At 69.4% G+C, this 56,349-nt stretch carries 55 protein-coding genes (1 of these 55 only partly in view); 13 read left to right on the top strand and 42 right to left on the bottom strand.

Translation table 11 applies throughout. The annotated features are described in order from the left end of the window. The 5 genes in view from ACZ3HV_RS36815 to nthB are tightly spaced (each overlapping or abutting the next) and all read right to left on the bottom strand, a layout consistent with a single transcriptional unit that may run on beyond the window. Positions 1-309: the 5' end (the start) of an FAD-dependent oxidoreductase gene (locus tag ACZ3HV_RS36815; RefSeq protein WP_465691408.1), read on the bottom strand. 1,014 nt of this gene lie to the left of the window's left edge; only the first 309 of its 1,323 coding nucleotides appear in the window; it begins with the start codon at positions 307-309; its stop codon lies off the left edge, out of view. Then, a complete protein-coding gene (locus ACZ3HV_RS36810; protein ID WP_360368274.1) occupies positions 306-764 on the bottom strand; it encodes an OsmC family protein in 459 nt (152 codons plus the stop codon). The genes ACZ3HV_RS36815 and ACZ3HV_RS36810 overlap by 4 nt, the downstream gene beginning before the upstream one ends. After that, positions 745-1,095: a nitrile hydratase accessory protein gene (locus ACZ3HV_RS36805; RefSeq protein WP_465691406.1), complete on the bottom strand. Its 351-nt coding sequence runs from the start codon at positions 1,093-1,095 to the stop codon at positions 745-747. Before ACZ3HV_RS36805 ends, ACZ3HV_RS36810 begins: the two co-directional genes overlap by 20 nt. Beyond that, a complete protein-coding gene (gene nthA / locus ACZ3HV_RS36800) occupies positions 1,092-1,694 on the bottom strand; it encodes a nitrile hydratase subunit alpha (protein WP_465691404.1) in 603 nt (200 codons plus the stop codon). The genes ACZ3HV_RS36805 and nthA overlap by 4 nt, the downstream gene beginning before the upstream one ends. Next, positions 1,691-2,353, bottom strand: a complete 663-nt coding sequence (gene nthB, locus ACZ3HV_RS36795; RefSeq protein ID WP_465691402.1) for a nitrile hydratase subunit beta — start codon at positions 2,351-2,353, stop codon at positions 1,691-1,693. The genes nthA and nthB overlap by 4 nt, the downstream gene beginning before the upstream one ends. A 148-nt stretch (positions 2,354-2,501) precedes the next feature. Here nthB and ACZ3HV_RS36790 point away from each other — a divergent pair, with 148 nt between their 5' ends. Further along, positions 2,502-3,152: a helix-turn-helix domain-containing protein gene (locus ACZ3HV_RS36790; protein ID WP_465691401.1), complete on the top strand. Its 651-nt coding sequence runs from the start codon at positions 2,502-2,504 to the stop codon at positions 3,150-3,152. Here ACZ3HV_RS36790 and ACZ3HV_RS36785 read toward each other — a convergent pair whose 3' ends face one another. From ACZ3HV_RS36785 to ACZ3HV_RS36755, 7 genes are read right to left on the bottom strand one after another with little or no spacing between them, the layout of a single operon-like run. Continuing rightward, on the bottom strand, positions 3,153-4,223 hold the full coding sequence (locus tag ACZ3HV_RS36785) for a type I glyceraldehyde-3-phosphate dehydrogenase (protein ID WP_465691400.1): 1,071 nt from the start codon (positions 4,221-4,223) through the stop codon (positions 3,153-3,155). A gap of 19 nt (positions 4,224-4,242) precedes the next feature. Beyond that, the gene (locus ACZ3HV_RS36780) at positions 4,243-4,569 is read right to left on the bottom strand and encodes a hypothetical protein (RefSeq protein ID WP_360368256.1); all 327 of its coding nucleotides are present in this window, start codon (positions 4,567-4,569) and stop codon (positions 4,243-4,245) included. Between the two features lie 55 nt (positions 4,570-4,624). Then, entirely contained in the window at positions 4,625-6,151 is a 1,527-nt protein-coding gene (locus ACZ3HV_RS36775; protein ID WP_465691399.1) for a lyase family protein, read from the bottom strand. Then, positions 6,148-7,101, bottom strand: coding sequence for a 1-aminocyclopropane-1-carboxylate deaminase/D-cysteine desulfhydrase (locus ACZ3HV_RS36770; protein WP_465691397.1), 954 nt, complete (start codon positions 7,099-7,101; stop codon positions 6,148-6,150). The genes ACZ3HV_RS36775 and ACZ3HV_RS36770 overlap by 4 nt, the downstream gene beginning before the upstream one ends. Further along, entirely contained in the window at positions 7,089-8,441 is a 1,353-nt protein-coding gene (locus ACZ3HV_RS36765) for a class-II fumarase/aspartase family protein (protein WP_465691396.1), read from the bottom strand. The genes ACZ3HV_RS36770 and ACZ3HV_RS36765 overlap by 13 nt, the downstream gene beginning before the upstream one ends. Then, the gene (locus ACZ3HV_RS36760; protein WP_465691394.1) at positions 8,426-9,355 is read right to left on the bottom strand and encodes an XcbA family protein; all 930 of its coding nucleotides are present in this window, start codon (positions 9,353-9,355) and stop codon (positions 8,426-8,428) included. The genes ACZ3HV_RS36765 and ACZ3HV_RS36760 overlap by 16 nt, the downstream gene beginning before the upstream one ends. Next, complete coding sequence (locus tag ACZ3HV_RS36755; protein WP_465691392.1) at positions 9,345-10,139, bottom strand: phosphosulfolactate synthase; 795 nt, start codon at positions 10,137-10,139, stop codon at positions 9,345-9,347. The genes ACZ3HV_RS36760 and ACZ3HV_RS36755 overlap by 11 nt, the downstream gene beginning before the upstream one ends. Before the next feature lie 108 nt (positions 10,140-10,247). Between ACZ3HV_RS36755 and ACZ3HV_RS36750 the strand changes: the two genes are divergently transcribed. Continuing rightward, positions 10,248-13,427, top strand: coding sequence for an ATP-binding protein (locus ACZ3HV_RS36750; protein WP_465691391.1), 3,180 nt, complete (start codon positions 10,248-10,250; stop codon positions 13,425-13,427). Here the strand turns inward: ACZ3HV_RS36750 and ACZ3HV_RS36745 are convergent. Both ACZ3HV_RS36745 and ACZ3HV_RS36740 read right to left on the bottom strand, forming a co-directional pair. After that, the gene (locus ACZ3HV_RS36745) at positions 13,378-14,184 is read right to left on the bottom strand and encodes an oxamate carbamoyltransferase subunit AllH family protein (RefSeq protein WP_465691389.1); all 807 of its coding nucleotides are present in this window, start codon (positions 14,182-14,184) and stop codon (positions 13,378-13,380) included. The two genes, ACZ3HV_RS36750 and ACZ3HV_RS36745, sit on opposite strands and share 50 nt — an antisense overlap. Positions 14,185-14,196: 12 nt before the next feature. Beyond that, positions 14,197-15,615 (bottom strand): YlbE family protein, encoded by a 1,419-nt coding sequence (locus ACZ3HV_RS36740; RefSeq protein WP_465691388.1) that lies wholly within the window; start codon positions 15,613-15,615, stop codon positions 14,197-14,199. Between the two features lie 77 nt (positions 15,616-15,692). Here ACZ3HV_RS36740 and ACZ3HV_RS36735 point away from each other — a divergent pair, with 77 nt between their 5' ends. Further along, a complete protein-coding gene (locus ACZ3HV_RS36735; RefSeq protein ID WP_465691386.1) occupies positions 15,693-16,673 on the top strand; it encodes an AIR synthase related protein in 981 nt (326 codons plus the stop codon). A 1-nt stretch (position 16,674) separates the two neighbouring features. Here ACZ3HV_RS36735 and ACZ3HV_RS36730 read toward each other — a convergent pair whose 3' ends face one another. From ACZ3HV_RS36730 to ACZ3HV_RS36720, 3 genes are read right to left on the bottom strand one after another with little or no spacing between them, the layout of a single operon-like run. Beyond that, positions 16,675-17,199, bottom strand: a complete 525-nt coding sequence (locus ACZ3HV_RS36730) for an MSMEG_0567/Sll0786 family nitrogen starvation N-acetyltransferase (RefSeq protein WP_360368227.1) — start codon at positions 17,197-17,199, stop codon at positions 16,675-16,677. Next, a complete protein-coding gene (locus tag ACZ3HV_RS36725; RefSeq protein ID WP_465691384.1) occupies positions 17,196-18,359 on the bottom strand; it encodes an MSMEG_0568 family radical SAM protein in 1,164 nt (387 codons plus the stop codon). Before ACZ3HV_RS36725 ends, ACZ3HV_RS36730 begins: the two co-directional genes overlap by 4 nt. A 36-nt stretch (positions 18,360-18,395) precedes the next feature. Next, positions 18,396-19,052 (bottom strand): hypothetical protein, encoded by a 657-nt coding sequence (locus ACZ3HV_RS36720; RefSeq protein WP_465691382.1) that lies wholly within the window; start codon positions 19,050-19,052, stop codon positions 18,396-18,398. 117 nt (positions 19,053-19,169) lie between these two features. Between ACZ3HV_RS36720 and ACZ3HV_RS36715 the strand changes: the two genes are divergently transcribed. The 5 genes from ACZ3HV_RS36715 to ACZ3HV_RS36695 are packed head-to-tail and all read left to right on the top strand — an operon-like array spanning position 19,170 to position 23,848. After that, a complete protein-coding gene (locus tag ACZ3HV_RS36715) occupies positions 19,170-20,180 on the top strand; it encodes a carbamate kinase (protein ID WP_465691380.1) in 1,011 nt (336 codons plus the stop codon). Further along, positions 20,177-21,706, top strand: coding sequence for a hypothetical protein (locus tag ACZ3HV_RS36710; RefSeq protein WP_465691378.1), 1,530 nt, complete (start codon positions 20,177-20,179; stop codon positions 21,704-21,706). Before ACZ3HV_RS36715 ends, ACZ3HV_RS36710 begins: the two co-directional genes overlap by 4 nt. Before the next feature lie 9 nt (positions 21,707-21,715). Then, positions 21,716-22,891 carry an MSMEG_0565 family glycosyltransferase gene (locus tag ACZ3HV_RS36705; RefSeq protein ID WP_465691377.1) on the top strand — a complete coding sequence of 392 codons (1,176 nt, stop codon included), beginning with the start codon at positions 21,716-21,718 and terminating at the stop codon, positions 22,889-22,891. A gap of 3 nt (positions 22,892-22,894) precedes the next feature. Further along, a complete protein-coding gene (locus ACZ3HV_RS36700; RefSeq protein ID WP_465691375.1) occupies positions 22,895-23,077 on the top strand; it encodes a CbtB domain-containing protein in 183 nt (60 codons plus the stop codon). 9 nt (positions 23,078-23,086) lie between these two features. Next, the gene (locus tag ACZ3HV_RS36695; RefSeq protein WP_465691373.1) at positions 23,087-23,848 is read left to right on the top strand and encodes a CbtA family protein; all 762 of its coding nucleotides are present in this window, start codon (positions 23,087-23,089) and stop codon (positions 23,846-23,848) included. Here ACZ3HV_RS36695 and ACZ3HV_RS36690 read toward each other — a convergent pair. From ACZ3HV_RS36690 to ACZ3HV_RS36675, 4 genes are read right to left on the bottom strand one after another with little or no spacing between them, the layout of a single operon-like run. Beyond that, positions 23,824-25,065 carry a phosphoglycerate kinase gene (locus tag ACZ3HV_RS36690; protein WP_465691371.1) on the bottom strand — a complete coding sequence of 414 codons (1,242 nt, stop codon included), beginning with the start codon at positions 25,063-25,065 and terminating at the stop codon, positions 23,824-23,826. The genes ACZ3HV_RS36695 and ACZ3HV_RS36690 overlap by 25 nt on opposite strands. A gap of 4 nt (positions 25,066-25,069) precedes the next feature. Then, positions 25,070-26,077: a type I glyceraldehyde-3-phosphate dehydrogenase gene (gene gap / locus ACZ3HV_RS36685; protein ID WP_465691369.1), complete on the bottom strand. Its 1,008-nt coding sequence runs from the start codon at positions 26,075-26,077 to the stop codon at positions 25,070-25,072. 32 nt (positions 26,078-26,109) lie between these two features. Continuing rightward, entirely contained in the window at positions 26,110-26,985 is an 876-nt protein-coding gene (locus ACZ3HV_RS36680) for a phosphoribulokinase (RefSeq protein WP_465691367.1), read from the bottom strand. Between the two features lie 11 nt (positions 26,986-26,996). Continuing rightward, positions 26,997-28,073 carry a class 1 fructose-bisphosphatase gene (locus ACZ3HV_RS36675; RefSeq protein ID WP_465691365.1) on the bottom strand — a complete coding sequence of 359 codons (1,077 nt, stop codon included), beginning with the start codon at positions 28,071-28,073 and terminating at the stop codon, positions 26,997-26,999. A gap of 193 nt (positions 28,074-28,266) precedes the next feature. On the opposite strand from ACZ3HV_RS36675, the gene ACZ3HV_RS36670 reads away from it, so the two are divergent. Continuing rightward, on the top strand, positions 28,267-29,154 hold the full coding sequence (locus tag ACZ3HV_RS36670) for a class I fructose-bisphosphate aldolase (RefSeq protein WP_465691363.1): 888 nt from the start codon (positions 28,267-28,269) through the stop codon (positions 29,152-29,154). Continuing rightward, the gene (locus ACZ3HV_RS36665; RefSeq protein WP_465691361.1) at positions 29,151-30,152 is read left to right on the top strand and encodes an HAD-IIA family hydrolase; all 1,002 of its coding nucleotides are present in this window, start codon (positions 29,151-29,153) and stop codon (positions 30,150-30,152) included. Before ACZ3HV_RS36670 ends, ACZ3HV_RS36665 begins: the two co-directional genes overlap by 4 nt. Here the strand turns inward: ACZ3HV_RS36665 and ACZ3HV_RS36660 are convergent. From ACZ3HV_RS36660 to ACZ3HV_RS36645, 4 genes are all read right to left on the bottom strand, one after another. After that, complete coding sequence (locus ACZ3HV_RS36660; protein ID WP_465691359.1) at positions 30,141-31,469, bottom strand: amidase; 1,329 nt, start codon at positions 31,467-31,469, stop codon at positions 30,141-30,143. The genes ACZ3HV_RS36665 and ACZ3HV_RS36660 overlap by 12 nt on opposite strands. Continuing rightward, the gene (locus ACZ3HV_RS36655; protein ID WP_465691357.1) at positions 31,469-31,732 is read right to left on the bottom strand and encodes a hypothetical protein; all 264 of its coding nucleotides are present in this window, start codon (positions 31,730-31,732) and stop codon (positions 31,469-31,471) included. The genes ACZ3HV_RS36660 and ACZ3HV_RS36655 overlap by 1 nt, the downstream gene beginning before the upstream one ends. Positions 31,733-31,745: 13 nt before the next feature. Next, positions 31,746-31,979, bottom strand: coding sequence for a hypothetical protein (locus ACZ3HV_RS36650; RefSeq protein ID WP_465691356.1), 234 nt, complete (start codon positions 31,977-31,979; stop codon positions 31,746-31,748). Between the two features lie 89 nt (positions 31,980-32,068). Then, on the bottom strand, positions 32,069-32,926 hold the full coding sequence (locus ACZ3HV_RS36645; protein ID WP_465691354.1) for a sulfurtransferase: 858 nt from the start codon (positions 32,924-32,926) through the stop codon (positions 32,069-32,071). A gap of 62 nt (positions 32,927-32,988) precedes the next feature. Between ACZ3HV_RS36645 and ACZ3HV_RS36640 the strand changes: the two genes are divergently transcribed. Together ACZ3HV_RS36640 and ACZ3HV_RS36635 are read left to right on the top strand one after the other, a co-directional pair. Further along, on the top strand, positions 32,989-33,450 hold the full coding sequence (locus tag ACZ3HV_RS36640; protein ID WP_465691352.1) for a MarR family winged helix-turn-helix transcriptional regulator: 462 nt from the start codon (positions 32,989-32,991) through the stop codon (positions 33,448-33,450). Between the two features lie 14 nt (positions 33,451-33,464). Next, on the top strand, positions 33,465-34,082 hold the full coding sequence (locus ACZ3HV_RS36635; protein ID WP_465691351.1) for a hypothetical protein: 618 nt from the start codon (positions 33,465-33,467) through the stop codon (positions 34,080-34,082). A gap of 34 nt (positions 34,083-34,116) precedes the next feature. On the opposite strand, the gene ACZ3HV_RS36630 is transcribed toward ACZ3HV_RS36635, so the two are convergent. The 14 genes from ACZ3HV_RS36630 to ACZ3HV_RS36565 all read right to left on the bottom strand — a co-directional run bounded on the left by ACZ3HV_RS36630 (position 34,117) and on the right by ACZ3HV_RS36565 (position 51,532). Next, the gene (locus ACZ3HV_RS36630; protein ID WP_465691350.1) at positions 34,117-37,464 is read right to left on the bottom strand and encodes a GH92 family glycosyl hydrolase; all 3,348 of its coding nucleotides are present in this window, start codon (positions 37,462-37,464) and stop codon (positions 34,117-34,119) included. A gap of 105 nt (positions 37,465-37,569) precedes the next feature. Beyond that, a complete protein-coding gene (locus ACZ3HV_RS36625; RefSeq protein WP_465691348.1) occupies positions 37,570-38,220 on the bottom strand; it encodes an NUDIX domain-containing protein in 651 nt (216 codons plus the stop codon). Next, a complete protein-coding gene (locus tag ACZ3HV_RS36620) occupies positions 38,217-39,932 on the bottom strand; it encodes a CTP synthase (RefSeq protein WP_465691347.1) in 1,716 nt (571 codons plus the stop codon). Before ACZ3HV_RS36620 ends, ACZ3HV_RS36625 begins: the two co-directional genes overlap by 4 nt. A gap of 21 nt (positions 39,933-39,953) precedes the next feature. Beyond that, positions 39,954-40,979 (bottom strand): glycosyltransferase family 4 protein, encoded by a 1,026-nt coding sequence (locus ACZ3HV_RS36615; protein WP_465691345.1) that lies wholly within the window; start codon positions 40,977-40,979, stop codon positions 39,954-39,956. Continuing rightward, entirely contained in the window at positions 40,976-42,589 is a 1,614-nt protein-coding gene (gene murJ / locus ACZ3HV_RS36610; protein ID WP_360368162.1) for a murein biosynthesis integral membrane protein MurJ, read from the bottom strand. Before murJ ends, ACZ3HV_RS36615 begins: the two co-directional genes overlap by 4 nt. Beyond that, positions 42,568-43,377: a hypothetical protein gene (locus ACZ3HV_RS36605; RefSeq protein WP_465691342.1), complete on the bottom strand. Its 810-nt coding sequence runs from the start codon at positions 43,375-43,377 to the stop codon at positions 42,568-42,570. The genes murJ and ACZ3HV_RS36605 overlap by 22 nt, the downstream gene beginning before the upstream one ends. 1 nt (position 43,378) lies before the next feature. After that, positions 43,379-44,326: a copper transporter gene (locus ACZ3HV_RS36600; RefSeq protein ID WP_465691341.1), complete on the bottom strand. Its 948-nt coding sequence runs from the start codon at positions 44,324-44,326 to the stop codon at positions 43,379-43,381. After that, complete coding sequence (gene steA, locus ACZ3HV_RS36595; RefSeq protein ID WP_465691339.1) at positions 44,323-45,504, bottom strand: putative cytokinetic ring protein SteA; 1,182 nt, start codon at positions 45,502-45,504, stop codon at positions 44,323-44,325. The genes ACZ3HV_RS36600 and steA overlap by 4 nt, the downstream gene beginning before the upstream one ends. Positions 45,505-45,630: 126 nt before the next feature. Continuing rightward, positions 45,631-47,358, bottom strand: a complete 1,728-nt coding sequence (gene recN / locus ACZ3HV_RS36590) for a DNA repair protein RecN (protein WP_465691337.1) — start codon at positions 47,356-47,358, stop codon at positions 45,631-45,633. A gap of 3 nt (positions 47,359-47,361) precedes the next feature. Next, the gene (locus ACZ3HV_RS36585; RefSeq protein ID WP_360368147.1) at positions 47,362-48,288 is read right to left on the bottom strand and encodes an NAD kinase; all 927 of its coding nucleotides are present in this window, start codon (positions 48,286-48,288) and stop codon (positions 47,362-47,364) included. Positions 48,289-48,300: 12 nt separating this feature from the next. Beyond that, positions 48,301-49,116, bottom strand: a complete 816-nt coding sequence (locus ACZ3HV_RS36580) for a TlyA family RNA methyltransferase (protein ID WP_465691335.1) — start codon at positions 49,114-49,116, stop codon at positions 48,301-48,303. A gap of 6 nt (positions 49,117-49,122) precedes the next feature. Continuing rightward, positions 49,123-49,722 carry a hypothetical protein gene (locus ACZ3HV_RS36575; protein ID WP_465691333.1) on the bottom strand — a complete coding sequence of 200 codons (600 nt, stop codon included), beginning with the start codon at positions 49,720-49,722 and terminating at the stop codon, positions 49,123-49,125. Position 49,723: 1 nt separating this feature from the next. Continuing rightward, a complete protein-coding gene (locus tag ACZ3HV_RS36570) occupies positions 49,724-50,230 on the bottom strand; it encodes a phasin family protein (RefSeq protein WP_465691331.1) in 507 nt (168 codons plus the stop codon). Between the two features lie 192 nt (positions 50,231-50,422). Next, positions 50,423-51,532: an HAD-IIA family hydrolase gene (locus ACZ3HV_RS36565; protein WP_465691329.1), complete on the bottom strand. Its 1,110-nt coding sequence runs from the start codon at positions 51,530-51,532 to the stop codon at positions 50,423-50,425. Positions 51,533-51,556: 24 nt separating this feature from the next. Between ACZ3HV_RS36565 and ACZ3HV_RS36560 the strand changes: the two genes are divergently transcribed. Further along, entirely contained in the window at positions 51,557-52,729 is a 1,173-nt protein-coding gene (locus tag ACZ3HV_RS36560) for a DUF1015 family protein (RefSeq protein WP_465691327.1), read from the top strand. 4 nt (positions 52,730-52,733) lie between these two features. On the opposite strand, the gene ACZ3HV_RS36555 is transcribed toward ACZ3HV_RS36560, so the two are convergent. From ACZ3HV_RS36555 to ACZ3HV_RS36545, 3 genes are read right to left on the bottom strand one after another with little or no spacing between them, the layout of a single operon-like run. Then, a complete protein-coding gene (locus ACZ3HV_RS36555; RefSeq protein ID WP_465691325.1) occupies positions 52,734-53,612 on the bottom strand; it encodes a CHAD domain-containing protein in 879 nt (292 codons plus the stop codon). A gap of 54 nt (positions 53,613-53,666) precedes the next feature. Further along, positions 53,667-54,671: a hypothetical protein gene (locus tag ACZ3HV_RS36550; protein WP_465691323.1), complete on the bottom strand. Its 1,005-nt coding sequence runs from the start codon at positions 54,669-54,671 to the stop codon at positions 53,667-53,669. Next, positions 54,668-56,053, bottom strand: coding sequence for a hypothetical protein (locus tag ACZ3HV_RS36545; RefSeq protein WP_465691321.1), 1,386 nt, complete (start codon positions 56,051-56,053; stop codon positions 54,668-54,670). The genes ACZ3HV_RS36550 and ACZ3HV_RS36545 overlap by 4 nt, the downstream gene beginning before the upstream one ends. Positions 56,054-56,349 lie beyond the last annotated feature (296 nt).

Here is a 56,349-nt window from a genome sequence, read left to right as displayed (position 1 = left end):
CACGAGCTTGTCGTAGCCCACCTCGCCCTCGCCGCCGACCTTGATGGTCCGCGACCGCGGGTCGATGCTCTCGACGGTGGTCTCGTAGTGCACGTCGATGCCCTGGGCAACGTACTGTTCCTTGGTCGCGAGGAACAGCTTCTCGAACGACTCGATCTCCTTGCCGTGCACGAAGGGGATCCCGCACGGGCTGTACGCCACGTCCTCGTACTCGGTGTACACGACGGTCTGCACCGCTGGGTCCTGGCCCTTGGCGGCGCCGGCCACCCCCAACCCGGCGGCACCGCCGCCGATCACAACGATCTTCACGAGAACTCACTTCCGTCAGTAGGGACAGCGGTGGAACACACCGCCTGGGTGGTCAGCCGGAGGCCGGAGCGCAGGGTGTTGGTCACGTAGCAGACCCGTTCGGCCGCCTCGACCAGTCGCTCGAGCTCGGCCTCGGGTGCACCGATCCGGGCCTCGACGTGGACGGCGCCGAACTGCAACCCGTCGTACTCGCCGGTGACGCGGACGGACAGCTCGGTGAGGTCGATCGAGCGCTTCCGGGCCGCGTGGCTGATCGCCAGCGTGTAGCAGGAGGCGACGGAGGCGAGGAACAGGTCGGTCGGCTGCGGCCCGAGGTCGGTTCCGCCGACTTCCTCGGGCTCGTCGACCTCGATCGTGAAGGACCCGGCCGCGACGGAGCAGTGGTAGCCGCCGTGCCAGACACCTTCGACGGTGCGGCCGGCTACCACCTGACCGTCAGTGCGTGTTGTCGCCATGGTCCTCGTCGCGATGGTCATGACCGGCAGGGCGGTGGCAAAGCACGTCTGCGCGAACATCGATGTCGTCCACCGACACCACACCGCGCTCGGTCAGCAGCGCTTCGAGCGCGCCGAGCCACCGGTCGTAGTAGCTGTACTCCCCCGGTTCGTCCGCCCGCCGGGACACCTCGGCGATCAGGCCGGCCTGGAAGTCCTTCCAGGAGAACAGCCCCTGGTCGGCCAGGGCGGCGGCGATCCCGAAGGCCCGGCTCTCCCACGGCTGCTCGAAGACGAGCTCGCCGTTCGAGCGAGGAATCCCGACGACGGTGTTCTCGAGCGTTTCCGTCATGCCGCCACCTCGACCTTGGCGACGCCGACCATGGCGTCGCGCGTCACCAGAGCGGCGAGCTCTTCCTCGGAGAGGCCTTCGGTGTTCTCCGGGCGCCGCGGGAGTACGAAGTACCGGTTCTCGGCGCTGGAGTCCCACACCCTGATGCCGACGTCGTCGGGAAGGTCCAGACCCATCTCCGCGAGCAGCGCCCGCGGATCCCGGACCGCCCGGGACCGGTAGGCCGGATCCTTGTACCAGTTCGGCGGCAGCCCGAGGACCGGCCACGGGTAGCAGGAGCAGAGCGTGCAGACGACGAGGTTGTGCACCTCATCGGTGTTCTCCACGACCACGATGTGCTCACCCTGGGGACCGCCGAAGCCCAGTTCCTTGATGGCGCCGGTGCCGTCCTGGAGCAGCCGCTCGCGGTACTCCGGGTCGACCCAGGCCTTGGCCACCACCTTGGCGCCGTTCAGCGGACCGACGTCGTTGACGTAGCGATTGATGAAGCCGTCGAGCACCTCGGTCTTCACCAGACCGCGCTCGGTGAGCAGTTCCTCGAGCGCCTCGGCGCGCAGCGCGGCCGGTGGCCGGTCGACGGAACGGGGATCGGAACTCACTGGCTCTCCTCCAGGTAAGTCTCGAAGAGATCGATGAACAGGGTCGAGCGCTCGCAGTCCGGCCCCCACAGCTCGGTCGAATCGAAGCGCACGGTGTAGACGTGCTGGGCGTCCTCGCCGGTGAAGTGGGCCGTGCTGTCCGGCAGCACCGCGGCGGGCCGTCGGGCCTCGACGACTCCGGTGCGGCCACGCACGTACGCCGGCATCCGGGTGTGGCCGGACTTGTACAACTCACGGACCCGGACCCGCTGACCGGCTTCGAAGGCCGGCTTGTCGTCGATCTGCCGCAGCGACCCGGGGCCACCGCGTTCGTACGACGGCTTGTGCACCTCGACGTCGGCCGGCTCGGTCACGTCCTGGCCGGCCAGCCGACGCGCACGGGCCTCGACGGCTCCCGGCGCGAGCACGCCACTGTCGACCAGCAGCAGCTCGGCGGCGGCCAGCCAGCGCCCGTAGTACCCATCGGCGAGGTAGTCCACCGGGTGCAGGCGCTCGAGCGCGTGCCGGAACGCGTCCAGGTTGGTCCCGGACGCTCCCATCGAGGCAAGACCGAGCGCGAAGGTCCGGGCGTGCCAGTCCTCTTCGAAGACCGGCTCGTCGGGATCGATCGCGACCGTACCCCAGCCATGGGTGCCACCCATGTCGTGAATGCCGTCCACCAGCAACTCCTCGGGTCCGGGGGGATGACGGGAAATCTCTTATCCGATAAACTCGTACACTATGGGCGACACGAGCATCCGTCAACCATTGGATATACTGCGTCTACTAAACGCCGATGCGACTCGGCGGCGAACGAAGGAGCCCCGGGTGACACCTGCATCCCCACGATCCGCACGGATCCGCGACGACGCGCCGGCGCCGCACGGCCGAACACTGTCGGAGTCCGACGTCTCCGCGGTCGTCTCCGGCATCGGCCCGCGGCTGCGCGTCCTGCGCGGCCGCCTCGGGCTCTCGCTGCAGCAGCTGGCCGAGCGGTCCGACGTCTCACCGGCGGCGATCCACAAGGTAGAGCAGGGCACGATGGTCCCGACCATCACCACGCTGCTCAAGCTCGCGGCGGCCTTCCAGGTCCCGGTCGCGCACTTCATCGACGAGACCGACGCCCCGGCCACGCCGGTGAGCTTCACGCCGCGCAACCAGCGGCGGGTCCGTACGTCACCTGGCGGCGACGTTGTTACCGGCTCGATCTCCGCGGAGTCGGGACCGTTCGAGCTGACCGCCAGCGTCACCGAGATCGGCGCGGGCGCGGAGTCGACCGACGAGGACCGGCGCCCGGCCGGCGAGGCGTTGGTCCACGTCCAGTCCGGGCAGCTGGAGCTGACGGTGGCCGAGCAGACCTACCGTCTCGGCGCGGGCGACTCCCTGCACTTCCGCACGGAGGAGAAGCACTCGTGGCGTAACCCCTCGGCGCGAGTCACGAAGGTCATCTGGGTGTCCCTCCCGGAACGCCGCGGCTGACTACCGCACCAGGATGGATCTGGGCGTGCCGCTGGCGGTGGCGGGGCGTCTGACGTTGGTGCGCAGCGTGACCATCTCGACCAGGTCGAGCAACCGGTTCGCGTAGCCCCACTCGTTGTCGTACCAGCCGAAGACGCGGACGGCGTTGCCGTGCGACTCGATGTCCTGCAGCGACACCACGCAGGACCGCGGGTCGCCGATCACGTCACTCGAGACCATCGGCATGTCGCTCACGCCGACGATGCCGGACCAGCGCTCGGACAATGAGGCCTGGATGAACGCATCCCGCACCTCCTCGGTCGTGGCGCGGCCGCGGAGCATGCCGACAACGTTGCTGAGCGAGCCGTCCGGCACGGGGACGCGTACCGCGACGCTGTGCACGCGGTCCTTCAATTGCGGCAGGACCCGGGCGAGCGCGGTGTCGGCACCGGTTCCGGTCGGGATGATGTTCTGACCCGCGGCCCGGGACCGGCGCAGGTCGTGGTGCGGCAGGTCGAGCAGTTGCTGGTCGTTGGTGTAGGCGTGGACCGTGTCGACCCAGCCACCTTCGACACCGAAGGCCTCGTCGAGGATCGCGAAGATCGGCGCGACGCAGTTGGTCGTGCACGAAGCGTTCGAGATGATCCGGTGCGCGTTCGGGTCCAGGCTCGCCTCGTTGACCCCGAGGCAGATCGTCGCCTCGGCGGAGTCGGTCGGGGTGGAGATGATCACCCGTTTCGCGCCGGCCCGCAGATGCCCGCCGGCTCGGTCTCTGCTGGTGAAGTGCCCGCTGCACTCGGCGACCACATCGACGCCCAGCGACGACCAGGGCAGGTTCCCCGCATGGTTCGCGCGCTGCACCTTGATCCGCCGGTCGCCCACGATCAGCTCGTCGTCGTCGCCGACTGCCACCGGTACCCCGAGGCGGCCATGCACCGTGTCGTGCTGGAGCAGGTAGGCCAGCGTCGCCGCCGGGGTCAGGTCATGGACGGCGACGACGTCGACGAACGAGTCGCGGGCGATGACCGCCCGCAGCAGCGCACGTCCGATCCGGCCGAGGCCGTTGATCGCGATCCGGGGTACCTCGGTCATCGGGGGCTCCTCGCGCCGCTCACACCGACACCAGCATGCGAACGGGTTTCTCGACGGCGGTGGACTGCGCTCGTGGCACCAGGGAGGCCAATGCCACGAGCGCATCGAACACGCGGTTCGCATCGACCCACGCGTGCTCCGCGGCGAAATCGATCCATTCGCTCGGGGGGATCACCGGTTCGGTCTCGCCGTACTCGAGCTCGCCCCAGGTGGCGGCCATCTCGATGAGCTCCACGAGGGAGGTCATGGGCTGCGTCTCCAAGGCGAGGAGCCGACGATGGTGCGCCGGCGCGCTCTGCTCGAAGCGGCATCCACAGCAGTCAGCTTCAGCGTTGAACGTGTCCATGAACGGATACTGCCGGGCGCTGTTGCACAGGTGTTGCACGGCGTTGCAACGCCGCTCAGGCACCCCGTCCGGCGGCGACCTGCTCGGCCTCGGCGAGCAGTCGCGCCTCGGTCGCGGCGTACCTCTCCAGCTCGTGGTTCGCCCGGTAGCCGAGATCCACGGCCTTCGCGAGGTACTCCTCGGTCATCGCGTCGACGGCCTCCGGGGCGGCGCCACCGAGGGCGCTGCGGGTGGCGACGATGGCGCGCGGATCGAGGACGGTCCGGATCTCCTCGGCGTCGAGCCCGAGGGCGCGCCCGACCACCGACGTGGCCGCGCGATCGAGGTCCGCCGAGGTGATGTCGACGCCCCGGACCCCGCGCCGGCTGGCGTCGCGAACCACCTCGCCGACCACGAGGTACGCCGCCCGGTAGTCCAGGCCGCAGCGCAGCATGACGAACTCGGCCAGGTCCGTGGCCTGCGTGTACCCCTCCTCCAGCCGCTGCCACATCCGTTCCTCGTTGACGCTCAGCGTGTCCACCACGCCCTCCATCAGCGCGGTGATGCGGGTCGCGAACTCGACCGCTTTCGGGATCTCGCCGTACGCGAAGATCAGGTTGTCGCTGCGGGCCGACGGGCTCTTCACGACGGCCAGGAAACCCGTCAGGCGCCCGATCAGCACGCCGCCACCGCCACGGACGATCGACAACGCGTACGGGTTGCGCTTCTGCGGCATCAGCACCGACGCCCGCGTGTACGGTCCGGCGAGATCGACGTAGTCGAACTCCTGGCTGGACCAGATCTCCAGGTCCTCGGCGAGCTTGGACTGGTTGGACAGCAGGCTGACGCTCGTACTGAGGACGTCCACGAAGGTGTCGGTCTGCCACATCGCGTCGCGGGTATGTGTGATGACGTCGCCGAACCCGAGCAGGTCCGCGATCACCCGGCGGTCGTCCAGCAACCGGCTGCCGTTGACACACCCCGCGCCGCCGGGGCTGGTGTTGACCTGGGCCAGGGCGTCCAGCAGACGCTCGCAGTCCCGGATCGCCGGTGGCACGAACCCGAGCAGGTAGTGGCCGAACGTCGAGGGCTGCGCCTGCTGGAGATACGTCTGGTCCGGCATGTAGACCTCGCGGTAGCGAGCCGCCGTACGACAGGTGGTGGCGGCGAACTCCGACGCGGCCGCCGCGAGCCGAGCGGTCAGTCCGCGCAGCAGGATCCGGAGCGCGACCCGGGCCGCCTCCCGCCGGGGCCGGCCGGCGTGCAGCCAGCCGGCGTCGTCACCGATCGTGGCGACGAAATGCCGCTCGCGTGAGTTGTACGGCTCGCCGTACGCGGCGTCGTACGGGAAGTCCTCGGGCTTGGTGCGATGCGTCTCCAGCAGTACGCCGAGCAGCGCCGCGGCGGCGTGCTCCGGGATGATGCGGCGGTGGCGGAGGTCGAGGACGTGCGCGATGTCAGCCATGTTCAGCCCGTGGTGCAGCAGCGGCGCGTCGGCGATCTCCCAGGCGAACCCGGCGTCGACGAGTTGCTGCGCGGGGCCGTCCTTGGAAGGGCCTTCGACCCGGCGTCCAGAGTTCAAACCTGGGTTCACCGCTGTCATCGCTTTGCCTCCGTGGTCAGTTCGTCGGCGGCGGCGAGTGCCCCACCGGTGCTCCAGTACAGGACGGGTCCAGGCAGCTCGTCGCGATGACCGTTCAGCCACAACAGCGCCTTCGCGTTGTAGACCGGGTCCGCGACGAAACCGCTGTGCTCCAGGAGTGCGCCCGCCAACACGTCCGCCTCCGGCCAGCCCCCGCCGTACCCGGGTCCCCGTCCGTCGACCACCCGCCACTGGGGCATCGTTCCCGTGATGCCGAGCAGCCGGGCGCACTCCGTCGCACGCGTCGCGACCTGCGTTTCGATCTCCGCGACCGGCCGGGACACCGACACACCCACGACATCGATGCCGGAACCAGTCGCCGCGAGGCCGGCGAGCAGTCCGGCGATGCTGCCGCCGGAGCCGACCGGGATCACCACGGTGGCTTCGGTGACCTGCGAGACCAGCTCCACGCCGGCGACCGCGAACCCGCACGCGCCGACAGGTGTGGCGCCACCACGGGGTACGACGTACGGCCGCCGCCCCTCGGCCCGCATCGCACTCGCCAACTCCGCGGCGCGTTCGTCCATGCTGCTGCGATCGGCGGAGCCCGTGAACTCGACGCAGGCGCCGGCCCGCTTCGACAAGGCGAGCGCCGCCGCGCCGCCACGCTCGGTGCCGTAGCAGACCTGTACGACGGCGATTCCCTGCCCAGTGGCGGCGACAGCCAGCAGCGCGGCGAAGTTGGAGGTGGGACCGCCCGCGACCACGATGGTGTCGGCCCGCACCGCGAGCGCGTCCCCGAGGACGTACTCGAGCGTGCGCACTTTGTTGCCACCCCAGGAGAACCCGGTCAAATCGTCGCGTTTCACCAGGACGTCGCGCAGTCCCGGCGTACCCGCGAGGTCGGCAACCGGCTGCACCGGGGTCGGGAAGATCCCGAGCGGCACCCGGGGAAGGTTCACGAGCGCCACGTCGCACGCTCCCCCGCGCGGCGGCGGACGGCGCGTGCCACCACCTCGTCCGCCATCCCGGCCGCGGCGCCGGTGTCGAAGCGGTCGAGCTCGGCCAGCTCCGCGGGCTCGATCTGCCCTTCGAGCACTGCGGTGAGGGAACGGCCGGAGCCGATCGCGGAACGGTAGGCGTCCTGCAAGGTGGCCTGTGCGGTGTGCTTGCCGAGCCGCGCGGACATCACACTCAGCAGCCGCTCCGAGGATGCGGTCCCGGTCGCCTCGAGGTTTGCGAGCATCCGCGCGGGATCGACCTCGAGCCCGCGGACCAGGGACCGTGTCATGCCGGCCGCGGCGAGCGTGTAGTGCGCAAGCTCAGGCAACACGACCCACTCGGTCTTCCACGACCGTCCGTCGCGCTCGTGCTCGCCGATCAGCGTCTCGCCGAGCACACCCGCCGAGGAGCGGACCATGCGGGCCAGCGTGACGACCTGCTCGGACACCTCCGGGTTGCGCTTGTGCGGCATCGAGATGCTGCCCACAGTGGTCGACGGCGTCGGCTCACGGACCTCGGCCAGCTCGGCGCGCGCGAGTACGTAGACCTCGTTCGCGATCCGGGCCATCGCACTGACCGCCGACGCCATCACCTGAGCGAACTCCGCAAGCCGGTCGCGAGTGGTCAGCCAGGAGACGGCCGGTTCAGCCAGACCGAGCCGATCGCAGTACGCCGCCCGCAGCGGCAACGCCTGTGCACCGAAGAACCCGAGCACGCCGACCGCCCCGCCCAACTCCCCCACCAGCCAGCGATCGCGTCCCTGGCGAAGGCGTTCCAGACTGCGACCGATCTCGTCGGCCCACGTCGCGGCCTTGAACCCGAAGGTGATCGGTGCCCCCGGCTGACCGTGGGTGCGCCCAAGCATCGGCGTCTCGCGGTGCCGCCCGGCGAGCGCCAGCAGGTCGGCCTCGATCGCCCACAGGTCCCGCCAGACGAGTCCGCCGACCTCGGCGAGCTCCAGCACCTGCGCGGTATCCGAGATGTCCTGCACGGTCGTGCCGTAGTACACATGCTCGGCCGCCTCCGCGGGCAGCAGTTGTTGCAGCACCTGGATCAGGCCGAGCGTCGAGTGCGACGTGGTCCGCGTGCCTTCCGCGACGGCGGCGAGATCCAGCTCGACGCCGCGCAGTCGGGCGATGGCGGCCGCCGAGGAGGCCGGGATGATGCCGACGTCCGCCTGGGCCTCAGCGAGGGCGATGATCACGTCGAGCCACCGCGCGACCCGGGCGGACTCGGCGAAGAGCGCTCGACTCTCCGCCGTACTCCACTGGTGCCCGAAGATCGCGGAGTCAATCAGATGTGCGTCCATACGACCTCCGACCGATCGACGATCGTCTCGAGCGCGGCGCGGACCTCGGCCAGCGAGGCGCCCCACGGCACGACCGTTCCGGTTCGTTCGCTCTCGATGCCCTCCTGAAGCAGGCAGCACCGGGTCAGGGTCGACTGTCCGTCGGAGGTCAGCCACTGCCGGGGACAGATGTCGACCCGTTCGGGTGTGCTGCCGTAGAACCATTCATGGATCTGGTTGGAGCGTTCGCAGCCGAGCAGCGTCCAGTCCCGCACGGGCGGTCGCTCGTCCAGGAACGACACCGTGCTGCCCGGGAAGTCCATCCCCGAACCGCGGCAGGGAATCAGCACGTCTCGCGGAGGTACGTCGTACGCCTCGGCAAGGAGCTGTCGACTGTCGACGAGATCCGGTACGACGACCACCGGCGGGAGATCCTCGGCCGTGGCGAGCACCCGGCGCACCTGATCGAGCAACTTGGCCGGCCCCGGCGGAACCACGTCGATCAACCTGACCCGGATCGGTGCGGGGTTGAGGATGAAGCTCACGTGGGAGTACGAGCCTTCGACCACGACACACTTCACACCAGGGAAAGCCTCCGCCGCGGCGGCCAGCTGGGACGGGACCCCGGTGTCCACGCTCTCGTCGACCACGACCGCACAGTCGCCGGGTCCGGCCAGCACCCGGGCCGCGACGGTCAGCGTGAACAGGTCGTCCGACGGCTTGCGATCGACCTCGACCAGAGCGACGCGCCCGTCGTACCGGGCCACGACGAACCGGGTCCGGAAGTACACCTCGCGGTCGGTGAAATGCTCGACCAGCCAGTCGGGATCGAGGCTTGGAACGGCGGCCACGGCGACCTGGCGGTAGCGCGAAGGGATGACGTTCGGCGCAGCCGGGTCCGTCGGGCGGGTCGCGGCCCGTTCCTCAGTGCGCACGGGTCGAGGTCTCCAGCGCGACGCCGAGTCCGATCGTGTCGGAGCGGAGTCCGCGGCGCAGCGTCTCCAGGCCCATCACGTCGTCGAGCGCGATGTTGCCGAGGTTCACCTCGGGGCCGAGCCGCCGGATCAGGTCCGCCTGCTGCGCGCGCTGCGGAGCCTCGTAGATGAGCAGGCCGGCGGCCCCAGACGAGGCGAGGGCGTCGAGCAGGTCCTCGCGGAGGTGGCCACCCATGTCGTAGAGACCCACGGTGCCGCTCTCGCGACCCTCCGCCACCAGCCAGCCGGCGCCCGCGTCCAGATCCGCCTCGAGCTCGGCCGTCCACTGGGTCGCCGACACGATGTCCCCGGGGTTCTTGCTGCCGACCTCGGCGAAGACCTCGAACCCGAGCGACCGGGCCTGCCGGATGATCCGGTGCTTCTCGGCCAGAAGCATGTCGGTGCTCCCGCGGGACACCTCGACGGACTCGAAACCGGCCCAGGTGGCGAAGTCGAAGAACTCGTCCACCCGGTCCTGCAGCCAGGCGATCTCCAGCAGGGTGCCGCCGGTGCACGGCTTGACGTCGTGGTCGCGCAGCGCCCGGACCTTCTCGGCGAGCGCGGGCTCAACGTACGCCGTACCCCAGCCGAACTTCCAGACGTCGATCCAGCCGGAATACACCTTGAGCAAGGACTCGACGCGGTCCAGGGAATACCCTTTGTCCAACACGTGGGTGAGCCCGGCCGACCGAGGCTTGGGCGGTCGCTCGGGCAGGACCAGGAAGCTCGGACCCGCACCAGCCATGACGCCCGCCTCTCCGACCGACTCGCCCGGGAGGATCACATCCTCCACTATCAGTGATGTATTTATATCATAGGAAATGCCGGCGGACCTGTGAGAGGAGCGTCACCGATGTCCAGCTCGACGGCGCCCTCGACCGTCTTCGTGCTCGGCCCGTTGGAGGTCACCGACGCCGACGGGCGCACGATCGGCCCCGTGCCCGCGGGCCGGGCCGGGATTCTGCTGCGCCGGCTCGTGGCCGCGGGCGGTGCAGTGGTGGACATCGACGCCCTGGTGGACGCCCTCTGGGACGACGACGCTCCGCTCACCGCCGACCGGGTGATCGCCTCGCTGGTCAGCAGAGTGCGCCGCGCGATCGGACCGGACGTCATCACCGGACACTCCTCCACCGGCTACCGCTTCAACTGCGGCCGGGCCTGGACCAGTGACCTGGCCCTGCTGGAGGAGCTGACCAAGTCGGCCCACGCGCGCGCTGCGCTGAGCCCGGCCGTAACGGTCACCGCGGCGCGACGTGCCTTCGGACTGCTCACCCGCGGTCACCCCGAGCTTCCGCCGGCGGTCGCCCAACGAAGCTGGGCCGAGGACCAGCAGCGGCACGTCGATGCACTGACCCGGCGACTGAACCGTGCCAGCTGGGAGGCCCAGGCCCAGCTCGGCATGTGGAGCGAGATCGCGAACCAGGCCGAGTCGGTGCTGTCCCACTCCCACCACGACGAGCAGGCCGGTCGCGCGCTGATGAACGCCCAGTGGCAGCTCGGCGATCGCGCTTCGGCACTGCGTACGTACGACGAACTCCGCCTCGAACTGCGCAAGGAACTGGAGGTCGAGCCCAGCCCGGAGACCGATGCCCTGTTCAGCGCGATCGTGAGTGGCGCCGACCCTGGACCGGTGCGCGCCCCGCGCCCGGGCGCTGTTGCCGGCTCCTCGACGCTGATCGGCCGGCAGGACGAGTACGCCGAGATGGTCGACCGCTGGCATGCCGCGGCCGCCGGTCAGGCCGGGGCGATCCTGGTCACCGGCAGTCCCGGCTCGGGATGCTCCTCGCTGGCCCAGGAGCTGGACGACTACGCGGATCGCAGCGGCGCCCGCGCGATCCGGGTCGACTGCTTCGAAGGCGAGCGATCGTCGCCGCTCCAGCCGCTCGTCACGGTGCTCAGCCGGATTCTGCTCTCAACCCCTCCCGACGTCCTGCCGGCCCTGGTCGGTTCGTGGACCGACACAGCGGTGGAGCTGGTGCCGGATCTGCGTGACGTCGTGGGAGTGACGGAGTACCAGCGGGCGAGTCCGGAGATCGAGCATCGGCGGATCCTCAACACGCTGCGCCACGTGCTCGCGACAACGGCCGAAGACCAGCCGCTGCTGCTGTTCTTCGACGACCTGCACCTCGCCGGCGCGGCCACGGTGGAAGCGCTGCAATGGCTCCTGCACACCATCGACGAGGTGCCGCTCCTGGTCGTGGCGACCGTTCCGTCCGACCGGCTGGACTCCGAGCTGCGGGCCCTGGCGGACAACGGTCTGCTGGTCGAGCTCGGCCCGCTGACCGAGGCCGACGTGGCCCTGCTGGCCAAGCAGGCGGGCAACGCGCCGAAGGCCGCCTTCGTCTGGGAGCTGACGCAGGGCCAGCCGATGTTCGTCGTCGAGGTGCTCGCCGCCCTCGGCCGCGGCGAGGACGAGTCGGACATCCCCGGCACCCTGCGCTCGATGGTTCTCGACCGGGTGCGGCGCAGCGGCCGCGACGTCGACGAACTCCTGCAGTCCGCCTCGGTGATCGGCACCGCCTTCGACGTCGAGACCCTCGAACAGCTCGTCGGCCGCCCGGCCGTCGACCTGATGCCCACGCTGCAGAAGGCGATGGCGGCCGGACTGCTTGCCTCTCGCAACGAGTTGTTCGTGTCCTCGCCGCCGATCCTGGGCCAGGCGCTGTACGACAACCTGCCCGGACCGGTCCGGGTGCTGCGGCACCGTCAGCTCGCGGAGATCTTCTCGGCACGGCCTGAGCTGCGGGCCCATCATCAGCAACGCGCCGGACTGACCGTCGCCGCGGCGAGGTCCTGGTACGAGGCGGCCACCTTGGCGCGCCGATCCTTCGCGAACGCCGACGCCGTCCGCCTATTCAGCTCGGCACTGGACACTGCGCGCATCGCGGATGACCCAGAGCTCGAGGGACTTGCGTTGATCGGCCGCGGCGCGTCGTACGAAGAGCTTGGCGAGTACGACGCGGCGACTGAGGACCATCAGGAAGCCGAGGCGCTGGCGCTGGCCCGAGGCGATCGCTCACTCCGGGCTACCGCAGTCGAGCGGCTCGGCTGGACGGCGTACTACCGGCGCGATGTCGAGGAAGCCGTGGCACGCGCGGACGAAGCCTCCCGGATGCCCGGCGCGCGGCCGAGCGCCTGGAACCTCCTCGGCCGGACCAAGCACTGGGCCGGTGACTTCGACGCCGCGTATCGCGCGTACGAGCGTGCCCTCGACGAGAACGGGGACGAGGTCGATGCCGTGAAGGCATCGGTGTCGAGTTGCCTCGGTGCCCTGCTCGCGCACGCCGACCGGTACGGCGAGGCCATCGAGGTGCTCGACGACGCGGTCTCGATCTCGAACAGCATCGGCGCGTTCCATCCGTTGCTCCGGGCACTGTTCTTCGCCGGGCTGGCGCGCGGGAATGCCGGTGATCTGTCCGGCGCCCTGACGGTGCTGCAGACCAAGGCCGCGATCCTCGAGCGGTACGACGTCTCGTTCTACCGTGCCCGGACGAACACGACGCTGGCCTGGGTGTGGCGTGAGCTCGGTGAGCGCAATCGGGCCCATGACCTGTCCGAGCTGGCGCTCAGCCAGTCCCGTGAGGTGGAGGCGGGCAGCCTGCAGATCGAGCAGGAACTGCATGCCTTGTGTTCCCTCGCGGACAGCGAGCGTCTGGATGGTCAGCTCGATCGCGCCGCCGAGCGGCTGGAGATGGCCAGTCGGCTGATCGAGCACTGGCTGCCGTTCCGATGGCGCGCGGACCTCCGCGTCCGCGAGGTGCGCTGCCGGATCGGTCTCGACGATCCGGAGGCGCTGCTGGAGGCGGCGAAGGCCGCCAGCTCTCTCAAGTACCAGGCACTGGCTTTCCACTTGCTGGGACGTGGCGAGGAGGCAGCAGCGCTTGCCCGGGAGACCGGCTCCCTGCTGTTGCTCGGCGAGGTCGGCGCACCGGACGAGGCACGTGAGGCACTGCGTCGCCTGGAGGCAACGCTCCCCCGCCAGCTCAGGGCGTGCTTCGCGCAGGCTGGCCGGCTGCCGCGCGCGCAGTCGTGACCGAGCCGGTGGCGGTGAGCCCGATGCCCCAGAGCAGCGCGACGCCCGACGACCCACCGATCGACGACACGGTCGCAACAGCCTGATCGAAGCCAGGTTGATCGTGCGCCGCCGCGCGAGCCACCAGGTCGTGCACGGGCGCGAGGCTCTGACCACGAGCCGCCCAGGCCAGGAACGAGCGACTCAGATTCGTCGTCGCCGCCGTCCGCGCGACGCGCAACAGCTGGTCCGGATCGGAACCACGCCAGGCGTGGACCAGCAGGACACCCGCGAGCACGTCGTCGCCGGTCGGTGTCAGACCGCCGCCCCTGCCTTCGAGCAGTTCCCTTGCGGTCGTGAGATCGTCGGTGGCCACGGCTCGCACGACCGGTTCCCACGAGTTGCGCAGGTCGTCGGGGACGGCCAACCGATCTCGCATCGCCTGCAGCGCCGGAATCGCGTGCCGCAACTCCGCGAGGCCGGGCATCGGTGGCGCGAAGGCCGATGCGCCGGCCAGGTCGATCTGCCATTCGGTCGAGCGCAATCGGCCACCATCGCGCCAAACCGCGAGCCCTTCCGGCACATGCGACGGAGCCGGCTCGACGATCAGGTGGATCGGGCCGGGCGCTACGGCCGGCCCGGCCACGGCGTACATGTCGCCGTGGACCTGCACGTAGCAGCCGTGCCGGAACGTCCCGACGACGGTCCCGTAGGCACCGTCGGGATGAGCAGCCGCGACGCCCTGCCCGGCGACGATCGGCGCGAGGTGCGCTGTCACGCTGTCACGCGGTCAGGCGAGACGCCGGTCGAGATCGAGCAAGGCTTCGGTGAAGCACTCGATCGGAGCCCAGGCCACACCCGCACCGACCTGGCCGGTGCCGGCGGTCGCGTGGATGATGCCGGTGTTCACCGCGGGTGTGACGCCGAGCTCCACCACCTTGCGGACGTCGACGCCGACCGGCGTACCCACGTTGTCCAGGATCGGCAGCCGGAACCGCGGGCTCTCCCCCGCGCAGATCCGCTGCATGCTGCGGGTGGCAGCGATCGCATCGGACATCCGGCCACCGAGGAAGCCGGCCACCGCGGGCGAGTTGGCAGCCGCCGGACCGCCCAGTCCGACGAGCTCGAGCACCGCGCTGTCACCGATGTCCGGAGCGCTGGTCTCCGGCCCGAAACCCGGGTAGTACAAGGCATCCTGGATCGGCGGCGAGGGCGCGAGGAACCAGTCGCCGCCGCCTCCGGCCAGCCGGACGCCGTACGTCGTACCGTTGCGTGCCATCGTGGTGACGATGCTCGACTCGCGCACCTCGCCGGCCCACTCCACCAGCGACTTCGCCGCGGCCATGGCCACGTTGAGGAACATCAGGTGGTTGCCGCTCAGGAAGGTCGCTACCTCGGCCGCGGCCGGGTGCGTGGCGCGGACGAGGTAGGGCAGCAGGTCGCGCAGGAAGAGGTTCGTCGTCGCCTGGACCCGCATGTGCACGTCGTCGCCCATCGGAACGCCTTGCGCGGCCAGGGCGAACACGTCGAAGGGTCCGTGGCTCGCCAGGGCTTCGGCCAGCACCGGTCCCAGCTTGTCCCGGACGAAGCGGATCCGGGCGATCGCGTCGTCACTGTCGACGCCGAACCACTGCACCGCGCCGGATCCCTGGTTGATGCTCGAGTACGCCGTGGTCCCGCCGAGCTCGTTCTGGACGACGTACACCGGTGCCGACGGGCCGATCGACGTCGCCATCGGAACGACGGTCCGGTGCTCGTTGGCCGGCTTGAGGCGCACCTCGCCCGATTCGACCAACCGGCCCGCTGCGGCGACGTCCGGAGCCCAGTCCTCCGCGACCACGGCCGCCCGCACCGAGCGCTGGAGTGGGTCCGGCATGTCTGCCCAGGCGATCGACGGGCCGCAGTGCAGGATGTCGCGTTCGCCCATGCCCCCGATGACGGCACCCGCGCGGTCGATGCCGACCAGCAGAGGCACGCCCTCGTTGAGCCGGCGGATCACCTCCGCGTTGGCCTGCTCGATCCTTGCGGCCTGCGGTCCGAGGACGCGGGCCAGCGCAGCCACGGTCCGAGCGTCACCGCCGCCCGGGATCCGCCAGTCCACACCGATGACCGGCCGGCCCTGGTCGCGCAACGCGCTTTCGAACAGGGGGAGCCCGATGTTGACCACGTCAACGGCGGCCGGCAGGTCGACGACGGGAGCTTCACTCATCACGGGGACCTTTCGCGGGGGACAGCCGGAGCGGATATCTCTCGACCGATATGAGCATCTACTATACGATACGAACCATGACCGGTCCATCCCGCACCAGCATCCAGTCGGCCCTCTCCATGGACGAGGTGGTGGCGGTCGTCCGCCGGCACGCGGGGGTGTCCGGGAAGGGCGCGATCGCCCAGGTGGCCGGCTTCGTCGACGCCGGCGATCCCCTGCACGGCCCCGGTGACGACGGCGCCGTCGTGGAGCTGGACGGTGCGCGGGCCGTGGTGTGTGGCGAGGCGATCGCGCCTTCGTTCGTGCAGAACGATCCGTACGGCGCGGGCATCGCCAGTGTGCTTGCCAACGTCAACGATGTCGCCGCGATGGGCGGTGTCCCGCGCGCGATCGTGAACACCGTGGTCGGCCGCGACGCCGACCTGACCGAGGTGCTCCGCGGGATGGCCGACGCCGCGAAAATGTACGACGTGCCGATCGTCGGCGGCCACCTGACCCGGGCCGACGCGGACACCTCACTGTCGGCGTTCGCGCTCGGACAGGTACGTACGCCGTTGTCGATGGCGCACGTCCGGCCCGGTCAGGCGGTCATGTTCGTGGCTTGCCTGAATGGCACGATGCGCCCGGACTTCCCGTTCTTCACGTCGATCTCGGAGCAGTCCGCGACCTTGGCTCGCGATGTCCGGCTGCTCGCCGAGGTCGCCGACGACGGGTTGGCCTTCGCCGCGAAGGACGTGTCGATGGCCGGCGCGCTCGGTTCGCTGGCCATGCTGCTGGAGTTCACCCGCCATGGTGCGCGGATCGACCTCGGTCTGATGCCGACCCCGGTGGACACGGACCCACTGCGGTGGCTGGTGGCGTTTCCGACGTACGCGTTCTGGTTGACCACCCCGGCCGATCGCACGGCGGATTGTGCGGCGGTGTTCGAGCGGCACGGTCTGACCTGCGCGGAAGTCGGTCAGGTGACGTCAGACAGCAGGCTGGTCATCGGTCACGGCGCCGACGAAGCGGTCCTGATGGATCTGGCGACGGAGACGATCACCGGGCTCTGGAGCTGAGTCAGCCGGCCCGCAGGTCCTGCACTTCCACGAGCGGTTCGAGCAGGAGCTCGGCCGGTCGGCCGGGCCAGGTCTTGGCCGGCGCCTGGGTCAGGTCGAACACCATCGGCTGATGATCCAGGCCGCAGTACGGCGCTACTGCGCCCGCACGCGTCCAGCCGAGACGCTCGAAGAACCGCACGTTGGGCAACTGGATCTGCGCCAGCATCTGCGCGCCACCCAGCGAGCCGGCCGTCGCGACCGCGAAGCGGACGAGCTCAGCTCCGACCATCGACGATCGATGCGAGGGCAGGACTGCGAGACGATCGCCCTGCCACAGCTCGCCGTCCAACGGATACAGCCGGACCGTGCCTGCCGCGCAAGACCCCTGCGCGGCCAGCACATGGATCGTGTTCGCATCCCGGTCGTGCGGATCGAGATCGGTGAACTCCATGATCCGCTGCTCGAGCACGAAGACCCGCTGCCGGATCGCGTAGTGCTTGGCGAGATCACGTTCGAGCGCTTGCCAAACACCGATCTCGGTCATGATGCACTTCGCACCGGGAGGCTGGGCATACCCAGCTGAATGGTCCGTTCCAGCGAGCCCAGCGCCGAACAGGCCTGACAACGTGCGCAGCCCGCCAACACCTTGTCGGCGGTCAGTCCCCGCTTCACCAGCTCAGGCGCCACCTGCCGCGCAATGCTCTCGGTGTACGCCCGGCTCGGCGGGACGGAATCGGCCATCAGGCTCCCGGGCACCGGGCGGAGCGGAACGATGAACGGGTAGACACCGATGTCGATCGCCCGCTTGCAGCCTTCGATAGTGAGCTGTGGATCCTCACCCATGCCGAGGATAACGTACGTCGACACCTGCCCCTCGCCGAACCGCTCGACGGCGTACTCCCAGGTCTCGAAGTAGCGCTCGATCCCGGTCCGGGCCTTCGGCGGCGCGACGTGGGCGAGCACCTGGGGATCGAACGACTCGACGTGGATGCCGAGGGAGTCGATGCCCAGGCTGTGCACCTTGTCGATGACGGCCAGGTCGGTGGGCGGCTCGAACTGGACCTCCACCGGCAGCCCGGAGGCCTCCTTCATCGCATGACCGCACTTGCTCACGTAGTACGCGCCGCGGTCCTTCCCCCAGGTCGAACCGGTGGTGAGGGTGATATCCACGGCTCCATCGAGGTCGCGCGCGGCGACCGCCACCTCGGCGAGCTGCTCGGGCCGCTTCACCTTGACCGTGTTGCCCGACGCGAGGGAGACACCGATGCCACAGAACTTGCACTGATCGTCGTTGCCCCAGTACGCACAGGTCTGCAGCACGGTGCTCGCCAGCGAGTCCAGGTGCATCAGGGCCAGCTTCCAGTACGGCGTACCGTCAGCGGTCTCCAGGTCGTAGAAGCGCGGCCGCCCGGCCGGCGTCGCGGACGCCAGGCGCACACCGTCCCGGTAGATCCCGTGGCCGGAGTCCTCCGACTCCAGGGAGTACGGCGTACTCGCGACGTACGCGGCGTCGACCGGAACGGTGACGGGTGTCCCCTCGACCCAGATCATGCCCGCGTCCGACGGACCGGCACCGCCCGGCCGGCGCTCCAGCGGACCCTTGACCGCGAGGCCCTTCTCCTGGAGCTCGAGAATCAGGTCACTCAGCCGACTACCGTCGTCGACCGTGGCGATGGGGGTGCGGGTCTGTGCGGTCTGGGTCATTGCGCCACCTTATCTCCTGACGGATAAATCCGTCTATCATCCGATACGGTCCGTCGCCGCGAGCTCCTCCACGACCTCCCGCAGGGCGGCCTGCCCACTGCGGAACGACGCACTGTCGGAGTACGCGAGGTCGGCGACCCCCGGGTCGTCGTCCACCAGGTCGCCGGTGCGCAGGTCGAGCCGGACAACGGTCAGCGTGTGGACCGCGGCACCCGTGGTGAGATCCGGCTGAACCGCCGCGACGATGGCGAGACCGGACTCGAGGTGCATCCGGGTCGAGCCGTAGGGATCCGCGAAACCGGCCAGCGGATCACCGGTCTCATGCAGGACCACCCAGTCGGCCCCCTCCGCCCTGGCCGCGGCGATCAGCTCGGACCGGGCGCGCCGGGTTTCCTCGGCCTGCAAAGCGACCTGGCGGAGCGCGAAGGCGGCTCCCGCGACCTGATCCACGGGCAGTGAGCCGAGCGTCAGACCCGTGCGCTCCGCCGCGGCGGTGACGATCCCGCCGGCCTCCGGCCAGCGATCGACCAGGGCATCGGTCGACGTGATGTCCAGCAGGTCGTCGGCAACCGCGCGAACCAGCCTGATGGCGCGTTGATAGCGCTCCACGTCGCCGCCACCGATGGAGTACAGCGACTGCTCCGACGCCCGCCAGGACGATCGGAGGGCACGGGCGGTCATCTCGTCGGTCATCGCGCAGCTCCCTGGTCGGTCCACTCGATATCTACTATACGACACGTCCATCTGCTATGTTGTGGCATCCGATCAGGCGGACGCACGACTGACGTGCACGGACGAGTTGGAGCCGGAATGAGCGATATCGCCGTCATTGCCCTCGGCGGAAACGCCCTCACCCGCGAGGACCAGCGGGGCACCCTCGAGGAGCAGTACTCGAACGCTCTGGCGATGGCCAAGTCGGTCCGGTCGCTGCTGCGCAAGGGCTGGCAGATCATCATCGTGCACGGGAACGGCCCGCAGGTCGGGAACCTCGCCATCCAGCACGAGGAAGGCGCCCGGCTGGTGCCGGCGCAGCCGCTGTTCTCCCTCGGCGCGATGACCCAGGGCGCGCTGGGCAGCCTGATCTGCCTCGCCCTGCACGAGGTCTGCGGCCGCGAGATCTCCGGCGCGGTGTCCGTCATCACCCACATCGTGGTCGACCGCGACGACCCCGCCTTCGCCAACCCCACGAAGCCGATCGGGCCGTTCTTCGGCCAGGACGAGGCGCAGCAGTTCGCGGCCACCCGCGGCTGGACGATGATCCCGGACGCCGGCCGCGGCTTCCGCCGGGTCGTCCCGTCGCCCACCCCGCAGGCGATCCTCGAGGCGAACGCCGTCGCGACGTTGACGCAGTCGGGTCACATCGTCGTCGCCGCGGGCGGCGGCGGCATCCCGGTGATCGAGGAGAACGGCGCCTACCGCGGTGTGGACGCCGTCATCGACAAGGACTTCGCCGCGGAACGGATCGCGGCCGCGGCGCACGCGACCGCCCTCGTCATGGTCACCGGCGTCCCGTCGGTCAAGCTCGACTTCGGTACGCCGCAGGAGCGGTCCGTTCACGAGCTGACCGTGACCGAGGCCCGCCGGCATCTGGCCGACGGCCAGTTCCCGCCCGGCAGCATGGGCCCGAAGATGAGCGCCGCGATCAAGTTCGTCGAGGGCTCGTCGCCGGCCGAACAGCCGCGGTTCGCGGCCATCACCACGCCTGAACTCGTCTACGCGACCCTCGACGAACCCCACGGGGTCGTGGAGGGAGCGCGTGGCACTCGGATCCTGACCGAGGACGTCCCCACCCCTGCCACCACCAAGGAGCTGGTCGGATGAGCACCCGCGTCGCCGTACGCAAGAACTCCTACAAGGACAGCGTCCGCCTCCTCGAGGCCACCCGCGCGATCCTGGGATCGCCCGGAGTGTCCTGGGGCTGGGCCCTGATGGCCACCCCCGCCAACCTCGAGACGCTCGCGGAACAGGGCATCGCCGGCGACGTGGACGACGCGGCCGCGAACGACCTCGTCCTGGCTGTGCAGGCCGAGGACGACGACGCAGCAGCGGCTGCACTCGAGACCGCCGAGGCGGCGCTCTTCGCGGCCAACGTGCAGGAGGACGACGGCGCCGTACCGAACGCCACCGATCTGGGCGAGGCCCTGGCCGAACGGCCGGACGCCAACATCGCCATCATCTCGGTGCCGGGCTCGTACGCCGCCCTGGAGACGCACAAGGCACTGACCGCGGGCCTGAATGTCCTGCTGTTCAGCGACAACGTCCCGCTCGCGGACGAGATCGAGCTCAAGGAACGGGCCCGGGACCTCGGCCGCCTGGTGATGGGCCCGGGCGCCGGTACGGCGATGATCGCCGGAGCCGGCCTCGGATTCGCCAACCGGGTCAACGCCGGACCGGTCGGCATCGTCGCCGCCGCCGGAACCGGTGCGCAAGAAGTGATGAGCCTCCTGGACCGCTGGGGAGTCGGGGTCTCGCACGTCATCGGCGTGGGCGGCCGCGACCTGTCCCCCGAGGTCGGTGGCCTGATGGCCGAGTCGGCGCTCCGCGCGCTGGACGCGGACGAGCGGACCGAGGCGATCCTGCTGGTGTCGAAGCCGCCGTCGCGCGAGGTGGCCGAACGGCTGCTGAAGGTGCCGTCCAAGCCCACGGTCGCCGCGCTCATGGGTCTGCGCGACAGCCTCGCCACCGCGGACCACGTGACAGTGGTCAACACCCTCGAACGCGGCGCCGCCGAGACGCTCGCGAAGGTCGGCGGCTCGGCCCCGGACGTCGTGCAGGGACTGGCGGAAGACGTGGCCGGCCTGATCACCGGGTTGTCACCGACACGACGCAAGGTCGTCGGTCTCTACAGCGGCGGAACGCTCTGCTACGAGGCGCTCACGATCGCCACCGATCACCTCGGGCCGATCCACTCGAACGTCCCGCTGGACAAGTCGCTCACGGTCGACTCGGCCAAGCCCGATTCGCATCTGTTCCTCGACCTCGGCGAGGAGGAGTACACCGTGGGCCGGCCGCATCCGATGATCGATCCGCAGGCCCGCATCGAGTTCCTCGAGCGGCAGGTCGACGACGACGGTGTCGCCGCGGTGCTCCTCGACGTCGTGATCGGCGACGGCGCTCACACCGATCCGGCCGGCATGCTCGCACCCGCGATCGAGAAGGTGACGGGCTCCGGCGCGATCGTCGTGGCGTACGTACTCGGCACCGAGCTCGACCCGCAGGGTTTCGCGGCCCAGCAGGAGACCCTGCGCCGCGCGGGCTGCATCGTCACCGAAACGGCGGCCCGGGCCGCCCTGGCTGCCTCGGCGATCGCACTGCGCGATCCCGCTCTGGTCGCGGCGGAGCTGTAGGTGATGGCCGTGGAAGATCGCCTGCGTCTCGCGCTCACGACGTACTCGGTCAAGCCACGCGGTGGGGTCGTCCACACCCTCGAGCTTGCTGAGGCACTGCAGGCTGCTGGGGTCGACGTCACCGTGGTGGCGTTGTCCGACCAAGGCAAGGGCTTCTTCCGCAAGGTCGACGTACCCGTGCGGCTGGTCGACGCACCGCCGCCCGCGCCGACGCTGGAGGAGCGCGTGTTCCAGTCGATCGACACGCTGACCGGCTACCTCACCGAGATCGGCGACGGGTTCGACATCGTGCACAGCCAGGACTGCATCTCGGCCCGGGCCGCCGCCCGGGTCCGGGACGCGGGTACGCCGTTCCGCCTGATCCGCACGGTTCACCACGTCGACGACTTCACCACGCAAGCCCTGATGGACTGCCAGCGCAACGCGATCCTGGAGCCGGACGACGTCCTCGTGGTCAGTCGGCTCTGGCAGGAGAAACTGCTGCAGGACTACGGGGTCCACGCCGGCATCGTGACCAACGGCGTCCGCACCGACCGGTTCGGCGCCGGGGTTACTGAGCTGCGCCGCAAGGAGCTACGCGAGCAGATCAACGCCGGTGACCGTTTCGTCTTCCTGACCGTGGGCGGCATCGAGCCGCGCAAGGGCACCGCCTACCTCGTCGAGGCACTGGCCCGGCTGAAGGCAACGCACCCGAACCCGCCGCTGCTCGCGATCATCGGCGGTCATTCCTTCCAGGACTACCGGGCGTACCGCGAGAACGTGCTCAGCTCACTCGAGTCGAGCGGGCTCCGGCTCGGTACGGACGTCGTACTGCTCGGCACCGTCTCGGACGAGGATCTGCCGGAGTGGTTCGGTGCCGCCGACGGCTTCGCGTTCCCGTCGATGAAGGAGGGCTGGGGCCTCGTGGTCCTCGAGGCGATGGCGGCCGGACTGCCGGTCGTCACGTCCGACATCGACGTCTTCCACGAGTTCCTGACCGACGAGCAGGACGCGCTGATGACCGGCGCGGGTGACGCCGCGTCCCTTGCACAGGGCCTCGCGCGCCTGGTCGACGACAAGAGCACCCGCGAGCGGCTCGCCCAGCGCGGGCCCGCGGTCGCCGCGAGGTACCCGTGGTCGGCCACTGCCGAGCAACACCTCGAGGTCTACCGACGAGCACTGTCATCCACAGCTAAGGAGAGCTGACCAATGTCGAGCAAAGTGGCCGCCGCCGAACGCATCCCGGTCTGGGCCTACCTCATCGCCGCACTGTCGTTGATCGCTCTGTACCTCATGCTCCAGGACAACGGCGCGGTGCTGTCGACCCTGGCGCCGTACGTCCACGAGTTCACCCACGACGGCCGCCACATTCTCGGCGTGCCCTGCCACTAGGACGATGAGATGAACCTCTGGCCGTCAACACTCCGTGCCGCACTCGCCGGCGGACTCGCCGCCGGCGCCGTCGCCGCGGCGTTCAGCGTCGTGGTCGTCGAACCGACCATCCGGCTCGCGCTGGCCGTCGAGGACAGCCGCACCGCCATGGAGCACACGCAGAGCGAGTCAGGTCACGACGCCGAACTCATCTCGCGTGGCATGCAGCAGGTCGGCGGTGCCGTCGCCGTCATCGTCGCGGCACTCCTGCTGTCTCTGCTCTACGCCGTCGCCCTGACCCGCTTCCGGCGTTCGTCGAACCTGAGCGAGCTGGCGAGCGCCCTCGTCGTGGCCGGCGGGGGCTTCGCGATCTTCACCCTCGCACCCGGCCTCAAGTACCCGGCCAACCCGCCGGCGGTCGGCGATCCGGACACGGTCACTCAGCGCACGCTGCTCTACGCGTGCGCGATCGCCATCGCGGCCTTGACCGTCACAGCGGTTGTCGCTGTCGTCCGTACGGCCAGGCGACGCGGATGGTCGTCCACCCGCGTCACCTGGAGCGTCGTCGGTGTGCTGGCCGCCGGCTGCGTCATCCTCTTCGCCGGCCTCCCGGCCAGTCCCGACGCGATTCCCGCCGATGTCGATGCCGGCCTGGTCTGGGAGTTCCGGGTCAAGTCACTCGGCACGCTGGCCCTCCTGTGGACGACCTTGGGCCTGGTGACCGGCACATTGCTGGCCCGCGCGAACCACACCGCCTACAACCGCACTCACCGGGTCTTGAGCAGCCGCTGACCGAACGTCTCCTCCCCGGCATCGAGCACGTCGATGCCGGGGAGAGTCTTGCCCTCCAGGTACTCCAGCGACGCGCCTCCCCCGGTCGAGATGTGCCCGAAGGCCGTCTCGTCGAACCCCAGCCGCCGTACGGCGGCCGCCGAGTCGCCGCCACCGACCACTGACAACCCGTCGAGCTCAGCCAGCGCCTGGGCGACAGCTCGGGTCCCGGAGGCGAACGCCTCGAACTCGAAGACTCCCATCGGGCCGTTCCAGAAGACCGTCCGGGCATCGCTGAGCGCGGCGGCGAACCGCTGCGCCGACTCGGGACCGATGTCCAGCCCCATCCGGTCGGCCGGGATCTGGTCGGCACGCACGACCTCGGCCACAGCGTCCGCGGCGAATCGGTCCGTGATCGCCACGTCCGTCGGCAGCAAGAGCTCGACACCCTGGTCCGCCGCCCGGTTGAGGTAGCCGCGGCAGGTGGGGATCTGCTCCTTGTCGAGCAGGCTGTTGCCGACCTCGTACCCCTGGGCGGCCAGAAAGGTGTAGGCCATGCCGCCACCGATGACCAGCTTGTCGGCCTTACCCAGCAGGTTGTCGATCACGCCGAGCTTGTCCGAGACCTTCGCTCCGCCCAGCACGACGACGTACGGGAGTTCCGGTGCCTGCGTGAGCCGTTCGAGTACGCCGATCTCGGTGGCGACGAGTTGACCCATGGCAGCCGGCAACCGCTGCGCAACGTCGTACACCGACGCCTGCTTGCGATGGACCACGCCGAAGCCGTCACTGACGAAAGCCTCGGCCAAAGTGGCCAAGCGGTCGGCTACCTCGCCGCGCACAGCAGCGTCCTTGCTGGTCTCGCCGGCGTTGAAGCGGACGTTCTCCAACAGCGCGACTCGACCGTCTTGGAGGGAGTCGACCGTTGTCTGCGCACTCTCGCCGACACTGTCGGTCGCGAACGTCACCTCCGCACCGAGCAGCTCGCCGAGCCGCTCGGCCACCGGCGCCAAGGAGAAGGCAGGGTCGGGCGATCCGTCCGGGCGGCCCAGATGCGCGGTCACCACGACGCGGGCGCCTTGATCGGCGAGCTGCCGAATCGTCGGTACGCCGGCCCGGATGCGGCCGTCGTCGATGATCGTGCCGCCGTCCACCGGGACGTTCAAGTCAGACCGGACCAGAACGCGGCGGCCGCGAAGTCCGCCCAGCTCGCGGCTGAGGTCGTCGATGGTTGCCATCGGCTCAGAGGCTCGCGCCGACGTGGGCCACGAGGTCGGCCAGGCGGTTCGAGTAGCCCCACTCGTTGTCGTACCAGCCGACGACCTTGACCTGGTTGCCGATTACCTTTGTGAGCGGAGCGTCGAAGATGCAGGACGCCGGGTCGGTGACGATGTCGGTGGAGACGATCGGGTCTGTGGAGTAGCGCAGGTAGCCCTTGAGGTCTCCCTCGGCCGCCGCCTGCACGATCTCGTTGACCTCTTCGACGGAAGTCTCACGCGCCGCTTCGAAGGTCAGATCCGTCGCCGAGCCTGTCGGAACGGGGACCCTGAGCGCGTAGCCGTCCAGCTTGCCCTTCAGCTCGGGCAGCACCAGGCCGATCGCCTTCGCGGCCCCGGTCGAGGTCGGTACGACGTTGATCGCGGCAGCCCGGGCCCGGCGGAGATCCTTGTGGATGTTGTCCTGCAGGTTCTGGTCCGCGGTGTACGCGTGGATCGTGGTCATCAGGCCTCTGACGATGCCGAGCCCCTCGTGCAAGGCCTTGGCCATCGGTGCGAGGCAGTTGGTGGTGCAGGAGGCGTTCGAGATCACGGTGTGCGCGGCAGCGTCGTACTCGTCGTGGTTCACGCCCATGACGATCGTGATGTCGTTGTTGGAGGCCGGCGCGGAGATGATCACCTTCCGGGCACCGCCGCTGTCGACATGGGCGCGGGCCAGGTTCGCGTCGGTGAAGAAGCCGGTCGACTCGACCACCAGGTCGACCCCGAGGTCCTTCCACGGGAGTTTGCCGGGATCACGCTCGGCCAGCGCGACGATCGAGGCGTCGCCGACGACGATCGCGTCGCCGTCTGCGCGGACGTCCGCGTCCAGCCGGCCGAGGATCGAGTCGTACTTCAGCAGGTGCGCCAGCGTGGACCGGTCGGTCAGGTCGTTGACGGCGACGACCTCGATGTCGGCCCCGGAGGCGCGGACAGCACGGAAGAAGTTGCGGCCGATCCGGCCGAAGCCGTTGATACCGACGCGAGCAGTCATGAAACAGAACCTCCTGAGGGGAACGGTGGATGTCAGCGGGTCTTGCCGCGGCGCTCGAGCAGCCGCCACAGCATCGGCGTGAAGATCAGCTGCATGGCCAGATCCATCTTTCCGCCGGGGCAGACGATGGTGTTCGGGCGCGACATGAATGAGTCGTGCAGCATCGACAGCAGGTAAGGGAAGTCGATCCCGCGCGGATCCTTGAACCGGATCACCAGCATCGACTCGTCCGGTGCCGGGATCGTCCGCGCGATGAACGGGTTGGACGTGTCGACCACGGGCACGCGCTGGAAGTTGACGTCCGTACGGGAGAACTGCGGGCACATGTAGTTCACGTAGTCGTGCATCCGGCGCAGGATCGTCTCCGTCACCGCCTCGGTGGAGTAGCCGCGCTTGGCCTTGTCCCGGTGCAGCTTCTGCGTCCACTCCAGGTTGATCACCGGCACGACACCGATCAGCAGGTCGGCGTGCTGGGCGACGTCGACCTTCTCGGTCACCACCGCACCGTGCAGACCCTCGTAGAACAACAGGTCCGTGTCGCCCGGGAGATCTGCCCAGGGCGTGAACGTTCCGGGCTCCTGCGCGTACGGCGCCGCCTCCTGGTCGTCGTGGAGATATTTGCGGACGCGGCCACCGCCGGCTTCGCCGTACTCACGGAACAGCGCCTCGAGTTCCTCGAACAGGTTGGCGTCGGGGCCGAAGTGGCTGAAGGTGTGATCCCCCTCGGCGAGCGCCCGGGTCATCTCGTCCTTCATCCCCATCCGGTCGTAGCGGTGGAAGCTGTCGCCCTCGACGAAGGCGGCGTTCACCTGCTCGCGCCGGAAGATCTGCTCGAACGTGCGCATCACCGAGGTGGTGCCGGCTCCGGACGAACCGGTGATCGCGACGACGGGGTGCTTGGCTGACATCGATCCACTCCTCAGGCGCTCGCGCGGTACAGGCCGCGGAATCCGTACAGCGGGTTGCTCTGGTCCTCGGGGTCGCCGGCGGACTCGGCGTGGTACCGCTCGATCCGCTCGACCTCTTCGCGGGAGCCGAAGACGAACCCGATCCGCTGGTGCAACTGCGACGGCTTGACGTCGAGCACTCGCTCCCGTCCGGTCGTCGCGCGACCACCGGCCTGCTCGATCAGGAACGCGATCGGGTTGGCCTCGTAGAGCAGCCGGAGCCGGCCTTCCTGCGCGGGGTCCTTGGAGTCACGCGGGTACAGGAACACACCGCCGCGGGTCAGGATCCGGTGCGTCTCGGCCACCAGTGACGCGACCCAGCGCATGTTGAAGTCCTTCTCCCGCGGACCCGTCGTACCGGCCAGGCACTCCTCGATGTAGCGCTGCACGGCCGGCTCCCAGAACCGGCGGTTCGAGGTGTTCACCGCGAACTCGGCCGTTGCCTCCGGCACCTTGATGTCCTGCCTGGTCAGGAAGAACTCGCCCAGGTCGCGGTCCAGTGTGAACGCGTGCACTCCGGTGCCGACCGTGAGTACGAGCAGCGTCGACGGGCCGTAGATCGCGTAGCCGCCGGCAACCTGTTCTGTTCCGGGCTGGAGGAAGTCGCCGACCTGGACGTCGGGACCGGTGACCGGGGCGCGCAGGATCGAGAAGATGCTCCCGACCGACACATTGACGTCGATGTTGGACGAACCGTCGAGCGGGTCGAACACGAGCAGGCAGTTGCCCCGCGGATGGCGGGCCGGGATCTGATAGGGCGCCTCCAGTTCCTCCGACGCCATGCCCGCCAGCGCCCCGCCCCACTCGGTGGTCCGAAGAAAGATCTCGTTGGCCAGTACGTCGAGCTTCTGCTGCTGCTCGCCCTGCACGTTCGTGGCCCCGGCAGCACCGAGTACGCCGGACAGCGCGCCGGACGCGATCCGCTTCGAGATCGCCTTGCAGGCCAGCGCGACGTCGGCGATCAGCGCGTCGGTCTCCTCGCTCGAACCAGGGCGACGACGACGGTCCTCGGTCAGGAACTGGGACAGCGTCAGGCGTTCGGTGAGCATGGGCACTCCTCGCGGCAGGGGTGTTGGCTGCTCCGAGCACACCAGCGCGGGCGCGCGAAGGCATCCACCCGAGGGGTGACCGCGGGGGTGGTAGCCGTCCGCCGGAATCACCCGTCCACTCAGCCCCAAGGGTGAATCCGCCGCCTGGTGGTGGACCTTAGCTTCGACGAAACATTCCTTGCAGGAGGCCGACATGCGCACGATGGACGAGACCGCCGCCGCGATCCTGGCGCCACCCAAAGGACTGCTGGTGGTCGACGAGTACGCCGAGGCGCTCGTCGGCACCGACCGTGCCCACCGGTTCACCGGGTCCGTACTGCGCACGGAAGGCCTGAGCGACTACGTCTCCGCTGTGCTCCTCACGCCCGAAGCGTTCGCCGCGCTGCGTCCCAACGGGCTGCGGCCGCTGATCGGCGTCCGCATGACGACGCAGGAGATCCCGCTGGGACACCTTGCCGGGCGCGGCGCGTCGTTCGTCGAGTGGCGTGAGAACCTTTCCCCACTTGACGTTCCGTTGGGCTCTGTTCACATCAGTGCGGAAACTCTCGCCGGCGGTGCCGCGGCAGCACAGGCCGCTGGGATCCTCCCCATCCTGACGATCGCCATGCCGGAGCTCGGCGCCTCCAGCATCACCATCACCCAGGCCGTCACGACCAACGCGCTGCTCGCCCTGCGCACCGAGCTCGACCGGGCCGGCGTCGATCCCCGCCATCTGCTGGTGCGGATCAACATGGTCGTGCCCGGCCTCACGAACCCGGTGCCCGCGGACTCCCAGCAGGTCGCTCGCCTGACCACGGCCCTGCTGGACAAGGGCATTCCGGCTCAGACTCCCGGCGTACTGCTGCTCTCCGGTGGGCAACCTCTGGACCAGGCCTGCTCACATCTGGAGGCCATCGCTTCGGACCCGGGCCATTCGTGGCGGGTGACCTACGGCTTCTCACGTCCGCTGGTCGCCTCGGCCGCCGAGGCCTGGGTCCGCACGGAGGACGCCGCCGAGAGTGGACGCATCCTGCTGCAGAACTGCCGGCGTGCCAGCGAATCCGTGGCCGCGGCGCTGGCCGCCGGCGGGGCGCGTTCGTGACGGTTCTTGCAAGCTACCGCGGGGTGATCTGTGACCTCGACGGTGTGGTCTATCGCGGCCCTCACGCGGTGCCGGGCGCGGTCCCGAGTCTGAACTCGATGATCGCCGACCAAGTGCCAGTGGTGTTCGCGACCAACAACGCATCCCGGCCGCCTGCGGCAGCGGAGACCCATCTGCGCGAGCTGGGCCTCAGTGACGAGGGCTGGTCCGTCGTCACGAGTGCACAAGCGGCCGCGGCGTACCTGACCGAACGGCTCGGGCCGGGCGCACGAGTCCTGGCCGTGGGTGGATCCGGGGTGACCGAGGCCCTTGGCGAGGTAGGCCTGAAGCCCGTGCGCGTCGATGAGCTAGCCGATGGCCTGCCGGTCGAAGCTGTGGTCCAAGGAGCGGGGCTGGACGTGACCTGGCGCGACCTGGCCGAGGTCGGCTACCTCGCCCAGGCGGGCGCGCTGTGGGTGGCGACGAACCTGGACGCGACGATACCGACCGCCCGCGGTCTGGCGCCGGGCAACGGCGCGTTCGTCGGGGCGGTCCGGGCTACGACGCCGGTTTCCCCTTATGTGACAGGCAAACCGGGTACGGCGCTGTTCGACCTCGCCTGCTCCCGGCTCGGCTGCGACCCCTCCGACACGATCATGGTCGGCGATCGCCTCGACACGGATATCGTCGGCGCCCGCTCGGCCGGCGTCGACTCCATGTTCGTCCTGGGCGGCGCGAGCAGCCTGCGGGACCTGGCGTTCGCCGAGGACGACGCGCGCCCGACGTACTTCGCGTTCGACCTGTCAGGGTTGCTCCAACCTGGCCTTCGCCGACGCCCCGAACCCGACGACGCCGTCACGATCTCGCCAGAAGGCGTGGTGTCGGTACGCCGTACCGTCACTCGGCACCGGCTCCTCCAGGCGGTCGTGTCGACCGCCTGGCACGCCCGCGACCACGACCAGCCACTCGCCGCCGACGCTGATTCGTGGGCGGAGCTCGAACGTCACCTAGGTCTCTAAGGCACGCTCGACCAGGCGTCCCAGGTTCAGCAGCTCCGCGTCCCGCAAGCCCAGCAACTCGAGGCCGACCGGCAGCCCTTCGTCAGTCCTGCCCGCCGGCAAAGTCAGCGCCGGCAGATCCGCCTGGGAAGCAATCAGGGTGTTGACGGGCAGCCGCCTGCTCGGCAGCTTTTCGCGATCCCGGTCGAGCCGCGGAGCCGGCACACTCACCGTCGGATACACGAGCGCGTCGAGGCCCCGATCGGTTATCGCGCCCACGACCGCGTCACGCAGTCGGCGCCGTGCGGCGTACAACTGCGGACGACCACCGGCCGACGATCGAGTCGCGAGCAACTCGGCAAGATCCAGCGCACCGGGAAAGACACCGTCGTCATACAGCTCGATGAAGGATCGGCCAGTTCTCGAGCGCAGGAAGCCATCGACATCGTCCCGCGCCACCACCAGGTACGGCGAACTGTCGCGAAGCAGCCCTGGAAGTCCTGGCATCTCAAGCTCATCCAGCGGAACACCGAGCCTGCCGAAGGCTTTGTCCACCACGGCGGAGACCTGCTCCGAGCCGTCCCACTCCCCCGGGCCGTCTGGCAGTGCGAGGAGCCCGAGCCGGTAGGTCTGCCGCTCATTTGCCCGCAGCAACCGACCTGCCAGCACGTCCAGCAGAAGTGCCGCGTCGTCGACGCAGTTGGCCAGCGGACCCGGAGTGTCCTGCACTGCCACCAGCGTTGCCAACCCCTGCGTCGGCAGGAGGCCTGTCGTCGGACGCATCCCGACCACGGCGTTGAAGGACGCCGGCACCCGGACAGACCCTCCGGTGTCGGACCCCATCGCCACCGGGACAAGCCCAGCCGCAACGGCGACCGCCGATCCGCTGCTCGAACCTCCGGCCTCGTGCTCCGCCGACCGGCTGTTGACCGTCCTTCCCATGGACGAGTCCGACAACCAGGACATCGCGAAGTCCGGAGTCGCGGTCTTGCCGAGGATGATCGCTCCGGCCGCGCGCAACCGCCGTACGGCCTCTGCGTCTGCCTCGGGAACGTAGTCGCGGAAGGCCTGACAGCCGAAGCTCGTCGGGATCCCGCGCGTCTCGAATACGTCCTTCACCAGGATCGGGATCCCATGCAGTGGGCCGAGGAGCTCACCGGTTCGCTGGAAGTGCTGATCGGCTGCGGCGGCATCAACTCTGGCGTGCGCGTTGAGTGCCAGGACAGCCCCGAGCTGAGAGCCATCAATCCGGGCGAGACACTCGTCGACCACTGCGACCGAGGTCCGATCGCCCGTCAGCATGCTGTCCCCGAGCGCGGCCAGGCTCGGCCACGTCATCAGCAGGTGCAGTACGAGCAGAACCCGGAAGCGTCGGTGTAGTAACCGCAGTCGTGGGAGGGCGGACGGGCCGGTCCGACCCATCGCCGCAGAATTGTCTCCAGCTTGCACCGCAGGCAGGACGTCTGGGTGACGAGCGTGCCGGAGTCGGGCGTCTCCCAGTACGCCACCGTCTCGGAGTCGTGCTCCCCCTGCCGGCCGTCACACTTCGCCGACGCGCAGGCGAGCACCACCCGATCCACCGCGGAACTTTCGACCAGCATGGGACTCACCTCCTCAGATCGGGACACCCCAGGGACGGGACTCGAACTCGAGGCGATCGGCATCGGCCCGCAGGAGGCGGGCCGCCGTCCGATGCGCCTCGACCGACGGCGGGGACGGCGTCCAGTACGGCGTCCGCGCGGCCAGGCTCGCCGCAGTCTCCTCCTCGCGCCGCGCGAGTGCGTAGAGCTGCTGGCACAAGGCGGTCACGACGTCGGGGGTCCAGCGTCCTTCGGTGATGATGCTCATCTGATCTCCCGGAATGAGGGGTCGTGCTCAGATGATCCGTGGCCCCGTTGCACGGGCGTTGCAGCTGGCTGCAACGCCCGTCCGGGGGGTCATACCTCGACCGGTACTCCGATGAGTGATCCGTACTCGACCCATGAACCGTCGTAGTTCTTGACCGATGGCTGGTCGAGGAGTTCATGCAGGACGAACCAGCTGTGCGCGCTGCGCTCGCCGATCCTGCAGTAGACGACGATGTCCGGGGCGGACTCACTGCCCGATCCCAGTGAGAGTCCGGCGCCGGCGTACAGCGCGCGCAGCCGTTCGTCGGTGAGGAAGGTGCCGTCGTCAGCCACGGCCTGCGACCACGGCACGTTCACCGCTCCGGGAACGTGGCCCGGGACCTGCGGCTGCTCCTGGGGAGAGTGCGCCGGGGCAAGGATCTCGCCAGTGAACTCCGCAGGCGACCGGACATCGAGGATGCTGTCCCGGCCGATGGCGGCGATCACGTCGTCCCGGTAGGCGCGCAGACTCCCGTCCGCGGGCTGGGCCTGGTACGACGCCGGGCGTGGAGAGCGCTCGCGCACGGTCGGCGCATCGGTCAGCACCCGCCCGTCGAGCTCCCAGCGCTTCGTCCCACCGTCGAGCAGGCGCACGTCACGATGACCGTAGAGCTTGAAGTACCAATAGGCGTACGCCGCGAACCAGTTGTTGTCCCCGCCGTACAAGATCACCGTGTCGTCCGGCGTGACCTGGTGCTTGGTCAGCAACTGCTCGAACGCGTCCTGGCCGATCAGGTCACGGCGGATCGGGTCCTGCAGATCGGTCCGCCAGTCGAGTGCGAGCGCACCCGGGATGTGCCGATCGGCATGCGCCTGGCTGTTCTCGTCCACTTCGAAGACCACCACGGCGGGGTCGTCCAGCTGCTTCTCGAGCCAGTCGCCGTCGACCAGCACGTGCTCTCGCGCCATCGTTCCTCCTCATTAGTTAGTGCACTAACTATTAGCCTACGCATGATTGGTACACTCACTGTGTGGCCGCAGCGAAAATGAGACAGACCGACCAGAACCCGCTGGCGCTCGAACACCAGGTCTGCTTCGCCCTGGCGATCGCCTCGCGCACCGTCATCGCGCTGTACCGGCCGGTCCTCGAGCCGATGGGGCTGACCCACCCGCAGTACCTGGTCATGCTGGCGCTCTGGGAGTTCGAGCCCGTCTCGGTCAAGGACCTGTCCGGCATGCTCCAGCTCGAGCCGGCGACCTTGTCCCCCTTGCTCAAACGACTCGAGACCGCAGGCCTGCTCCGCCGCGACCGCGACGCCAGGGACGAGCGCTCCCTCGCCGTCGCGCTCACCGACAAAGGACGGGCCCTCCGCAAGGAGGCCCTGAAGGTGCCGCCGGCCATCGTTGACCGCCTCGGCATGGACATCGACGAGCTGATGCAGCTGCACGAGCGACTGACCCGGGTGATAGCCGCCGCCAAGGACCCCGCCTGACCCAGAATGTGGGCATGACCGAGCTTCCGTCCGAGTACCACCGCAGGCTTCCGTACGGCGAACGCATGTCCGCCGAGCCCTTACTGGGCGCGCCGTTCTTCCCGTTCGAGGGAGACGTCGAGGTGGTTCGCCTCGCTGACCCCGTCCTGCCGGAGCCGCCGCGAGCGGGTGAGGACGGTGGCCGGCCGTGCGCGAAGTGCGCGGATCCGGAGGGGTTCGTGATCTGGCGGGACGAGCAGTGGCACCTCAAAGCCGGGTTCGAGGCCAGTGGCCTGCCGTTCGTGGCGGTGCTCGAGCCGCGGGAGCATTACCGGCTGGACAACCTGCCGGCCGAGCTGACTGCGACGCTGGGGCCGATGATCCAGCGGGTGGCGAACGCGATCCGGCGCATCGACAGTGTGGGGCGAACGCACTTCAACCGATGGGGTGATGGCAGCGAGCACTTTCACCTGTGGTTCCTGGCGCGCCCGCTCGGGATGATGCAGATGCGCGGCGCGATGATCGCGGCCTGGGACGACATGTTGCCGAAGGTTCCGGACGCGGAGTTCGCCGCGAACGCACGGCTGGTCGCCGCCGCCCTCGCTGAGGACGGCGGCGAGCCGATCGGAGCCGGGCTACCAGACGCCGAGTGAGCGGGGCCGCGCGGGCGGCTCATCCGGAGTGACCTCAGCCGGTGGCCAGCGTGAAGATCCGCAGGTCGCGGTTCTTCGGAAGAATGATGCTGACCGGAGTCTTGGTCAAAGCCAGCGGTGCGGTGGCGAAGATGTGCGTGGTGACGTTGTCCCGTCCCCCACCGGACTCGTTGCGGTACGGCGTGGTCGCGACGATCACGTTGCCGTAGTGAACCGTGTCGCCGCCCCCACCGAGTGTCCAGTCACTGAAGGACAGGTCGATCTGCTCGGTGCTGCCGTCGGAGTAGTTGAGCGTCGCGCTCGTCTGCTGGTTACCGTTGACCGCACTGCCGACGAACGACAACTTCGTCGTACCGGCTGGGAGATTCAGGTTGAGCAGCTGACCGTCGGCAGGGACGTTGTCGGGGTCACCATCGGCGACATCGGGCCACGTGAGGCTCAGGCCCTGCACGGTGCTCACACCACCCGGCGTGAGTCCGGCGGCTGCGAGTGCCTGGCGTGAATAGCTGACGCCACCGCCGTCGTAGTCCGCCTCGGTGTGGTCACCGGCGTCGTCAGACATCGCCACGCCCTCGCGGAGCACGAAGAACGAGTTCGGCTGGCCCACGACCACGGTGAAGCCCACCTGCGGCAACGTCGTACCGTCTGCCGCCTTCAGCGACACGGTGACCGGGTAGCGGCCGTCCGGCGTACCGGCGGGCGCTGTGATCGTCACCGGTGCGCTGCCGACCTGGTCGACCTGGAAGGTCCCGCTTGCTGGTGTCACCGCGAGACCTGCCGGCGCATTGACGGTGTAGGTCACGTCCTGCGCGGTGCCACTGAGCCGGTGCGCTTGGATGGCGACCGGTGCGCTGGTCGTACCGGGAGCGACAACCATCCGGCTCGTGTCGGTCGAGGTCTGGAACGGAATCTCACCGGTGCGCCATGACGGCGGTGCGTCCTCGGCCGCTGCGCCCCACGCTGTGTTGGGCTGGGTGCTCAAGACAAAGTCCAGCGTCCCGCCGTGCTGCACGAAGGACTCCGGCAGCCAGGGCTTGGTCGTCGTACGCCCGTTCACCTTCAGGGCCTGCACGTACGGCGCGTCCGCACCGGGAGCGTTGATCCGGATGGTCCGGCCGCCGTCGCGGTGGATCACGGCGCGCGGGAACAGCGGCGCCGCGACCTGCAGCTCCGCACGGCTCGGCACGTCCGGGTAGAGCCCGAGCGCGGTCCACACGTACCAGGACGACATCGCGCCCAGGTCGTCGTTGCCCGGGATACCGCCGGTGCCGGTGTTCCACAGCTGGTTCAATGCCTGCCGCAACGTCTCCTGCGTCGTATACGGCCGGCCGGTGTAGTTGTAGATCCACGGTGTGTTGATCGACGGCTCGTTGTCCATCTCGGCGTGCAGCTCGCCCGCACCGGTCAGCGCCCAGGTGCCATCCGGGTTCTTGAAGAACGCGTCCAGCCGCTGGTTGGCCGTGTCCACGCCACCCATCGCGTCGACCAGGCCGGCGCGGTTGTGCGGGATCATCCAGGTGTATTGCGCACTGCTGCCCTCGGCGAACCCGTCGTATGTGGACGGTGTGAAGCCTGGCCACGCGCCGTTCTCGTCGCGGTTCTGGATGTAGCCGCCGTTCTCCGGGTTGAAGACGTTCTGCCAGTACTGCGACCTGGCCAGGAAGCGCTGGTACGTCGTCTTGTCGCCGGTGCGCTGCGCCAGTTGGGCCAGTGCGAAGTCGGCGGTCACGTCCTCGAGTGTTTCGACCGCACCGCCCCAGGCGTTGGACTTGGTCGGGACGTAGTGCAGTGCGAGGTACTTGTCGAGTGAGGGCCGCTGTCCGATCGACATGACTGGTTTGCCGGCCGAGCTGAGGTCCTTCGCGGTCGGGACGGTCGCCGCCTTCACCAAGGAACGCAGTGCGGTCCGTGCGTCGAAGTTGGTTCCGCCGAACGCATAGATGCCGGCCACTGCCGGTGCCGACGGGTCGCCGGTCATCACCGCCGTACTGCCGGCGGCGTGCGTCCAACGGTCCCAGATGCCTCCGTTCTGCGAGGCCTGGTTGAGCAACGACTGCGCGATGTCACCGGTCCTCGAGGGCTCCAGCAGTGTGAGTAGTTGCAGTTGCGACCGGTAGACGTCCCAGCCGGAGAAGGTCGCGTACTGCGCTTGCTGTCCGTGGCTCAGGTAGTGCGGCTTCTGGTCGAATCCCCAGTACTGACCATTGACGTCACTGAACACGTTCGGATGCAGCAGTGCGTGGTAGAGCGCGGTGTAGAAGGTGGTGCGTTGGTCTGTGGTGCCGCCGGTGACGTCGATCCGGCTCAGCTGCTGTCGCCAAGCCTGCTTGGCTTTCGCGGCCGTCACAGCGACCGACGTACCGCGCGGGTTCTCCGCGCGCAGGTTGGCCAGGGCGTTGGCCGTGCTCACGTAGGAGATGCCGATCCGCATCGTCACCTTGTCGCTGTCGAAGCCGACGTACCCGCCGGAGCCCTTGTTCGCGGGCATCCAGCCGTCAGTCCCGTACGTCGTACCGCCGCGGGCACTCGTGCTGCCCTGAGTGACTGTTGTGTCGGTCCAGGTGCCCTGCTTCTTGAAGGGCTGGTCGAACTCGGCGACGAAGTGCATCGTGTAGTAGCTGCGCTGGCCGACGCTGGCGAGATAGCCGCAGAAGTTGCCGCTGGTGACCGATCCGCTGACTGTGCGCTTGGCGGGGTCGATGCTGAGCTCGGCGTCACTCGAGCCGACCTCGGAGTTCGACGTACGGAAGAGCAGGCTCTTGGCTTTGCCGGCCGGGAAGGTGAAGACGGCGGACCCGGTGCGGGTGGTCGCAGCCAGCTCGGCGGTCGCACCGGAGTCGAGGCCGACCTTGTAGTAGCCCGGCTTGGCGACCTCGTTGGCGTGGTTGAACGAGCTGGCGTACACCTCGTCCTTCGCGTCCGTCTGCGGCGAGGTGGTGACGTCGCCGACGTACGGGAAGATCGGGATGTCCCCCGATCCGCCGGCACACCCGGTCCCACTCATATGCGTCAGGCTGAACCCGCGAATCTTGGTCGCCGAGTACAAGTACCCACCGGGCGCCGCGGTCCGGTACGCATTTCCCCGACTCGTCTCCGGACTGAACGAGAACATCCCGAACGGCTGCACCGCTCCCGGGAAGACGTCACCGAGATTCGACGTACCGATCAACGGATCAACATGCTCGGTCGGATCCGCGGAAGCTGTGGTGATCCGTCTGCTCCCGACGCCGTCCGGCGCGCGCAATCCCGCGACCGCCGGATCAGGCGGCGGTGCGGTCGTCGGATGGCTGGTGCCGCCACCAGGCGCCGGGCTGGGGATCGCCTGGGCCGTGGGAGCGGTCGCGGCGAGGAGAACTACAGCAAGGACGGCGGACAAACGCATGGGCGGCCAACCTTCGACGTCGGAACGGGGCGATGTGACATCGTTGTCAGCAACAAATACCCGGCTACCGAGCGCACGTCAAGGACTACCGAAGGTTCCGGAACCTCAACGGTCTTTGGCCGGCCACGGCGAGTCGGCCGGGCGCAGGGTGTCGAAGCCGGGGCCGTTGAGGGCGGTCCAGGCGGCCAGGGAGCCCATCACGAGGGTCGGGTTCTGGAGGTGGCCGGCCAGGACGGCGCCGACCACGTCGATCAGCGGAGCCCAGACGGTTTCCATGTCGGCCTCCTCATGGAGGCGGTCGTAGGACTCGTCGGCGGGTGACAGGTCGCGGGCCAGGAAGATGCGGATCGCCTCGGTGGTCATGCCGGGCGAGGTGAAGGCGTCGACCAGGATCCGCCAATCGGCGGCCTTCGTCCCGGTCTCCTCCCACAGCTCACGCTCACCACCGAGGCGGTATTGCTCTCCTTGTACGTCGAGCAGCCCGGCCGGCGGCTCGAGCAGCCGGTAGCCGACCGGGTGCCGGTACTGGCGCACCAGCAGCATCCGGTTGTTCTCGTCCAGCGCGACCACTCCGACAGCGCCCGGATGTACGACGACATCCCGCACGAACGAATCGCCACCCGCCGGCTCGACCGTGTCACGCCGTACCGAGATCACTCGACCGGTCTCGTGCACGACCTCTGACGAGGAGACCGGCCAAGCCTCGCGGACGTCGGCCAGTCCGGCACCGAACCGCAGTTCGGGGTGCTCCTTCATCGAGCTTTGACCGCGGTCTTGCCGGCGGCAGCCTTCTTGTCCGACGGCTCCTCGACCGGCAGCCGGGACTCGCGCTGACGGACCAGGGCCGCCGCGATCAGGCCGGAGAACAACGGGTGCGGCTTCGTCGGCCGGGACCGCAGCTCCGGGTGCGCCTGGGTGGCGACGAAGTACGGGTGCAGCGAACGGTCCAGCTCGATGAACTCGACCAGCTCGTTGTCCGGCGACAGTCCGCTGAACACCAGGCCGGCCGTCTCCAGCTTGTCCCGGTACGCGTTGTTCACCTCGTAGCGGTGCCGGTGCCGCTCCTGCACCGACGGAGCGCCGTACAAGCCGCGGACGATCGAGCCGTCGGCCAGGTTCGCAGGGTAGAGACCGAGGCGCATCGTGCCGCCGAGGTCTCCTGAGCCGGAGACGATGTCCTTCTGCTCCTCCATGGTCGCGATCACCGGCTGCTCGGCGTCCGGGTCGAACTCGCTCGAGTTCGCCTCCACAAGGCCGGCCAGGTCGCGGGCGACCTCGATCACCATGCACTGCAGGCCGAGGCACAGCCCGAGGATCGGGATGCCCTGCTCGCGGGCGAACCGGATCGCGCCGATCTTGCCCTCGATGCCGCGGACGCCGAACCCGCCCGGGATGCAGATCGCGTCGACGTCGCCGAGCAGCCGCGCGGCCGCCTCCGGCGTGGCGCACTCATCGGACGCGATCCAGCGCAGGTTCACCCGGGCGTCGTTGTCGAACCCGCCGGCCCGCAGCGCCTCCGCCACCGACAGGTACGCATCCGGGAGGTCGATGTACTTGCCGACCAGCGCGACCGTGACGTCGTCCTTCGGGTGGTGCACGACCCGGAGCAGCTCGTCCCAGCGGGTCCAGTCGACATCACGGAACGGCAGGTTCAGGCGGCGGACGACGTACGCGTCCAGACCCTCGGCGTGCAGCACCTTGGGGATGTCGTAGATCGACGGCGCGTCGGGAGCAGCGACCACGGCCTCCTGGTCGACGTCGCACATCAGCGAGATCTTCCGCTTCACACCATCCGGGATCGGCCGGTCGGAGCGGCAGACGACCGCGTCCGGGGCGATACCGATCGAGCGCAGCGCGGCGACCGAGTGCTGGGTCGGCTTGGTCTTCAGCTCACCGCTCGGGGCGAGGTACGGGACCAGCGAGATGTGCAGGAAGAAGACGTTGTCCCGGCCGACGTCGTGCCGGACCTGGCGGGCCGCCTCCAGGAACGGCAGCGACTCGATGTCGCCGACCGTGCCGCCGATCTCGTGCAGTACGACGTCGACGTCGGAGCCGGCCATCGCCAGCATCCGCTCCTTGATCTCGTTGGTGATGTGCGGGATCACCTGCACGGTGTCGCCGAGGTACTCACCGCGGCGCTCCTTGGCGATCACGCTGGAGTACACCTGGCCGGTCGTGACGTTGGCGACCTGGGACAGGTCGCGGTCGAGGAAACGCTCGTAATGGCCGATGTCCAGGTCGGTCTCGGCGCCGTCGTTGGTGACGAACACCTCGCCGTGCTGGAACGGGTTCATGGTGCCGGGATCCACATTCAGATACGGATCCAGCTTCTGCATGGTGACCCGGATGCCCCGTGCCGTCAGCAGACTGCCGAGGCTTGACGCGGTCAGCCCCTTGCCGAGGCTGGACGCCACACCACCGGTGACGAAAACGTGCTTGGTCTGCTGGAGATTCGAAGCCCTGTCCACGGGCCTTCAGCCTACCTCTTGTCAACCCCTGGTCGCGACGAGACCCGCGTAGATGTCCAGCAGATTCTTCGCCACGGCGTCCTCGTCCGGCCATCTGGCGGCCAACTCCCGGCCCCTCGTCCGCATAGCGTTCGCCGTCCCGGGCTCCGCCAGGACCGCCCGGACTCCGTCGGCGAGACCGTCCGCATCACCGGGAAACGCGAGTACAGCGCTGTCTTCGACCAGCTCAGGTACGCCGCCGACCGCGGTCGCCACCACCGGTACGCCGACCTGCATCGCCTCCTGGATCACCAGGGCCCGGGCCTCCCAGTGCGATGTGAGCAAGAACACATCGGAAGCACCCAAGAGGTCGGCCACGTCGGACCGGTGTCCGAGCAGCCGCACCGACAGCCGCTCGGCGTCGATCCGCGCCTGCAGGTTGTCCCGCAGCGGCCCGTCGCCGACGACCACGAACACCGCGTCCGGCGTGGACTCCTGCACGCGCGCCGCGACGGACAGCAGCGTCGGATAGTCCTTCTGCGGCGCCAGGCGGCCGACTGTGAGCACCAGCGGCTGGTCGTCGAGGCCCAGGGCCCTACGCACCTCTGCCGCCGACGTACGGGCCTCTGGGACCGCAGGCGCCGCTACCGGGGCCAACTGAGCGTTGCGCGCGCCCAGGCTCTTCGCCAGGTCCACCAGGTCGCTAGACGCACCTAGAGTCAGGTCCGCTCCCTTGGCGACGAGCCGCTGCCCTAACCGCATCACGAGGCCACGTGGTCCGGGGGCGATCACCGCGTTGTGCCAGCTCACCACGAGCGGCCGGAGATGCGACCGGTCGCGGAGCGCTGCCATGCCGGCGCGATAGCCGTGCGCATGGATCACATCCGACCCACGCAGCGCCGCGGCCTGCGCGACGATGGTGGCCGCGCCGAAGTCGAAATGCTCGGCGGTGCCCGGCGGCGCGCACACGACCACCTCGTGCCCAGCGTCAACGAAGCGGGGTACGAGCGACGCGACGTGCTGCCCGATTCCGCCGCGCGACTCGGCGAGCAGCAGCCCGATCCTCATTTCAGCTCCCGACGTAGCAGTGCGCGGGCATCCGCGCGGTCCAGGGCAAACACGACAACGGCGTACGTGATGACCACAGCCAAGCCGGACAGCAGCGAGAACACGACCGCCGCCCATACTCCGGCGTCTTCGGCGGGCAGGGCGACTGCCCAGCCCGCAGCACCTGCCAGCACGGCACCCACCAGCGAGGCCAGCGCAGCCCGCGGGAGCCCGGCCAGCACAGCGGACCCTGCCTGTCGTGCCAGCACCGCCAACAGAACTACCGCTCCAGCCACCATGCCAACCGACATCGCCGCCGCCAGCGCCGGAACCGCATCCCACTGGCTTGTCAGCACGACACCGGATACCGCAACCAGCACCCAGGCGGCAGACGTCACCACAGCCACTTCGCGACCAGCGTGCCGTGCGTAGAGCACCCGGCCCACATGCATCAGCACCGCGAAGCCGATCGCAGCAGGGGCGAACGCGATCAATCCGTTGCCCAGTGACGACGCCTGGGTCTCCTGCACCGCGCCATCGTCGTACGCGAAGATGCGCGCTACCGGGACCGCTGTGCCGACCAGCAGCGCGGCTCCCGCGCCACCTGCCAGCATGACTGCGCGCGTGGATGCAGCCGCGTAGACATCGAATCGCTCCCCCGAGTCATAGGCCGCGGCGAGTCGCGGGAACACCGCCGTGGTGATCGGCACCGCGAGTACGGCGTACGGCAGCAGGTAGACCGCGTTGGCCCAGGTGTAGACCGCGATGCTGCCGGCCACACCTCTGTGGTTGGCCAGGTACGTCGTGACCACGAACGTGAGCTGTTGCGCGACGAGAACCGCCAGTCCGGCCAGTGCGAGCCTTCGGAGCACCGGACCGACGCCCGGGTCCAGCCGCAGCGTCGGCTTGATCGGCAACCGCAGGAACAGCATCGGCACCAGCACAGTCAGCGCCAGCGCGGCGACTCCGGCCGTGGTCCCCCAGGCCAGCAGATCGGTGGCACCACGGGCGGCGGTGTCCGCATCCGGCGCGGCTGCCGCGAACAGGAAGTAGGTCGCAACGACGACCAGGCTCGAGATCAGCGGAGCCCAGGCGCCGGCCCCGAAACGCTTGTGGGATTGAAGAACCGCCGTCGCGATCACGGCGAGGGCATAGCCGAACACCTGCGGCACGAAGATCATCAGCATCCGGGTCGCCGTCGCCGCCGAACCACCGCAGTCCGCACCCGGGTCCAGCATCGCGTCGGTGTAGCTGGACGCCAGCAGCCAAGACAGCAAGGCGAACGGCGCCAGCAGCAGGAAGGACCAGGACAACAGCGCGCCGATGATGCGCCCTTGCGCCGCCCGATCGCCCCGCGCCACCGGCCCGGCCAGCACCGGAATCACCGCGCCGGCCAGCGCCCCGCCGGCCACAACCTCGAAGAGGATGTTGGGCAACTGATTCGCCGTGGTGTAAGCCTCGGCGAGACAGCCGGCCCCGACGGTCTTCGAGAAGACGAGCCACCGCCCGAAGCCGACCACACGGGCGAGCACAGTCACCCCGGCAACGAGCAGAGCCGCTTGCGCTACGCGCGCTCCGGCGCTCGGCCGCCCGGCCGAGCCGTCCGCGCTCACCTGGGTCGTCGGCCCCACTGGTCGATCTTGTCCAGGACCGGCGTCTCGGCGATGACCTTGGTGAAGCTGACCTTCTCGCTGGCCAGGTTCAGCGCGATGACCGCGCCGAGGACCAGCGTCTTCAGCGGACGCGGGAGAGCGGCGGCGAGCGCCGTACCGGTGATGGCGCCGAGGCCGTTCGCACCGCAGTCGCCCAGCATCGAACGCTCACCCAGGTCCGACGGCGCGGACGCCGCGGCCGCACCGACGACCGCACCGGCCGGGCCGCTCACGACGGCGAGCGGCGCGTTCACCGCGGTGACCGCCTTCAGCGCACGGCCCGGGCGCAGGTCGAGCAGGTTGGTCAGGTTCGCGGTGCCGGCGATCAAGGCGCCGTCGGCAACGATTCCGGCGACCGCCTGCACGCCGCGCGACTTCCGCGGCAATAGCGCCGCGGCGGCCAGACCGGCCGCGCCGACGCCGAGGATCTTCACCGCACCGCTGGTCACCTCACCGCGCTTCAACGCCGTGAGGTGTCCGCGGAAACCCTTGGCCTGCGTGTTCCCGCGCAGATCGTCGTACGCTCCGACCGCACCCGACACCGAGCCCGCGAGCAGCGCGGCCGCCTTCACCTTGCCGTCGGATTTCGACGCCGCGACACCGGCCAGCGCGCCGAGCACGGCGACCGGCCCTTCCAGCAGCGTGACCGGCTCGCCACGGTGGTTGGTCCGCTCGAACGGCTGCCGATTCTCCTTCGGCAGCTTCTCCGCGGCGCGTTCGAGCGCGGCGGTGGCGGCTGCCGCGACGGCAGCGCTGAGAATTCCCACGTCAGTTGTCCTTCGTCTGTACGGCCGAGGGCGCGACGCCGTTCTTCGCGTCGATGGCGCCGTACTGCCCCGCCTTGCCGCCGGCCTGCTCGACCAGCGCGAAGACGATCGTCGCCCGTCCGGCGGGGAGATCGGCCACGTCCACCGAAGAAACGATCTTGGTGGCCTCGGAGTCACTCCGCAAGGCCTTGATCAGGCCGCCGTTCTGCGCGCTCTCCGGCGTACCGGCGACGACGACCCCGCCGCTGCCCTGGTCCAGCCCCTCGATGAAGTCGACCGCGTCGTTGTACGTCGAGTTGTCCGGCGCCGGTGTCGGCGGCTTGGCGGCCACCACGACGATCAGGCTGCCCCGGTCCTTGATCTGCGACGGCTTCAGCGACAGCAGCTTCGCACCGGTCAGCCCGCCGAGGATCTTGGTCGAGTCGGTGTCCGCGGCCTTGCCTTCCTCCTTGGCCGCGACGCCGCGGGCCAGGATCAGGCCGGCCCGCTGGTACGCCGTGCTGTCGGTGGGGAACTGGATGTCCGGCGTGACCAGCTGGGTGACGAGGGACTCGACCAGCTGGCGCTGACCGGCGTCGAAGAGCTTCGCGTCCAGCGCCACCTTGGTGGTCACCTGACCGCCGGCCCGCTCCAGCTCGTCCTGGATCGAGTTCGTCAGGTCGTTGTCGGCGTTCGGCATCGTCACGACCACGATCTTCTTGCCGATCAGCTTGCCGTCGGTCAGGCCGGCGGTGACCTTCGCGACGTAGTCGTCGCGGTACTTGTCCAGCGCCTTCAGGTCGCTCAGCTGCTGCCGCGTGTCGGCGAGTTGCTGGCGGTCCCGCTCGGCCTGGCTCGCGACGATCTCGCTGCCGGTGCCCTTCAGCGGGCCGGCGCCCAGCACCACACCGGCGCCCAGGGCGAAGAAGATCGCCACGATCGAGACGATGTGGTAGCGAAAGTCGATCACGTGAACAGCTCCCGGATCCAGTAGACGAAGTCGCTCCAGCGCGCCCGCAGGATCGACCAGAGCACGTCGTCGGCGCCGATCGCGACCAACGCCATGCCGAGTGCGAAGAGACCGGCGACGGCCAGCGCGACCACCTGAAGCGTCGACACCCGGCTGCGGTACAGCCGGCCGACGCCCTTCGCGTCCACCAGCTTGGCACCGACCCGCAAGCGGGTGATGAAGGTGCTCGCCATCCCGGGGCGCCCCTTGTCGAGGAACTCCACCAGCGAGTTGTGGGTGCCGACCGCGACGATCAGAGAGGCGCCCTTGGAGTCGGCCAGCAGCATCGCGACGTCCTCGCTGGTGCCGGCGGCCGGAAACTCGATCGAATCGACGCCGAGCCGTTCCAGCCGCTCCGAGCCGGGCGCGCGGCCGTCGCGGTAGGCGTGCACGACCACCTCGGCACCGCTCTTCAGCGTGTCGTCCTTCACCGAGTCCATGTCGCCGACGATCAGGTCGGGGACGTAGCCGTTCTCCACCAGGGCATCGGCGCCGCCGTCGACCCCGATCAGCACCGGCCGGTACTCGCGGATGTACGACCGCAGGGCGACCAGGTCCTCGCGGTAGTCGTACCCGCGGACCACGATCAGCACGTGCTTGCCGTCCATCGGCGTGTGGATCTCGGGCACGCCGACGCCGTCGAGCAGCAGGTCGCGTTCGCGCCGGATGTATTCCAGGGTGTTGGCGGTGAAGGCCTCGAGCTGGGTGGACAGTCCGGAGCGGGCGTCGTCCATGAGTTCCGCGACGGTCTTGCTGTCCTGCGAAATCCCCTTGGCGACGACTTCCTCGCCCCGGTACAGCGAGCCCTCGTTCAGCCGGACCTGCTCGCCCTCGTGCAGGATCGAGAAGACCTCACGGCCGACCCCGTCGACCAGCGGGATGCCGGCCTCGACCAGGATCTCCGGGCCGAGGTTCGGGTACCGGCCGCTGATCGAGTCGGCCACGTTCACCACCGCGGAGACCTTGCAGTCGACCAGCGCCTCGGCGCTGACCCGGTCCAGGTCGACGTGGTCGATCACCGCGATCTCACCTGGCTTCAGCCGTTTGGTGAGATTCTTGGTACGACGATCGAGCCGGACCACTCCGGCGATCCCGGGCAGTTCAGTAGGGCGTGCTCTCCGCAGGCTGGGCAGTTTCATCGCGCTCTCATCCTGCCATGTCAAGAGCCCCTTCCCGGTTCATTTCCCCGGGCTGCGCCTTGTTCACGCACTGAAATATCAGTAACTGTGCGTCAAATCATCCTTTCGAACGACGTGGAACCGGGTTCAGCGCTTCTTTCGCTTGGGTTTGTCATGACGTTCGGCGGCCAGTGCGAGCAGTTCCTCGGCGTGCGCTTGCGCGGCGTCGGAGTTCTCCAGGCCGGCCATCATCCGGGACAGTTCCTTCAGCCGGGCCTCGTCGTCGAGTGCGACCAGACCACTCGTGGTGACCGAGCCGTCGTCGCTCTTCAGCACCACCGCGTGACGGTCCGCGAACGCGGCCACCTGCGGCAGGTGCGTCACCACGATCACCTGCGCCTTCTCCGCCAGCCGCGCGAGCCGCTTGCCCACCTCGACCGCGGCCCGGCCGCCGATCCCGGCGTCGATCTCGTCGAACACCAGCGTCGGCACCGGATGCGTGTCGGACAGGATCACTTCGAGCGCCAGCATCACCCGGGACAGTTCACCGCCGGACGCGGCCTTCTGCAGCGGGCGGGCCGGGCTCCCCGGGTTCGCCGCGAAGCAGAACTCGACCTCGTCGATCCCGAATGGTCCGGCCGTCGTCTCGTGCACCTCGACCGACAGCTTTGCGTGCGGCATCGCAAGGCCGGTCAGCTCCTCGGACGCCGCGACACCGAGCCGTTCGGCCGCTTCGATCCGGGCGTCTCGCATCTTCTGGCCGAGATCGGCGAGCTTCGCGTCCAGCTCGGCCAGTTCGGCGGTCAGGTGCTCGACGCGCTCGTCGCTTCCGTCCAGCTCGGCGAGTCGCTCGGCCGACCGCTTGGTCCAGTCGATGACCTCGTCCACAGTGCCCTGCTCAGCGCCGTACTTCCGAACCAAGTTGGTCAGCAGTGCCCGCCGCTCGCTCACCACGGCGAGCCGGGCCGGGTCGGTGTCGATGTCGGCGGCGTACGACGAGAGCTCGCCGGCCAGATCGGCCGCGAGATAGCCGAGCTCGCCCGCGCGGTCGGCCAGTTCGGCCAGCTTCGGGTCGTGCTCGCGCTCCGCGTCCAGCACCTGCTTGGTCAGAGCGAGCAGCCCGAGTACGTCGTTCGGCCGGGTGGAGTCCCGGTCTTCCTCGGAGGCCAGTGCGTCGGCTGCCGTGGTGGCCGCGGTCCGCAGGCCATCGGCGTACGCGAGACGCTCCTCCTCGGCGGCGAGCTCGGTGTCCTCACCCGGCAGCGGCTCGGCCTTGGCGACCTCGTCCAGGCCGAAGCGCAGCAGATCCGCCTCGGCGAGGCGATCGCGTTGCCGCGTGGTGAGCTCGGTCAGCTCGGCCTCGACCTCACGGTGCCGCTTGTAGGCGGCGGCGTACTCCTGGAGTGGCACGAGCACGGGCTTGCCGGCGAACGTGTCCAGGGTTTCGCGTTGCCGCGCGGGCTGCAGGAGGCGCCACTGATCGGCCTGGCCGTGGATCGCGACCAGGTCGCCCGCCACCTCGCCGAGGACGGACACCGGGACGGACGCGCCACCGAGGAACGCGCGCGAGCGGCCCTCGGCGGAGAGCTCGCGGGCGATCAGCAACTCGTCGTCGTCCAGCTCGCCGCCGCGATCCTCGGCCTGCTGGACGATCGACTTCGGTACGGCGCTGGCCCGGCCCTCGACCCGCGCCCGGCGGGTGCCGTGCCGCACCAGGCCGCTGTCGGCACGGCCGCCGAGCAGCATGTTCACCCCGGTCACGACCATCGTCTTGCCGGCACCGGTCTCCCCCGTCACAGCGGTGAATCCCGGGTCGAGGTCCAACGTCGCGTCCTCGATCACGCCCAACCCGGTGATACGGATTTCCGAGAGCATGGTCTAGTTTCCGTTTCCGTTGCGTTTGCGCTCGGCGGCACCGCGCCAGCCGAGCACCGGGAGATCGAACTTCGCCACCAGCCGGTCGGTGAAGGGCGCCTCGTGCGCCCGGGCCAGCCGGACCGGGGTCGTGCCGCGCCGCACCTGGATCTCGGCGCCGGGCGGCACCTCGACCATCCGCCGGCCGTCACACCACAGCACCCCGCGGCCGTGCCAGTTCCGGACCAGCTCGATCGACAGCTGCGACGTCGGCGCCACCACGATCGGCCGCGAGAAGAGTGCGTGCGCACTGAGCGGCACCATCAGGATCGCCTCGACCTCCGGCCAGACGATCGGACCACCGGCGGAGAAGGAGTACGCCGTACTCCCGGTGGGAGTCGCCACCACGACGCCGTCGCAGCCCCAGCGGGACAACGGCCGGTCGTCGACCTCCACCAGCACCTCGAGCATCTTCTCGCGGGCCGCCTTCTCGACGCTCGCCTCGTTCAGCGCCCAGGTGTCGAAGATCAGCTCGTCGTCGAGCCGCACCTCGACGGCCAGCGTCATCCGCTCCTCGACCTTGTAGCTGCGATCGACCACCACCTGGACGATCCGCTCCAGGTCGTCGACCTCGGCCTCGGCCAGGAACCCGACGTGACCGAGGTTGACCCCGAGCACCGGCGTACCGTGCGGGCGGGCCAGCTCGGCGCCGCGCAGGATCGACCCGTCGCCGCCGAGCACCATGATCAGCTCGACGTCCAGGGCGGCCTTCTCGTGGTCGTCGACGATCTCGACCGGGTCGAGCTTGAGTGCCTCGGCCTCGCCGCCGAGCAGCCTGACCAGCAGCCCGGCATCGGTCAGCAGCCGGTGCGCGTCCCGCGCCACCTCGACCGCCTGCTCCCGGCCGGTATGCGTCACCAGCAGCACGCGCCGCGGCTCGTGCTCAGCCACGCTGCCTCCTACTCACTGTGGACCCTGCTCAATGGCGGTCTGAAGCATCGTCTCATCGAGAGCAGACGCATTCCGGCGTATCCACAGGAAGTATTCGACATTTCCTGACGGACCAGGCAACGGACTGGCCGCGACACCTTCGATTCCCCAGCCGAGCTCCTGTGCCTTGGCCGCTACTCCGCGTACGGCGTCGGCCCGCAGCTCCGGGTCCCGGACGACCCCACCCTTGCCGAGCCGCTCCTTGCCGACCTCGAACTGCGGTTTCACCATCAGCACCAGCTCACCCTCGGGTTTCACGACGCTGATCAGAGCCGGCAGGACCAGGGTGAGCGAGATGAAGCTCAGGTCGCTGACGACGAGATCAACCTGTTCACCGCCGATGGCGTCCAGGGTGAGCGTGCGCACGTTGGTCCGGTCCATCACGGTGACGCGCTCGTCGGTCTGCAACGCCCACACCAGCTGGCCGTATCCGACATCGACGGCGATCACGTGGGCTGCCTCGTTGCGGAGCAGTACGTCGGTGAATCCGCCGGTGGACGCACCCGCGTCGAGCGTTGTGCGTCCCTTGACCTGGACGCCGGGGAACGCCTCGAGCGCACCGATCAGCTTGTGCGCGCCGCGGCTCGCGTAGCCGGGGTCGTCGGCCTCGGACGTGTCGACGACGATCGGTGCGTCCGCGCCGACACCGGTCGCGGGCTTGGTGGCCACCGTTCCGGACACCTTCACCTTGCCGGCCGCGATCAGCTCGCTCGCGTGCTCACGGGACCGCGCGAGATGACGCCGTACCAGCTCGGCATCGAGCCGCGATCGCTTGACTCCCTTGGCCACTGCAGCCTAAGCGCGATCGCTGTGCTCGGCGTCCGCCTCCACCAAGGCACTCTGCAACCGCTCATGCAGGTCCGCATACACCTCGGCATGCTCACTGACCGGCCGCTCCCGCAACTCCCCCAGCCGTCCCATCGTCTCCTCCACCAAAGGATGCCCCTGCTCCTCATCCTGTGGCGCGGGGTCCTCCGGCTCGTCCTGGGGCGCGGGGTCCTCCGGCTCGTCCTGGGGCGCGGGGTCCTCGGCGCTCTCCGCGATGAACGAGTGCTCATGCTCCTGGCCCGGCGCCCGGGCGAACTCCGGCCCGAACTCCACCTCCGCCGGATCCACGTGCGCGTGCTCGTCGCCGGCCGACTCGTCAGCCGGCGTGTCCACCTGCTCCGCGGCGGCTTCGCCGTAGCCGGTCCCGGTCGGCTCGTCCAGCGACGCCTCGAAGGCCGCTTCGGTGTCAACCTCGGCCGACTGCTCGGCGTACGAGGTGTTCTGCGGGCCGGGTTCGGTGTCGTAGTCGGGCTCGTTGGGGGACTCTTCGGACGGGTACGGCTCGAAACCCGGCTCGACGTCGGGGTCGACGTCCGGGGGGAACTGCTCGCCAGGGTGCTCGGTCACGTCACGCCTTCTTCGCCGTCTTCTTGGCCGCGGCCTTCTTCGCGGCCGCCTTCTTCGCGGGAGCCTTCTTGGCGGCCTTCTTCGCCGCCGCCTTCTTGGCAGCCTTCTTCGGCACCGGCGCCGACCAGTCGTCGTCGTCCTCCAGCGCGTCACCGACGGACGCGGCAGCCGCGGGTGCGGCACCGGCGCGGGCCTCGGCGAGCTCGCCCTCCAGCGTCTGCACCCGCCGGGTCAGCGCCGCGACCTCCTCGGAGCGGACGAATCCGAGCCGCGCGACCGCGCCCTCGACCTCGTTCGTCACGATCGCCTGCAGCAGGTGACGGTTGCTCTTGCTGGTGGCAACGATCTCGTCGGTCAGCTCATTCACTCTGGTGGTCAGGCCGGTCGTCAGCGTGTCCGCGCCGGTCTGCTGCAGCAGCGCCTTCGCGGCCGCCTGGGCCTTCTGCCGGGTGACCTCGGTCAGTCCGCTCGCCAGTTGCACGTAGCCGCGCAGTGCGTCCAACACCATGACTGCCTCCTCGCTCGTTCCAGCAACGGTATCCCCTAACCCCCGCAACCCCACCCACCCCCGCCCGCACCCCGCTCGCACCCCCGCCCGCGACCCGCGCGAACCCTCCATCTCAGTGGGCATCCCCTGAGATGGAGGGTTGCCCCCTCAGATTCTCAGTGGGCAACCCTCCAACTCAGGGGGCAAGCTTGGCTACTTGTCGAGGCCGACCCGGTGGAGGGCGGCGTCGAGGGCGATGGTGCCGGGGGCCGGGGCGGGCTTGGGGAGCGGGCGGCGGGTGCGGCCGGCGGTCTTGGCCGGCTTGGCGGCCGGTTTCGCCGGCGCGTCGACGGCTGCCCAGACCGCGGACAGGATCGCCCGCAGACCGTCGTACGGCTCGCCCTCGCCCTTCACCGACACGGCGTTGTCCACGACCTCGGCGGTCCAGCCGACGCACGTGTGCCGCGCGCCCTCGACCGTCACCCCGGGATGCTTCTGCGCCAACGCGCTCAGGTCGGCAGCGATGTACGTCGGCCGCTGGTTCTTCGGCGCCCGTGCCAGATCGTGCGCGTCATTCACCCCGGTCGCCACCCACAGACTCGCGATCCCGACCGCATGCGCGCCGGCGATGTCGGAGTCCAGCCGGTCCCCGATCATCAACGGGCGTTGGGCTTTGAGCCGCTCGATGCTCGTCTCCAGCAACGGCGGCTCGGGCTTGCCGGCCACGACCGGATCGACGTCGACGGCAGCCCGGATCGCCTGCACCAGCGTCCCGTTCCCCGGCGCCTTCCCGGCCGCGGTGGGAATCGTCAGATCGAGGTTGGTCGCGAACCACTTCGCGCCCTCGTGGATCGCGTGCGCGCCATCCGCGAGCATCACCCAGTTCACGTCGGGGTGAAACCCTTGGACGACGGCCACCGGGTGCGCATCGCTGCTTCGTACGGCGGTCAGTCCGTACTCCTCCAGCGCCGTGTACAGCCCCTCACCACCGACCACCAGCACCGGCGACCCCTTGGGGAACTCGCTCGCGATCAGCTTCGCCGCCGCCTGCGCCGACGTCACCACGTCCTCGGCGATCACATCCAGCCCGAACGACGCGAGGTGCTCGGCAACAATCCGCGCCGGCCGGCTCGCGTTGTTGGTGATGTACCCGATCCGCATGCCTTCCTTGGCAGCTTTCCGCAGGTTCTCCGGCGCGTCCGGTACCGGATCCGGACCGACGTACACGACACCGTCGAGATCCAGCAGCGCGACGTCGTACCGGCCGGCGAGGGGTTCATCACACGCCGAGAGCGGAGCGGGCGCATTCCGTTCCGCGCTCATGCTTCCCGCCGTACGATTCCGGCCATGCCATCAAGCGGGCCGGACTCGAGGGGGAGCATCCTGCGGCTCGACCCGCTGCGCGCGTGGCGCTTCGTGGCCGGCAAGGTGAGTGCGCTCGGCGCCGTCACGTCACCGCCGTACGACGTGCTGGAACCCGCCATCGTCCGGCGGCTGACTGACTCTGATCTCCATAACATGGTGAGGCTCATCCTTCCACGCGATCCGGACCTCGGTCCCGGCCGGTACGACGAACCCGCGCGACGGCTGGCCGGGTGGCAACGCGACGGTGTGGTGGTGCAGGACCAGAGGCCCGCGTTGTACGTGTATGAGCAGCAGCTGGGCAACGCCGTACTGTGCGGACTGGTCGGCTCACTCGGCCTGGACCCGGCCCGGCGCGTGGTGCTGCCGCATGAGGACGTGATGCCGCACTGGGTGGACGACCGCCTCGAGCTTATGAAGGCCACGGACGCCGACCTGGAGCCCATCCTGCTCGCGTACGGCGATGGTGGCGCGGCCAGCGATGCAGTAGATGACGCACGCTCCCGTGAACCGTGGGTCGTAGCTGACACGTACAACGGCGCGCACCACCGCATCTGGCGGATCGATGACCCTGCGACGCTAGCGATGATCGCGACCGAGCTGGCCAGGCACGAGGCCCTGATTGCGGACGGCCACCACCGCTATGCGGCGTACCTGGAACGTCAGCGGCGTGAGCCGGGCCGCCAGAGCGCAGAGGTCGGTCTGGCCATGCTGGTCGACTATGACCGGCATCCACTCACGCTGGACCCGATCCACCGCGTCATACCGGGGCTGGACCTAGCCATAGTGCAGTCGCGTACGCCGGAGGGCTGGCAAGTGCTGCCTGGTCGAGTGGAAGGCGTACCGGACCGGATAGCGGTGACAGATGGGGCTAGCTGGGTGACGTTGCGCTCTACGTACGGTCAGGAGGCGCCGACCGTGTCACTGCTCCACGACGTACTACTGCCGGCGTGGGGCGTGGTTGAGGGAGACATCAGCTTCCACCACACGCTTCAGGACGCTCTGGCGCTGGCCGGGCCTCAGCAAGCGGCTGTGGAGCTCGTGGCGCCCCGGATGGACCAGGTACTACGGTCGGCCGCGCAAGGCGACGTACTGCCTCAGAAGGCGACGTCGTTCGGTCCAAAGCCGCGGGTGGGGCTGCTGTTCCGGACGCTCTGAGCTGTCAGGGCCGGTGGTAGAGGCTGAGGAACTCCTCGCGGAGAGGCTTGCGGGCCGCCCGGTGTCGCTCTGTGAGGCGCCCGAGGGTGAAGGAGAGCTCTGGATCGTCCTGCGCCGCGGCGTCCGCGGCCATGGCAGTCAGAGTGTCTGCCGCGGCGCAGTGGTCCTGGTGCTGGCCGAGCAGCTCCTGGTACTTGGCTGCTTGGGTTGCGGTGGCTTTGGCTTCGTCACCGAGGACGGATGCGCTGGTGTCGGCGGCGTACCGGACGCGCTTGGCCAGCAGCCGCACCTCGTGCCAGTCGTCGTCGGCGGTCCAGGGCTTCAGCTTGCCGGCTGCTTGGGTGAACTTGAGGTTGGCGGTGTCCAAAAGCTCGGGCAGGACCTCGCCGCAGGGTTGACTGGCCTTGGGCTTGAGGTCAGGCGCAGCGGCAACGGCTTCAAGGGTGTTCAGCAGGTCCGAGGTGGTCTCTCCCAAGACCACGTCGCCCGATCGAGCCACAGCCCGGTCGAGTCCGACGGTCAGCGTCGTGAGGATCGTGTCGACGTGCTCTTCGTCGTCCTCGCTGTTCGCGGTCTCGCGAACCAGCGCGGCGATCACTTCCAGGTCCCGGGCCTCACCACAGGCCTGCGCCAGCGCGGCCAGGTCACTGCGCAGCTCGTCGGCCCAGTCGCCCGCGAGCAGCTTCCGGAACAGCTTCAGATCACTCCGCAACCGCCGGCACGAAACCCGCACCTGGTGGATTGCGTCGTCCTCGGCCTTCTCCACCATCAGGACCGCGCCCTGCAGCCGGGCAGCACCCTTCGCGAGGGCGCCGCCCAACAGCGCGCCGACCGGAGCCTCCGCCGACAACGGCCCAGCCCAAGGACCTACGTTCTCACCCATCGGCCCCATTCTCCCTGCTCCAGGTGAACGCGACGATCACTCGAGCGAGCCGACCTACTCCTTGCCCTTGTCAGCCCCGTCCTCAGCGGCGACCTCGTCGTCAGCTACGTCAACAATCTCATCCGCGTCCTCGTCGTCCTCGTCCGCATCAACCTCGTCTGCGGCCTCGTCGATTTCGTCGGCAGCCTCATCGGCCTCGTCTGCGATCTCGTCGGTTTCGTCGAGGCCCTCATCGGCATCGGCGTCCTCGTCGTCAGCTACGTCGACGTCCTCGTCCGCCTCGTCAACGATCTCGTCGTCAGCGTCGTCGATCTCGTCCGCGGCCTCGTCAGCCTCGTCGGCGATCTCCTCGGCCTCGTCGGTGGCCTCATCGGCGTCGTCGTCCACCGGCTCGAAGTACTCGTCGTCGACGACTGTGTCGTCGTCCTCGTCGAGGTCGGTGAACTCGAGGCCTTCGAGAGCGGCGGCGCGTTCGGCAGCTCCGGTGACACCGTCGGCGTCGGAGCCGGCCGCCCGGTGGAACCAGACCAGCGCGTCCTCCGTACGTCCGGCCGCCTCGAGTGCGTCGGCGTACGCATAGCGCAGGCGCGGCAACCACTCGGCCCGCGTCCGCTTCGTCAGCGCCGGCACCTCGAGCGTCTGGATCGCCGCCGCGGTCTGCCCCAGGTCGCGCCGCGCGCCGGCCTCCACGATCAGCAGCTCGATCTGCGTCGCCTCCGACAGCTCGTTGACGTGCTTGTCCCGCGTCAGCGCCAGCGCCTTCTCCGGCCGCCCGAGCGCCCGCTCGCAGTCGGCCATCATCGCGAGCACCTCATGGTTCCCGGACATCCGCCGGACCGCCCGGAACTCCGTCAGCGCCTCGTCGTAATGCTCAGCCAGGTACGCCGTGATCGCCACAGCCTCCCGAATGCCGCCCAGTCGCGCAGCCAACCGCCGTGCCGTACGGGCGTGCTGGTACGCGCGCTCCGGGTCGTCATCGAGGAACCGCCCGGAGGCGACCAAGTGCTGCGCGACCAGGTCAGCGAGGGTCCGCGGCAACGACCGCAGCTCAGCCTTCACCGATCGATCGAGCTCAGCCCCGGTGATGCCCTCCGGAATCGCCGGGTCATCCCGCCGCGGCCCAGCCTTCTCCTCGACCCGATCGTCCCGCCGAGGCCCACCACGCCGGTCGTCCCGACCGCCACGCTCATCACGCCCCGACCGCTCGTCACGTCGGTACCCGCCGCGGTCGCCACCGCGCTCGTCCCGCCGGAACGCTCCACGCTCCCCGCGCGCAGGCCCACTCCCGCGAGCCGAACCACCCCGGACCCCATCCCGAGCCGGCCGCTCATCCCGACCCCGGTCATCCCGCTGGTACCCAGTACGCTCGTCCCGCCCCGGCCGTTCATCCCGCCGGTACCCACCGCGGTCGCCGCCACCAGAACGCTCATCGCGCCGGTATCCACCGCGGTCATCGCCACCGGAGCGCTCGTCACGGCGGTAGCCACCGCGGTCGTCGCCACCGGAACGGTCATCACGCCGGTAACCGCCGCGGTCGCCACCACTGGAACGCTCGTCCCGCCGGTATCCACCGCGGTCATCGCCACCGGAGCGCTCGTCACGGCGATAGCCACCGCGGTCGTCGCCACCGGAACGGTCATCACGCCTGTAGCCACCGCGGTCGCCACCACTGGAACGCTCGTCCCGCCGGTAACCGCCACGGTCGTCGCCGCCCGAACGGTCGTCACGGCGATATCCGCCTCGGTCGTCGCCGCCGGAGCGCTCGTCACGGCGGTAGCCGCCACTGGAGCGATCATCGCGGCGGTAGCCGCCACGGTCGTCGCCTCCGGAACGGTCGTCGCGACGGAAGCCGCTCTCGTCCCGCCGGGGACCGCCGCGACCCGCGCTCTTGCGGTCATCGCGTCCGTCAGTACGCCGCGGACCACCGGAGCGGTCGTCGCGACCGGCACCACGGCCGCGGTCACCCCGCTCGTCGCGGTCTCCACGACCGGACAACTGCCCGCGGAACGGATCCCGCTCAGCCTTGTCATTACCCCGCGACCCGGCGTACCCACGCCTGTTGTCGTCGCGATCACCGGACCGCTCATCACGCGAACCGCCGCGCGGTCCACCCGTCCGCGGCCCGTCACCACGACCGGAAGGCCCCCGGTAACCACCGGACGACTGCCCGCCGCCAGATCCACCCCGTCCACCGGCGCCACCAGAGCGTCCAGCACCACCAGGCCCAGAACGCCCAGCGCCCCCGGAACCGCCAGAACCGCCGGACCGGCCGGCGCCCGCACCGGAGCGCCCGCCACCAGAGTTCGGCCGCCCGCCACCAGAGTTCGGCCGTCCACCACCAGAGCTCGAGCGTCCGGAACTGTAGCCCGAACGACCGCCCGCGGAGTCAGACCGGCCGCCACCAGAGCGACCGGAACCTCCGGCGCCACCGGACGACCCACGACGGTCCCCGGAGCCGGAGTGAGAATTGCGAGGTGGCGTAGCCACGGTGACTCCTAACGATGCTGTGCAGACGATGCTGTGGTGCGGTAACCGCCCAAACCTACCGCCACCCACGCCGTGCAGCCTCATCGAGGCCGTCGGACGTGACGGTGCCGGCGGGCGATACACCACGTGATGGTGCGGGCCGAAAAGGTCCGGACAAATGTTAAGGGCCACCCCTTGCGGGGTGGCCCTTAACAGTGTGAATGTCCGGCGGCGTCCTACTCTCCCACGACCTCCCGGTCGCAGTACCATC

This window comes from Kribbella sp. NPDC020701, assembly GCF_055562215.1.
This window is presented reverse-complemented; position numbering and strand designations above follow the sequence as displayed.

Excerpts from the sequence above, each read along its gene's own strand:
- ACZ3HV_RS36810 (WP_360368274.1), bottom strand. The coding sequence starts at position 764 with ATGGCGACAACACGCACTGACGGTCAGGTGGTAGCCGGCCGCACCGTC.
- ACZ3HV_RS36570 (WP_465691331.1), bottom strand. The coding sequence starts at position 50,230 with ATGGTGTTGGACGCACTGCGCGGCTACGTGCAACTGGCGAGCGGACTG.
- ACZ3HV_RS36710 (WP_465691378.1), top strand. The coding sequence starts at position 20,177 with ATGAGCACCCGCGTCGCCGTACGCAAGAACTCCTACAAGGACAGCGTC.
- ACZ3HV_RS36630 (WP_465691350.1), bottom strand. The coding sequence starts at position 37,464 with ATGCGTTTGTCCGCCGTCCTTGCTGTAGTTCTCCTCGCCGCGACCGCT.
- ACZ3HV_RS36565 (WP_465691329.1), bottom strand. The coding sequence starts at position 51,532 with ATGAGCGCGGAACGGAATGCGCCCGCTCCGCTCTCGGCGTGTGATGAA.
- ACZ3HV_RS36700 (WP_465691375.1), top strand. The coding sequence starts at position 22,895 with ATGTCGAGCAAAGTGGCCGCCGCCGAACGCATCCCGGTCTGGGCCTAC.
- ACZ3HV_RS36780 (WP_360368256.1), bottom strand. The coding sequence starts at position 4,569 with ATGGACACGTTCAACGCTGAAGCTGACTGCTGTGGATGCCGCTTCGAG.
- ACZ3HV_RS36660 (WP_465691359.1), bottom strand. The coding sequence starts at position 31,469 with ATGACGTGGCCGAGCCTGGCCGCGCTCGGGGACAGCATGCTGACGGGC.
- ACZ3HV_RS36555 (WP_465691325.1), bottom strand. The coding sequence starts at position 53,612 with ATGGGTGAGAACGTAGGTCCTTGGGCTGGGCCGTTGTCGGCGGAGGCT.
- ACZ3HV_RS36675 (WP_465691365.1), bottom strand. The coding sequence starts at position 28,073 with ATGCTCACCGAACGCCTGACGCTGTCCCAGTTCCTGACCGAGGACCGT.
- ACZ3HV_RS36635 (WP_465691351.1), top strand. The coding sequence starts at position 33,465 with ATGACCGAGCTTCCGTCCGAGTACCACCGCAGGCTTCCGTACGGCGAA.
- recN (WP_465691337.1), bottom strand. The coding sequence starts at position 47,358 with ATGCTCTCGGAAATCCGTATCACCGGGTTGGGCGTGATCGAGGACGCG.
- ACZ3HV_RS36785 (WP_465691400.1), bottom strand. The coding sequence starts at position 4,223 with ATGACCGAGGTACCCCGGATCGCGATCAACGGCCTCGGCCGGATCGGA.
- ACZ3HV_RS36670 (WP_465691363.1), top strand. The coding sequence starts at position 28,267 with ATGCGCACGATGGACGAGACCGCCGCCGCGATCCTGGCGCCACCCAAA.
- ACZ3HV_RS36625 (WP_465691348.1), bottom strand. The coding sequence starts at position 38,220 with ATGAAGGAGCACCCCGAACTGCGGTTCGGTGCCGGACTGGCCGACGTC.
- ACZ3HV_RS36805 (WP_465691406.1), bottom strand. The coding sequence starts at position 1,095 with ATGACGGAAACGCTCGAGAACACCGTCGTCGGGATTCCTCGCTCGAAC.
- steA (WP_465691339.1), bottom strand. The coding sequence starts at position 45,504 with ATGAAACTGCCCAGCCTGCGGAGAGCACGCCCTACTGAACTGCCCGGG.
- ACZ3HV_RS36765 (WP_465691396.1), bottom strand. The coding sequence starts at position 8,441 with ATGGACGCACATCTGATTGACTCCGCGATCTTCGGGCACCAGTGGAGT.
- ACZ3HV_RS36750 (WP_465691391.1), top strand. The coding sequence starts at position 10,248 with ATGTCCAGCTCGACGGCGCCCTCGACCGTCTTCGTGCTCGGCCCGTTG.
- ACZ3HV_RS36725 (WP_465691384.1), bottom strand. The coding sequence starts at position 18,359 with ATGACCCAGACCGCACAGACCCGCACCCCCATCGCCACGGTCGACGAC.
- ACZ3HV_RS36715 (WP_465691380.1), top strand. The coding sequence starts at position 19,170 with ATGAGCGATATCGCCGTCATTGCCCTCGGCGGAAACGCCCTCACCCGC.
- ACZ3HV_RS36735 (WP_465691386.1), top strand. The coding sequence starts at position 15,693 with ATGACCGGTCCATCCCGCACCAGCATCCAGTCGGCCCTCTCCATGGAC.
- ACZ3HV_RS36560 (WP_465691327.1), top strand. The coding sequence starts at position 51,557 with ATGCCATCAAGCGGGCCGGACTCGAGGGGGAGCATCCTGCGGCTCGAC.
- ACZ3HV_RS36695 (WP_465691373.1), top strand. The coding sequence starts at position 23,087 with ATGAACCTCTGGCCGTCAACACTCCGTGCCGCACTCGCCGGCGGACTC.
- ACZ3HV_RS36690 (WP_465691371.1), bottom strand. The coding sequence starts at position 25,065 with ATGGCAACCATCGACGACCTCAGCCGCGAGCTGGGCGGACTTCGCGGC.
- ACZ3HV_RS36655 (WP_465691357.1), bottom strand. The coding sequence starts at position 31,732 with ATGCTGGTCGAAAGTTCCGCGGTGGATCGGGTGGTGCTCGCCTGCGCG.
- ACZ3HV_RS36740 (WP_465691388.1), bottom strand. The coding sequence starts at position 15,615 with ATGAGTGAAGCTCCCGTCGTCGACCTGCCGGCCGCCGTTGACGTGGTC.
- ACZ3HV_RS36755 (WP_465691392.1), bottom strand. The coding sequence starts at position 10,139 with ATGGCTGGTGCGGGTCCGAGCTTCCTGGTCCTGCCCGAGCGACCGCCC.
- ACZ3HV_RS36720 (WP_465691382.1), bottom strand. The coding sequence starts at position 19,052 with ATGACCGACGAGATGACCGCCCGTGCCCTCCGATCGTCCTGGCGGGCG.
- ACZ3HV_RS36645 (WP_465691354.1), bottom strand. The coding sequence starts at position 32,926 with ATGGCGCGAGAGCACGTGCTGGTCGACGGCGACTGGCTCGAGAAGCAG.
- ACZ3HV_RS36775 (WP_465691399.1), bottom strand. The coding sequence starts at position 6,151 with ATGACAGCGGTGAACCCAGGTTTGAACTCTGGACGCCGGGTCGAAGGC.
- ACZ3HV_RS36615 (WP_465691345.1), bottom strand. The coding sequence starts at position 40,979 with ATGAGGATCGGGCTGCTGCTCGCCGAGTCGCGCGGCGGAATCGGGCAG.
- ACZ3HV_RS36650 (WP_465691356.1), bottom strand. The coding sequence starts at position 31,979 with ATGAGCATCATCACCGAAGGACGCTGGACCCCCGACGTCGTGACCGCC.
- ACZ3HV_RS36730 (WP_360368227.1), bottom strand. The coding sequence starts at position 17,199 with ATGACCGAGATCGGTGTTTGGCAAGCGCTCGAACGTGATCTCGCCAAG.
- ACZ3HV_RS36680 (WP_465691367.1), bottom strand. The coding sequence starts at position 26,985 with ATGTCAGCCAAGCACCCCGTCGTCGCGATCACCGGTTCGTCCGGAGCC.
- gap (WP_465691369.1), bottom strand. The coding sequence starts at position 26,077 with ATGACTGCTCGCGTCGGTATCAACGGCTTCGGCCGGATCGGCCGCAAC.